The organism is Promicromonospora umidemergens (assembly GCF_024171995.1).
Classification (GTDB): domain Bacteria; phylum Actinomycetota; class Actinomycetes; order Actinomycetales; family Cellulomonadaceae; genus Promicromonospora; species Promicromonospora umidemergens.
The window spans coordinates 1-57,671 of sequence record NZ_JAMTCT010000005.1; the positions used below are offsets into that span (position 1 = coordinate 1).

General features: G+C 70.4%; 47 protein-coding genes (1 of these 47 running past the window's edge). 20 read left to right on the forward strand and 27 right to left on the reverse strand.

Features of this window, described 5'->3' with window-relative positions; all coding sequences use genetic code 11:
• Positions 1–123 precede the first annotated feature (123 nt).
• On the forward strand, positions 124–1,119 hold the full coding sequence (gene rfbB / locus APR04_RS10190) for a dTDP-glucose 4,6-dehydratase (protein WP_253870486.1): 996 nt from the start codon (positions 124–126) through the stop codon (positions 1,117–1,119).
• Positions 1,120–1,278: 159 nt separating this feature from the next.
• On the opposite strand, the gene APR04_RS10195 is transcribed toward rfbB, so the two are convergent.
• The gene (locus tag APR04_RS10195; RefSeq protein ID WP_253869730.1) at positions 1,279–1,893 is read right to left on the reverse strand and encodes a dTDP-4-dehydrorhamnose 3,5-epimerase family protein; all 615 of its coding nucleotides are present in this window, start codon (positions 1,891–1,893) and stop codon (positions 1,279–1,281) included.
• A 41-nt stretch (positions 1,894–1,934) separates the two neighbouring features.
• Between APR04_RS10195 and rfbD the strand changes: the two genes are divergently transcribed.
• Positions 1,935–2,825 carry a dTDP-4-dehydrorhamnose reductase gene (gene rfbD, locus APR04_RS10200; RefSeq protein WP_308292339.1) on the forward strand — a complete coding sequence of 297 codons (891 nt, stop codon included), beginning with the start codon at positions 1,935–1,937 and terminating at the stop codon, positions 2,823–2,825.
• Positions 2,826–2,846: 21 nt separating this feature from the next.
• On the opposite strand, the gene rfbA is transcribed toward rfbD, so the two are convergent.
• Positions 2,847–3,710 carry a glucose-1-phosphate thymidylyltransferase RfbA gene (gene rfbA, locus APR04_RS10205; RefSeq protein WP_253869731.1) on the reverse strand — a complete coding sequence of 288 codons (864 nt, stop codon included), beginning with the start codon at positions 3,708–3,710 and terminating at the stop codon, positions 2,847–2,849.
• A gap of 108 nt (positions 3,711–3,818) precedes the next feature.
• Here rfbA and APR04_RS10210 point away from each other — a divergent pair, with 108 nt between their 5' ends.
• The 3 genes from APR04_RS10210 to wecC all read left to right on the forward strand — a co-directional run bounded on the left by APR04_RS10210 (position 3,819) and on the right by wecC (position 7,484).
• Positions 3,819–4,046: a hypothetical protein gene (locus APR04_RS10210; protein ID WP_253869733.1), complete on the forward strand. Its 228-nt coding sequence runs from the start codon at positions 3,819–3,821 to the stop codon at positions 4,044–4,046.
• Between the two features lie 364 nt (positions 4,047–4,410).
• Positions 4,411–6,219 carry a glycosyltransferase family protein gene (locus APR04_RS10215; protein ID WP_253870488.1) on the forward strand — a complete coding sequence of 603 codons (1,809 nt, stop codon included), beginning with the start codon at positions 4,411–4,413 and terminating at the stop codon, positions 6,217–6,219.
• Positions 6,220–6,230: 11 nt separating this feature from the next.
• Positions 6,231–7,484: a UDP-N-acetyl-D-mannosamine dehydrogenase gene (gene wecC, locus APR04_RS10220; protein WP_253869735.1), complete on the forward strand. Its 1,254-nt coding sequence runs from the start codon at positions 6,231–6,233 to the stop codon at positions 7,482–7,484.
• Between the two features lie 21 nt (positions 7,485–7,505).
• Here the strand turns inward: wecC and APR04_RS10225 are convergent, their stop codons facing one another.
• On the reverse strand, positions 7,506–9,938 hold the full coding sequence (locus tag APR04_RS10225; protein WP_253869737.1) for a polysaccharide lyase 8 family protein: 2,433 nt from the start codon (positions 9,936–9,938) through the stop codon (positions 7,506–7,508).
• Between the two features lie 275 nt (positions 9,939–10,213).
• Between APR04_RS10225 and APR04_RS10230 the strand changes: the two genes are divergently transcribed.
• From APR04_RS10230 to APR04_RS10245, 4 genes are read left to right on the forward strand one after another with little or no spacing between them, the layout of a single operon-like run.
• Positions 10,214–13,153: a glycosyltransferase family 2 protein gene (locus tag APR04_RS10230; RefSeq protein WP_301312350.1), complete on the forward strand. Its 2,940-nt coding sequence runs from the start codon at positions 10,214–10,216 to the stop codon at positions 13,151–13,153.
• Position 13,154: 1 nt separating this feature from the next.
• Positions 13,155–14,672, forward strand: a complete 1,518-nt coding sequence (locus APR04_RS10235; RefSeq protein ID WP_253869741.1) for a polysaccharide pyruvyl transferase family protein — start codon at positions 13,155–13,157, stop codon at positions 14,670–14,672.
• Between the two features lies 1 nt (position 14,673).
• Positions 14,674–15,735 carry a glycosyltransferase gene (locus APR04_RS10240; protein WP_253869742.1) on the forward strand — a complete coding sequence of 354 codons (1,062 nt, stop codon included), beginning with the start codon at positions 14,674–14,676 and terminating at the stop codon, positions 15,733–15,735.
• A 29-nt stretch (positions 15,736–15,764) separates the two neighbouring features.
• Complete coding sequence (locus APR04_RS10245) at positions 15,765–17,789, forward strand: hypothetical protein (RefSeq protein ID WP_253869744.1); 2,025 nt, start codon at positions 15,765–15,767, stop codon at positions 17,787–17,789.
• Positions 17,790–17,837: 48 nt separating this feature from the next.
• Here the strand turns inward: APR04_RS10245 and APR04_RS10250 are convergent, their stop codons facing one another.
• From APR04_RS10250 to APR04_RS10295, 10 genes are read right to left on the reverse strand one after another with little or no spacing between them, the layout of a single operon-like run.
• A complete protein-coding gene (locus tag APR04_RS10250; protein WP_253869746.1) occupies positions 17,838–18,617 on the reverse strand; it encodes a hypothetical protein in 780 nt (259 codons plus the stop codon).
• Positions 18,614–19,675, reverse strand: coding sequence for a GSCFA domain-containing protein (locus APR04_RS10255; RefSeq protein ID WP_253869748.1), 1,062 nt, complete (start codon positions 19,673–19,675; stop codon positions 18,614–18,616). The genes APR04_RS10250 and APR04_RS10255 overlap by 4 nt, the downstream gene beginning before the upstream one ends.
• A 3-nt stretch (positions 19,676–19,678) precedes the next feature.
• On the reverse strand, positions 19,679–20,500 hold the full coding sequence (locus APR04_RS10260; RefSeq protein WP_253869751.1) for a hypothetical protein: 822 nt from the start codon (positions 20,498–20,500) through the stop codon (positions 19,679–19,681).
• A complete protein-coding gene (locus APR04_RS10265) occupies positions 20,472–21,149 on the reverse strand; it encodes a sulfotransferase (RefSeq protein WP_253869753.1) in 678 nt (225 codons plus the stop codon). Before APR04_RS10265 ends, APR04_RS10260 begins: the two co-directional genes overlap by 29 nt.
• A 5-nt stretch (positions 21,150–21,154) precedes the next feature.
• Positions 21,155–22,858, reverse strand: coding sequence for a DUF6270 domain-containing protein (locus tag APR04_RS10270; protein WP_253869756.1), 1,704 nt, complete (start codon positions 22,856–22,858; stop codon positions 21,155–21,157).
• Complete coding sequence (gene wecB, locus APR04_RS10275) at positions 22,855–24,033, reverse strand: non-hydrolyzing UDP-N-acetylglucosamine 2-epimerase (RefSeq protein WP_253870489.1); 1,179 nt, start codon at positions 24,031–24,033, stop codon at positions 22,855–22,857. Before wecB ends, APR04_RS10270 begins: the two co-directional genes overlap by 4 nt.
• A gap of 14 nt (positions 24,034–24,047) precedes the next feature.
• Positions 24,048–25,175 (reverse strand): ABC transporter ATP-binding protein, encoded by a 1,128-nt coding sequence (locus tag APR04_RS10280; RefSeq protein WP_253869758.1) that lies wholly within the window; start codon positions 25,173–25,175, stop codon positions 24,048–24,050.
• Complete coding sequence (locus APR04_RS10285) at positions 25,165–26,064, reverse strand: ABC transporter permease (RefSeq protein WP_253869761.1); 900 nt, start codon at positions 26,062–26,064, stop codon at positions 25,165–25,167. Before APR04_RS10285 ends, APR04_RS10280 begins: the two co-directional genes overlap by 11 nt.
• Positions 26,061–27,809, reverse strand: a complete 1,749-nt coding sequence (locus APR04_RS10290) for a glycosyltransferase family 4 protein (protein WP_253869764.1) — start codon at positions 27,807–27,809, stop codon at positions 26,061–26,063. Before APR04_RS10290 ends, APR04_RS10285 begins: the two co-directional genes overlap by 4 nt.
• Entirely contained in the window at positions 27,809–29,119 is a 1,311-nt protein-coding gene (locus tag APR04_RS10295; protein WP_253869767.1) for a glycosyltransferase family 4 protein, read from the reverse strand. Before APR04_RS10295 ends, APR04_RS10290 begins: the two co-directional genes overlap by 1 nt.
• Positions 29,120–29,240: 121 nt before the next feature.
• Here APR04_RS10295 and APR04_RS10300 point away from each other — a divergent pair, with 121 nt between their 5' ends.
• A complete protein-coding gene (locus APR04_RS10300; RefSeq protein WP_253869769.1) occupies positions 29,241–30,311 on the forward strand; it encodes an LCP family protein in 1,071 nt (356 codons plus the stop codon).
• Between the two features lie 54 nt (positions 30,312–30,365).
• Here APR04_RS10300 and APR04_RS10305 read toward each other — a convergent pair whose 3' ends face one another.
• Both APR04_RS10305 and APR04_RS10310 read right to left on the reverse strand, forming a co-directional pair.
• On the reverse strand, positions 30,366–32,153 hold the full coding sequence (locus tag APR04_RS10305) for a phospho-sugar mutase (protein WP_372496088.1): 1,788 nt from the start codon (positions 32,151–32,153) through the stop codon (positions 30,366–30,368).
• A complete protein-coding gene (locus APR04_RS10310; protein ID WP_253869771.1) occupies positions 32,153–32,992 on the reverse strand; it encodes a purine-nucleoside phosphorylase in 840 nt (279 codons plus the stop codon). Before APR04_RS10310 ends, APR04_RS10305 begins: the two co-directional genes overlap by 1 nt.
• 88 nt (positions 32,993–33,080) lie before the next feature.
• On the opposite strand from APR04_RS10310, the gene APR04_RS10315 reads away from it, so the two are divergent.
• Positions 33,081–34,631, forward strand: a complete 1,551-nt coding sequence (locus APR04_RS10315; RefSeq protein WP_253869773.1) for an NAD(P)H-quinone dehydrogenase — start codon at positions 33,081–33,083, stop codon at positions 34,629–34,631.
• 183 nt (positions 34,632–34,814) lie between these two features.
• On the opposite strand, the gene APR04_RS10320 is transcribed toward APR04_RS10315, so the two are convergent.
• The 4 genes from APR04_RS10320 to APR04_RS10335 all read right to left on the reverse strand — a co-directional run bounded on the left by APR04_RS10320 (position 34,815) and on the right by APR04_RS10335 (position 38,302).
• Positions 34,815–35,279, reverse strand: a complete 465-nt coding sequence (locus APR04_RS10320) for a hypothetical protein (protein ID WP_253869775.1) — start codon at positions 35,277–35,279, stop codon at positions 34,815–34,817.
• 9 nt (positions 35,280–35,288) lie between these two features.
• The gene (locus APR04_RS10325) at positions 35,289–35,789 is read right to left on the reverse strand and encodes an NUDIX domain-containing protein (RefSeq protein WP_253869778.1); all 501 of its coding nucleotides are present in this window, start codon (positions 35,787–35,789) and stop codon (positions 35,289–35,291) included.
• 109 nt (positions 35,790–35,898) lie between these two features.
• Positions 35,899–36,369 (reverse strand): hypothetical protein, encoded by a 471-nt coding sequence (locus APR04_RS10330; protein ID WP_253869781.1) that lies wholly within the window; start codon positions 36,367–36,369, stop codon positions 35,899–35,901.
• Positions 36,370–36,493: 124 nt separating this feature from the next.
• Positions 36,494–38,302: an acetyl/propionyl/methylcrotonyl-CoA carboxylase subunit alpha gene (locus tag APR04_RS10335; protein WP_372496089.1), complete on the reverse strand. Its 1,809-nt coding sequence runs from the start codon at positions 38,300–38,302 to the stop codon at positions 36,494–36,496.
• Between the two features lie 422 nt (positions 38,303–38,724).
• On the opposite strand from APR04_RS10335, the gene APR04_RS10340 reads away from it, so the two are divergent.
• Positions 38,725–39,747, forward strand: coding sequence for a type IV toxin-antitoxin system AbiEi family antitoxin domain-containing protein (locus tag APR04_RS10340; RefSeq protein ID WP_253869784.1), 1,023 nt, complete (start codon positions 38,725–38,727; stop codon positions 39,745–39,747).
• An 86-nt stretch (positions 39,748–39,833) separates the two neighbouring features.
• Here APR04_RS10340 and APR04_RS10345 read toward each other — a convergent pair whose 3' ends face one another.
• The 5 genes from APR04_RS10345 to APR04_RS10365 all read right to left on the reverse strand — a co-directional run bounded on the left by APR04_RS10345 (position 39,834) and on the right by APR04_RS10365 (position 44,831).
• On the reverse strand, positions 39,834–40,520 hold the full coding sequence (locus APR04_RS10345; protein WP_253869787.1) for a Maf family protein: 687 nt from the start codon (positions 40,518–40,520) through the stop codon (positions 39,834–39,836).
• Positions 40,521–40,638: 118 nt separating this feature from the next.
• A complete protein-coding gene (locus APR04_RS10350) occupies positions 40,639–42,330 on the reverse strand; it encodes a DUF885 domain-containing protein (protein WP_253869790.1) in 1,692 nt (563 codons plus the stop codon).
• A gap of 93 nt (positions 42,331–42,423) precedes the next feature.
• Positions 42,424–42,663, reverse strand: coding sequence for an acyl-CoA carboxylase epsilon subunit (locus APR04_RS10355; protein ID WP_253869793.1), 240 nt, complete (start codon positions 42,661–42,663; stop codon positions 42,424–42,426).
• A complete protein-coding gene (locus tag APR04_RS10360) occupies positions 42,660–43,184 on the reverse strand; it encodes a hypothetical protein (RefSeq protein ID WP_253869795.1) in 525 nt (174 codons plus the stop codon). Before APR04_RS10360 ends, APR04_RS10355 begins: the two co-directional genes overlap by 4 nt.
• Before the next feature lie 48 nt (positions 43,185–43,232).
• Complete coding sequence (locus tag APR04_RS10365) at positions 43,233–44,831, reverse strand: acyl-CoA carboxylase subunit beta (protein WP_253869797.1); 1,599 nt, start codon at positions 44,829–44,831, stop codon at positions 43,233–43,235.
• A 118-nt stretch (positions 44,832–44,949) separates the two neighbouring features.
• On the opposite strand from APR04_RS10365, the gene APR04_RS10370 reads away from it, so the two are divergent.
• The 3 genes from APR04_RS10370 to APR04_RS30995 all read left to right on the forward strand — a co-directional run bounded on the left by APR04_RS10370 (position 44,950) and on the right by APR04_RS30995 (position 47,401).
• Positions 44,950–45,786 carry a biotin--[acetyl-CoA-carboxylase] ligase gene (locus APR04_RS10370; protein ID WP_253869799.1) on the forward strand — a complete coding sequence of 279 codons (837 nt, stop codon included), beginning with the start codon at positions 44,950–44,952 and terminating at the stop codon, positions 45,784–45,786.
• Positions 45,787–45,973: 187 nt separating this feature from the next.
• The gene (locus APR04_RS10375; protein WP_253869802.1) at positions 45,974–46,270 is read left to right on the forward strand and encodes a hypothetical protein; all 297 of its coding nucleotides are present in this window, start codon (positions 45,974–45,976) and stop codon (positions 46,268–46,270) included.
• A 63-nt stretch (positions 46,271–46,333) separates the two neighbouring features.
• Positions 46,334–47,401 (forward strand): adenylate/guanylate cyclase domain-containing protein, encoded by a 1,068-nt coding sequence (locus APR04_RS30995; RefSeq protein WP_253869805.1) that lies wholly within the window; start codon positions 46,334–46,336, stop codon positions 47,399–47,401.
• Between the two features lie 4 nt (positions 47,402–47,405).
• On the opposite strand, the gene APR04_RS10385 is transcribed toward APR04_RS30995, so the two are convergent.
• Together APR04_RS10385 and APR04_RS10390 are read right to left on the reverse strand one after the other, a co-directional pair.
• A complete protein-coding gene (locus tag APR04_RS10385; protein WP_253869807.1) occupies positions 47,406–48,191 on the reverse strand; it encodes a crotonase/enoyl-CoA hydratase family protein in 786 nt (261 codons plus the stop codon).
• Between the two features lie 60 nt (positions 48,192–48,251).
• Positions 48,252–49,904: a lysyl oxidase family protein gene (locus tag APR04_RS10390; RefSeq protein ID WP_253869810.1), complete on the reverse strand. Its 1,653-nt coding sequence runs from the start codon at positions 49,902–49,904 to the stop codon at positions 48,252–48,254.
• Positions 49,905–50,121: 217 nt separating this feature from the next.
• Here APR04_RS10390 and APR04_RS10395 point away from each other — a divergent pair, with 217 nt between their 5' ends.
• A complete protein-coding gene (locus APR04_RS10395; RefSeq protein WP_253869814.1) occupies positions 50,122–50,793 on the forward strand; it encodes an HAD family hydrolase in 672 nt (223 codons plus the stop codon).
• Positions 50,794–50,849: 56 nt separating this feature from the next.
• The gene (gene aroA / locus APR04_RS10400) at positions 50,850–51,971 is read left to right on the forward strand and encodes a 3-phosphoshikimate 1-carboxyvinyltransferase (protein ID WP_253869816.1); all 1,122 of its coding nucleotides are present in this window, start codon (positions 50,850–50,852) and stop codon (positions 51,969–51,971) included.
• Positions 51,972–52,248: 277 nt separating this feature from the next.
• On the opposite strand, the gene APR04_RS10405 is transcribed toward aroA, so the two are convergent.
• Complete coding sequence (locus tag APR04_RS10405; protein WP_253869818.1) at positions 52,249–53,004, reverse strand: SOS response-associated peptidase; 756 nt, start codon at positions 53,002–53,004, stop codon at positions 52,249–52,251.
• A gap of 136 nt (positions 53,005–53,140) precedes the next feature.
• Here APR04_RS10405 and APR04_RS10410 point away from each other — a divergent pair, with 136 nt between their 5' ends.
• The 3 genes from APR04_RS10410 to APR04_RS10420 all read left to right on the forward strand — a co-directional run.
• The gene (locus APR04_RS10410) at positions 53,141–54,400 is read left to right on the forward strand and encodes a multidrug effflux MFS transporter (RefSeq protein ID WP_253869821.1); all 1,260 of its coding nucleotides are present in this window, start codon (positions 53,141–53,143) and stop codon (positions 54,398–54,400) included.
• 64 nt (positions 54,401–54,464) lie between these two features.
• Entirely contained in the window at positions 54,465–56,717 is a 2,253-nt protein-coding gene (locus APR04_RS10415) for an esterase-like activity of phytase family protein (RefSeq protein ID WP_253869824.1), read from the forward strand.
• Positions 56,718–56,771: 54 nt separating this feature from the next.
• Positions 56,772–57,671, forward strand: partial view of an LCP family protein gene (locus APR04_RS10420; RefSeq protein ID WP_253869826.1) — the 5' portion only. Its footprint extends 360 nt past the window's final position; only the first 900 of its 1,260 coding nucleotides appear in the window; it begins with the start codon at positions 56,772–56,774; its stop codon lies beyond the right edge, outside the window.

Consider the following 57,671-nt stretch of genomic DNA (forward strand, 5'->3'; position numbering starts at 1 on the left):
CCCGCGCCGACGTCATCATCGCCAACCGCCGCACCGAAGCCCTCGACGACGTCGCCGACAAGGTCTACACCCGCGACATCTACGGCCGCGACTGAACCGGTGTCCTACCGCGAGGAGAAGGCGATGCAGGTCCTGGTCACCGGCGGCGCCGGTTTCATCGGCGCGAACTTCGTCCAGCAGACGGTGCGAGAGCGTCCCGACGTGCGGGTCACGGTGCTCGACGCGCTCACGTACGCGGGTGACCGGTCCTCGCTCGACTCCGTCGCCGACCGCGTGGAGCTGGTCGAGGGCTCGGTCACCGACGCGCCGCTCGTGGACCGGCTCGTGGGGGAGTCGGACCTGGTGGTCCACTTCGCGGCGGAGTCGCACAACGACAACTCGCTGAACGACCCCTCACCGTTCGTGCAGACCAACCTGGTGGGTACGTTCACGCTGCTGGAGGCGGTACGCAAGCACGGGGCGCGGTTCCACCACATCTCGACGGACGAGGTCTACGGCGACCTCCCGCTGGACGCCTCCGAGCGGTTCACCCCCGAGACCCCGTACAACCCGTCGTCGCCGTACTCGTCGACGAAGGCCGGCTCCGACCTGCTGGTCCGGGCCTGGGTGCGGTCCTTCGGGGTACAGGCCACGATCTCGAACTGCTCCAACAACTACGGGCCCTACCAGCACATCGAGAAGTTCATCCCGCGTCAGGTCACCAACCTGATCGACGGCGTCCGCCCCCGGCTGTACGGCGCGGGCCTCAACGTGCGCGACTGGATCCACGTCGAGGACCACAACTCGGCGGTCTGGAGCATCATCGAGAAGGGCCAGGTCGGCGAGACCTATCTGATCGGGGCCGACGGCGAGACCAGCAACCTCGACGTCGTGCGGACCCTGCTGGAGATCTTCGGGCGGGACGCGGACGACTTCGACCACGTGACCGACCGCGCCGGGCACGACCTGCGCTATGCGATCGACGCCTCGCGGCTGCGCACGGAGCTCGGCTGGACGCCGCGGTACACGGACTTCCGTGCGGGGCTGGAGGCGACCGTGAGCTGGTACCGCGAGAACGAGGCCTGGTGGAGAGGGGCGAAGGCGCTGACCGAGGCCAAGTACTTGGCTTCGGGGCAGTAGTTCCTGGTTGGGTCCGGCCGGAGGCGAGGGTAGTGTGCGCGCCGCCTCGCTCACGGGCCCCAGGGGGCCCTCCGCTACGGCTTTACGGCGGCGCGCACACTACCCTCGCCCCCGGCCTCGCGGTCAGGCTGCCTCGGGCGGGGACGTGCTTGGCCTCAGTCAGTGCCTGGTCGCTAGGTAGGCGTTGACCTGGTCCTGGGTGGGGAGGAGGCCCTGATCTCTTGCGTCGGCGAGGGTGGGGGCCGCCTCGTCCTTCTCCGACAGGAGCGGGGTCAGGGGGCTGCCGTCGCGGGCGGTGGTGGGCCAGGCGATGGCCAGGTCCGGGTCGAGGGGGTGGATGCCGTGCTCGCGGCCCGGCGCGTAGCCGGACGAGCACAGGTACAGCACCGTCGAGCCGTCCTCGAGGGACATGAAGGCGTGGCCAAGGCCTTCCGACAGGTAGACGGCGCGCCGGTCGGTGTCGTCGAGCAGCACGGCGTCCCACGTGCCGTAGGTGGGTGAGCCGACCCGGATGTCGACGACGACGTCGAGCACGGCCCCCTTGGCGCACATGACGTACTTGGCCTGGCTGGGCGGGACGTCCGCGAAGTGGATGCCGCGGAGCACCCCGGCGGCCGACACGGAGCAGTTGGCCTGCTGCAGGTCGAACGAGTGCCCGACGGCGTCGGCGAACGGGCCGGCCTTGAACGCCTCGAAGAAGAGGCCGCGCGGGTCGCCGAACTGCTGAGGGGTGATCTCGAACGCGCCGGGCACGGTCAGCTCGCGGTACTTCATGGGGCTCCTCCGGGGATCGGGCGTGGCCATAGGATCCTAGGGTGGCTGAGGATCTCGGAGCGACCAGGACGCAGGGTACGGCGGGGCGATGGCTCGTGGTGGGTGCCGCCGGAATGCTCGGGCAGGACGTGCTCACGGCGGCCGTGGACGCCGGGCACCAGGTGACCGGCATCGGGCGGAGCGACCTGGACATCACCGACGCCGGGGCGACGCGAGCCGCGGTGGCGGGCTACGACGTCGTCGTCAACTGTGCGGCCTGGACGGCGGTGGACGACGCGGAGACGCACGAGCCAGAGGCCTTCGCCGTCAACGCGACCGGTGCCGCGAACCTTGCCCGCGCCGCTGCGGCAGCGGGTGCGCGGCTGGTCCACGTGTCTACGGACTACGTGTTCGACGGCAGGGCGACCGAGCCCTACCCGGAGGACGCTCCGGTCGAGCCACGTTCGGCCTACGGCCGGACCAAGGCCGCCGGCGAGCGGGCTGTGCGTGCGGAGGCGCCGGACGCCGTCGTGGTGCGGACCGCGTGGCTGTACGGGGCCGGCGGGCGTTGCTTCCCCAGGACCATCGCGCGTGTCGCGGGCGAGCGGGACCGGCTGAGCGTCGTCGATGACCAGACCGGGCAGCCCACCTGGACCGCCGATCTGGCGGACCTCATCGTGCGGCTCGTCGGGGCGGAGGCTCCCGGCGGCATCTACCACGGCACGTCATCGGGTCAGGTGACCTGGTGCGGCTTCGCGCGCGAGGTGGTCGCGGCGTCCGGTCAGGTGACGCCCGTCGACCCGACGACGAGCGCCGCCTACCAGCTCCCCGCGCCGCGGCCCGTCTACTCGGTGCTCGGGCACGACCGGCTCCGCGAGGTCGGCGTCAGGCCGATCGGCGACTGGGCCGAGCGCTGGAAGGTGGCGGCGCCGACGGTGCTGGCGCTGTCGTAGAGCGTCGGTGACCCGAGCCCGTCAGTCGTCCAGCAGGCTCAGCAGGTAGCTGCCGTAGCCGGACTTGATGAGGGTCTCTGCGCGGGCGCGCAGGTCGTCGTCGGTCAGGAATCCACGTCGCCAGGAGACCTCCTCGGGGGAACCGATCTTCAGGCCCTGGCGGAGCTCGACCGTGCGCACGTAGTCCGAGGCCTCCAGCAGCGAGTCGAAGGTTCCGGTGTCGAGCCAGGCCGTACCTCGCGGCAGCACCTCGACCTGGAGCCGTCCCTGGCTCAGGTACTCGGCGTTCACGTCGGTGATCTCGTACTCGCCACGGGCCGATGGCTTGAGGTCCTTCGCGATGGTGACCACATCGTTGTCGTAGAAGTACAGGCCCGGCACGGCATAGTTCGACTTGGGCCGGGCGGGCTTCTCCTCCAGCGACAGGGCGCGGCCGTGCTCGTCGAACTCGACCACCCCGTACGCGGTGGGATTGGCGACGCGGTAGGCGAAGACGGCGCCGCCGTCGATGTCGGCGAAGCGGGTGAGCCTCGTGCCCAGGCCAGGACCGTAGAAGATGTTGTCGCCAAGGACGAGGGCCGCGGTCTCGTTGCCGAGGAACTCCTCGCCGAGCACGAAGGCCTGCGCGAGCCCGTTGGGCGTCGGCTGTGTCGTGTAGCTGATCGAGATGCCGAACTGTGAACCGTCCCCGAGCAGCCGCTGGAACTGATCCGCGTCGTGTGGTGTGGTGATGACGAGGACATCGCTGATCCCGGCCAGGATCAGTGTCGACAGCGGGTAGTAGATCATCGGCTTGTCGTAGACCGGCACGAGCTGCTTGCTGATGCCCTGGGTGATCGGGTGCAGTCGCGTGCCCGAGCCTCCCGCGAGAATGATTCCGCGCATGGCCCGGATCTTTCCATGGTTCGGTAGCCGGCGGATCGGCAGCGGGTGAATGAGGGGGTGATCTCCGGTCAAGGGTGATGCGGCAGGGGTATCGGGGACGGTAAATACATGGATATGCATCAGTCCCACGGGGGCACCGACCTCCTCCCAGCGCCGGAGCCTTCCGAGCCCGAGCCCGAGCCGCGCCCCGGACGCCGCGCGCGTCGTCCCAAAGGGTTCGTGGTGGTGCTCGTCGCCGCTGCTCTGGTGCTCCTGTGCGCCAACGGGGCCGTGTCCTACCTCGGCCACCGCATCTCGCTCGACGAGCAGACGGCGCGCGTCGAGCCCTTGCCCTGACATCGACCTGGAGACCGGCACGGCGGACCCGGACGACATCAGCGGGGTCGCCCAGCGCCTTCCCTCATGAGCAGCCATGGTGTCACCCGGGTGAACTCGGCCGTTTTCACCCGCATCTGGCATTTGCTGGGTAAATGCCGCTTGTAGCATGAGACCATCAACGGCGCATCCCGATCGTCCGGCACCTCCATTGCGCGCCTGGCGGGGTGCCTTTCTCTTCCAGGGCTCTCGGGCAGACAGGGACATTCTTGCCGTGAAGGATCGTGCGCCAGGCGTGGTGCGTCAGTTTCGTCGCGCGGCGTGGCACCTCCGGCAGGGCGGGCCTGAGCAGCTGCGCACGTTCCTGCGCCGGCAGCGGGTGCCCATGGCGGTGCAGACCGGTGGAGCACGGCTGACGAAGAACGGCCTGACGTTCGATCCGTGGCCGGCTCGTCCCACGTCCGGCACCGCGACCGGGGGCACGGTCGCCTCCGGCCGGCGAGACCTGCGCGTCGGCGTCATCCTGGACGACTTCTCCCGCCTGGCCTTCGCCTCCGAGTGGGACCAGGTGGACCTGACCCCGAAGAGCTGGCGTGACGAGCTCACGGAGGGTCTGGACCTGCTGTTCGTGGAGTCGGCCTGGAACGGCAACGGCGGCGCCTGGCAGTACCACCTGACGGGGACGTCGGCCCCGCGTCCGGCGTTCGTCGAGCTCGTCGAGGCCTGCCGCGCCGCCGGCGTACCCACGGTGTTCTGGAACAAGGAAGACCCGGTCCACTTCGACGACTTCCTCGACGCGGCCCGGCTGTTCGACCGTGTCTACACCACGGACGTCGATCGGCTGCCTGCCTATACCGAGGCGCTCGGTCATGACCGGGTGGGCGTGCTGGAGTTCGCCGCGCAGCCCGCCGTCCACAATCCCGTCCGGCTGCATGGGCGCGGGCCGGAACGTGACGTCGCGTTCGCGGGCATGTACTTCGCGCACAAGTACCCGGAGCGGCGCGAGCAGATGGACCTGCTGCTCGGTGCGGCGCTGGACGTGTCGCCAAGGATGGAGCACGGCCTGGACATCTTCAGCCGGTTCCGTGGCAAGGACCAGAAGTACCAGTTCCCCGCGCCGCTGGACGGCCGCGTCGTCGGCTCGCTGGACTACGACCGCATGCTGACCGCGTACCGGGAGTACAAGGTCTTCCTCAACGTGAACTCCGTGGTCGGCTCGCCGTCGATGTGCGCACGGCGGATCTTCGAGATCACCGCCAGCGGCACGCCCGTCGTCTCGACGCCGAGCGCCGCGGTGGGGGAGTACTTCCCGCCCGACGAGGTCTTCGTCGCGAGCACCCGCGAGACCGCCGCGCACACGATCCGTGCGCTCGTGCGCTCCCCGGAGCTGCGCGACCACGCCGTGCACAAGGGCCAGCGCCGCATCTGGCGAGAGCACACCTACGGCGCCCGGTCGCAGAAGGTGCTGCACGACGCCGGGCTGGTCGCGTCTCCCGTCGTCCCGCGGCCGAGCGTGACCGCGATGGTCTCCACGAATCGGCCGCACCAGCTCGAGCACGTGCTGGCGGTGCTCGGTGCTCAGGAGGGCGTCGAGCTGCAGGTCGCGCTGCTGACGCACGGCTTCGACGTGGACGGCGCCGACCTGCGGGCGCGGGCCAAGGCAGCCGGCGTCGAGCGCCTCGAGCTGCTGTCGGCACCGTCTGACGTGCCGCTGGGCTCCTGCCTGAACCTGCTGCTGGAGGCGGCCGACGGCGACGTCGTGGCCAAGATCGACGACGACGACCTCTACGGCCCGCACTACCTGTCCGACCAGCTCTACGCCATGGCGTACTCCGGCGCGGACGTGGTGGGCAAGCAGGCGCACTACATGCACCTCGAGGGCCCGGACACGACGATCCTGCGGTTCGCGGACCGCGAGCACCGGTACACCGACCGCGTGATGGGTCCGACGATCGTCGCCGGGCGCGAGACCGCCGCCTCCGTGCGCTTCCGTGCGCTGGCGCGGGGCGAGGACACCGCGTTCCTCGAGGACCTTGTCGAGGCCGGCGGGACGCTCTACTCCGCCGACCGGTTCAATTTTGTCCAGGTCCGGTCCGCCGCAGGCGGGCACTCCTGGGATGTAGCCGATGCCGAGCTGCTCGCGAGCGGCGAGGTCAAGTTCTACGGGCGTGCGGCGACGCACGTCCTCTTCTGAGGCGGGGAAACATGGGGATCAGCACTGTCGGCGTGATCGGGCTCGGGTACATCGGACTCCCGACCGCGGCGATCCTTGCGGCGAACGGCGTCGCGGTGACGGGTGTGGACGTGAGTCCGACGACCGTCACCGCGGTGAACCGTGGCGAAGTGCCTTTCGTCGAGCCAGACCTGGCGGGATACGTCGCGGAAGGGGTGTCGTCCGGGAAGCTTCGTGCGGTGGCAGCGCCCGAGCCTGCCGACGCGTACATCGTGGCCGTTCCCACGCCCTTCATGGGCGACCACAAGCCCGACCTCTCTTACATCAGGTCCGCTGCGGAGGCGATCGCGCCCACGCTGCGGGGTGGTGAGCTGGTGATCCTGGAGTCCACGTCGCCGCCCGGGACGACGCGGCACATGGCGGACTGGATCCTGGCCGAGCGTCCTGACCTCAGCCTTGACGGCTCGGGCGGGCGGCCGGTCATCTATGTCGCGCACTGCCCGGAACGGGTGCTGCCAGGACGGATCATGGTCGAGCTCGTGACGAACGACCGGATCGTGGGCGGCATCACTCCGGAGGCCGCACAGCGGGCACGGGACCTGTACCAGGTGTTCTGCCAGGGCGAGATCCTGCTGACGGACGCCGCGACGGCCGAGGCAGCCAAGCTGGTGGAGAACTCGTTCAGGGACGTGAACATCGCCTTCGCGAACGAGCTGTCGCTGGTCGCGGACAAGCTCGGCATCGACGTCTGGGAGCTCATCCGGCTCGCCAACCACCATCCGCGGGTCAACATCCTGCAGCCCGGTCCGGGCGTCGGCGGGCACTGCATCGCCGTGGACCCGTGGTTCCTCGTGGACGCGGCGCCCGAGGAGGCACGCCTGATCCGGACGGCGCGCGAGGTCAACGACGCGAAGCCGCGCTGGGTGCTGCACAAGGTGCTCGACGCCGTCGCCGGGATCGAGTCGCCGGTGGTCGCCGCCTACGGGCTGGCGTTCAAGCCGAACATCGACGACCTGCGGGAGTCGCCAGCGGTCGAGATCGTCCGCGACATGGCCGCGACGTTCCCCCAGGCGAAGGTGCTGGTGGTCGAGCCGCACGTCGATTCGTTGCCGGCCGAGCTCGAGGGGTTCGACAACGTCCGGCTGGTCGAGGCAGAGGAAGCCCTCGAGGCGGGCGACGTCCAGGTGCTGCTCGTCGACCACGCGGCGTTCCGTGGCCTGTCCGGCAGGCTGGTGGAGCAGCGGCTGGTGGACACGCGTGGGATGACGGCGGCAGGGCGCGTCTGACCAGGAGCGATGGCTGGACGGTCAGGCGGGTTCGAGGACAGCGGAAACGGTCTGTCCACGCGCGTCCAACAGGTCGACGACCAGCGTCGAGGTGGCCTGGTCGGGCTGTACCTGGATCCGGGGGTCCGCCGTGATCACCCGACGGATGCGGTGGTCGAGCCCGATCCGGATCGTGCCCTGCACGGTCTGACTGGGGTCGCTGATCGCCACGGAGAGCCTGCTCTCGTCGCGGACGACTATCACGGACACCCTGGTACGTGCCGTGATGCCACCGACCGACTGCTCGTCCGTCGACCCGAAGCTGGCCGCTACCGTGTTTCCCTTGCGGACAGCCTGGAGCCCGAGCGTGTTGGAGAGGATGGTCACCGGGGGGCTCGCCGCGTAGCCGCTGACCGTCTCGGGTGATGCGCCCGGCAGCAGGACGTAGGCGTACCGGTCGCCCTGCGGCCCGCGACCGTGGTCGATGCAGAGCGTCAGGTAGTCGCGCCGGATCTCGCCGGGAAAGTCGAATGCCGGGTCCTGGTTGATGTCGGACCAGCGCCCGATCCGTGACTCCCGCGACGCGCGTACGCGCGCATCCGTCAGGAAGACGTAGCCGATGTCGGATCCCTCGACGGGACCCGTGAGGTGCGCCCAGCCCGGGCGGTCGAACGACCTGTTCATCGGCCCGGTCCCGAGACTGGCAGCGTCGACGAGGAACGGCTGGGACACGTCGGTGGAGAGCTTGCGGTTCTCGACGACCGTCTCGACGGCGCGGCCGGCAGGAGCGGTGATACCGGAGCCGAGCGCCACGATCTCGTCCCCGAGCAGGAACCAGGTCTTCCGGCCCGTCACGGTGGCGGGTGAGTCGACGGGAGTGCGGAACGCCATGGTGGCGAGCCCGAGGTGGCCGAGCGAGACACCACCGACCAGGGCGACCGCGGCGAGCGCCTCCGCGTTGCTCCCGTCCGGAGGGCTTCCTGTGGGCACCGTCGTACCCGGGATGCGCGTGGCGTCCACCGTCGGCCAGTAGCCGTCGTCGAACTGGGCGAGGTCGTCGTCGTACAGGTACGTCGCTCCGCTGCCGGTCCACCAGCCGTGCAAGTTCTCGCTGTTGATCGCCTCATAGGTCGCGATCCGAGACGACGACATGGCGATCGCGAAGGTGAAGCCCGGGCGCCGGTGCACCACGCGATCCATCGCGGCGAAGACCCTGGTTCCTCCTTCGGGGGGCGCGGCAAGTGTTTCAGAACGCAGCAGACGACGGGCAGCTGTGACAGCGGGCACGTTGTTGATGCCGAGGAAGGGTGTGAGCGTGTCCTGCTCGATGAGGTGGCGCGTGATGCCCGCCAGGACGCCCCGTCGTTCCGGCGGTGCGAGCTCGCCGAGTGCGAGGAACGCGCTCATCGCCACATGGCAAGCATTGTGCTCGGTGGCCGACCGCCGCGAGATCTCCCGGCCGCGTACGGGACTGAGCAAGGCCCCCTTGTGCAGCCACGGCGCCACGCCGTCGACTGCGAAGTCCAGGAGAAAGTCGAACTTTCCGCTGTCGACCTGCCAGGGCGAACCGTGCAGCAGCTCGACGAGGCGCACAGAGCTCCTGAGGAACGAGGTTCCGTACCCACCGGTGTACGGATGATTCTTGTGCTGGATGAACGAACCGTCGGGGTGGACGCCGTCGCCTGACGTCACGGTGTGGAGGGCACGCTGCAGACCTTCGCGAGCCATGTCGAGCTTGGCACCCTCATCGAGGAGGATCGCGCGCTCTGCCACCACCTGAGCGGTCCACACCAGGTTAGCCCCTGCCTTCGACGGCGCCGGCGTGAATGAGTCGACGGTGGCCAGGTACCGTTCGAGAAGGTCTCTTGCCAGGTCGTCGCGCAGCAGCAGGCAGATCGAAGTCAGCGCGAGCGGTACGCTGATCTCCCGGTCGTACCAGTTCTCGTCCTGGGCGGCTCCAAAGCTTTCATAGCGCTCGTGCAGCAGGTCGAGACTGCCGAGGAGGCTGGATCGCAGGCCGGGATCGCGGTACATCGTGGTGCCGGCCGTCCCGTAGGCAAGGACGACGGAGCTGAGGCGGTCCGCCGTGTGGCGCAGTGCGATGGCGCGGTCGCGGCCCGTGCCGTCGAGCGGAAGATCCGGCCAGAGGCCCGTCCGGTCTCCGCGGGGGGACATGTCGGCTCGGGCGTTCCGGGCCGCGGCATCGACGCCGTCGACCGCCCGGGCGTTCTCGGGCACGGACAGATCGATGTCACCGCCGGTGAGCTGGGTGTACCAGCGGCCGCGCAACCGTGCGTACGGGGTCGTCCCGTGGGCCTCGGCGGGTGGTGCCAGGCTCCTCGTGGGACCTGCCTCGCTCTGGCGCAGAGACGTCACACCGACACCAGCGACGACGACGAAACCACCCACCAGCAGCAGCTGCCGGCGACCAAGAATCATGCGGCGGTGGGGCTTCTCGTCATCGGTGGGGTGCATCAACGTGCGAGGATACCCGGGGCTCGGGGCGTTCAGGTCTCGGCGAGCACGCAGTCACCCGACATCCGGGTGAATTGGCCGTTCTTCGCCCGCGAACCGTGCTTGCGAGCACCGCCCAGCCACTAACCTCGTGCGGAGCCGGACCAGCCTGCAAAGTTCGATAGCGTTCGGCTGGTCGAAACCGGGGAAGCGCTCGAGTGCGGCGATGTCCAGGTGTTGCCGGTGCCATACGGCCTTCCGCGGCCTGGACCCAGAACGGAAGCAGGAGAATCTTGATGGGGACTCCCGGATCACGGGACGAGCAGACACCGCTCTTGTCGGTCGTAGTGCCGGTCTACGGGGTGGAGAAGTACCTGGACGACTGCTTGAACAGTATCGTCCGTCAGGGGATCTCGCAGGAGATCATCGTGGTCGTCGACGCGTCGCCAGACCGTTCGGTCGTCGTCGCGCGGGAGTTCGAGGCTGCGTACGACGAGGTCAAGGTCGTGGAGCTGCCCGTGAACGTGGGGCTGGGCGCTGCTCGCAACGTCGGCCTCGGCCAGGCCAGGGGCAAGTACGTGACCTTCCCGGACAGCGACGACATCGTCGCGCCGGGGGCGTACGCGGCGCTCGTCGCCTCGCTCGAGCGGTCCGGGTCGGACTTCGCGACCGCTTACGCGGACGAGTTCGGCGCGTCGGCGGGCCGTCGCCGGTACTGGACCACGCGGCCGGCGGTGTACGACACGGGAGCGGAAGGTGCGACCCTTGCCGACCTCCCCGAGCTGGTGTACGACCACACCGCCTGGACCAAGGTGTTCCGGCGGGAGTTCCTGCTGCGTGAGGACATCCGGTGGCCGGAGGCCACCAAGTGCGAGGACGTCGTGCCGTCGATGCGCGCCTATGCGAGGGCGACGGCTTTCGACGTGCTGCCCCTGTGCATGTACCTGTACCGCCGTCGGCCGGGGTCGATCACGACCGGGTTGGCGTCGTCCCGGACCATCCTGGAGTGGGCGGTCCAGGTCCGAGAAGCTCTCCGCGTGGTCAAGGGCGTCGACGTGCCCGAAGCGGTCCAGCTCTTCGTCGAGAAGGTGCTGCGTTACGAGGTCGCCTCGCGGATCAAGGCATTCGCCACGGTCGACGGCGAGGCACGGTCGATCGCTGAGACGCTCGTGGTGGAGCTGCTCGAGGCGAGCGACACCGACACCTTGCGCAGGGTCCCGGCCTCGACCCTGACGGCGGCACTGGAGCTCCTGGCCGGCCCCGGGCCGGACGTGCGGCACGACGGGCTGCCGGTGGCGCTGCTCGAGGTGCTGTGCCTGACGGCCGACGAGCCCGCCGTGGCCCAGCCCGCGTCCGAGCGCGTGACCCCCGGCTCCGCCCCGGCGCAGCAGGGGCCGATGGTCTCGGTGGTCATGCCGACGTTCGACGTCGACCCATGGGTCGACGCGTGCATCCGCTCCGTGCTGGAGCAGACGATGGGCGACCTCGAGCTGATCGTCGTGGACGACCACTCGACGGACGGCACGTGGGAGAAGGTCCTCGAATGGGCTCGCCGGGACCCCCGGGTGGTGCCGGTGCGCAACCCGGGCAGCGGAGGTGCGCAGGCCAGGAACGCGGGACTGGAGCTGGCCGCCGGCAGGTACGTCATCTTCTGCGACGGCGACGACCTCGTGCCGCGGCACGCCTACCGCTCGCTCCTGGACCTTGCGGAACGTAGCGGGGCCGAGGTGACCGTTGGCGGTTTCCAGCGGGTGTGGACCTCGTCGACCTGGAGCGACCCCAAGATGTACGGGTTGGACCGCCGGCTCGACCGGACGACGCTCGACCTCAACCCCCGTCTGATCCGAAACCGGACGTGCTGGAACAGGCTGATCCGCAGGGAGTTCTGGGTCGAGCACAAGCTGCACTTCCCGACCACGCCGCGCGGCAACGACATGCTCCCCATGACCGCGGCGATGCGACTCGCGCGGAGCATCGCCGTGACGCCGGAAGTGGTCTACCACTACCGTGCGCGGCCCGGTGGAAGCTCGATGACGGCGCGGCTCGGCGATGTGCGGTCGCTGATCGGCTACTTCGTGCAGGAACGGCTCTGTGCGGTGCTGGTGGCGGACGACGACAGGAGCGTGCTCGCACGCGAGTACTGGCATGCGGCGCTCGGCTCCGACGCCTGGGCGACGCTCGGGAAGCTGATGCAGGACGGGGTGGACCATCTTCCCAAGGACGACCGTGCGGCCGTGTCGGACGCCGTCGCCGGGCTCGTCTCCCTGGCACCCTTCGAGGCGCTGGAGCGGATCGGCGCGCGGCGCGCGCTGGTCTTTCACCTGGCCGCGCACGGTCACCTGGACCAGGCGCGCGTCGTCTGGGAACGCGAGGTCGGCAAGAGAGCCAGTGGCACGTCGGCCACGATCTCGGCACTGGCCGAGGCTCTCTCGACGGCCATGGCCGACGGGATCGACCGGCGCCTGGTCGGAAAGGTCTGGCGGGACGACGTGATGCGCCCGTTCATCGATGTGTCCCACGCCTGGGACGGCGAGCTCGCCGAACGCATGATGGTTCTCGCGGGCAGGATCGATCGAGAGGTCCCGGTACGTGCGACGGTCACCCCGGCGACGAGGGAGGTGCGCGTCGCGGAGGCCCTGCTGCAGGGGGAGCTGAACGACGTCTGGCGGGAGGCCCAGCGCAACCCGTACAAGTATCGGCCGAAATTCGCCGCCACGGTCGCGGGGGTGCGGGGCCGCGTGGTGCACCTCGAGGGAAGTGGGCCCGTCCGCTCAGGTGTGCGGGTGCTCCGTCTCGAGGCGCTCGGCTCAGTGGGCAAGCAGAGGGACGTGCACAGGCGGCGGCTCTTCGGCAAGGTAGCGGTGAACGAGACGGGATGGTCCGTCGACGCCGATCTCGCGGCCCTCGAGCCGGGGTACGACTGGCGGCTTCGAGTGATGGTCGAGGACGCGTTCGGCGAGCTGGAGCTGCCGCTCCGCATCGAATGGCCGGGTGGGGCCTCGGCGCTGAGCGTGGTCCGGCCCATGAGGCTCGCGGACGACCAGCAGATCGGGCTGCGCACGTTTGCCTCCGGAACCGCACGGGTCGCCACGGCTGCTCGCTGGCGCGGCGTCTGGGTCGGCCGTCGCGCCAGAAAGCTACGGGTCTACCGCGCCGTCGAGTGGCGCATCCTGCGCGCCCGCAAGATCCGCAAGAAGGCCGCACTGCAGAAGGCGTCTCGGAGGGACAGTGCCTGAGATGAACGACCAGATCACCCACCAGAACAATGTCGGTGCTGGAGAGGGAAGCCGGGCGATCACCCGCGTCGCGGGGGTACCGGTCGTGCACTGGAACCCCGTCCGCTCCGGTGCGCCGGTGGCGAACTTCGGCGACGTCCTCGGTCCGGCGATCGTGGCACGCCTGGTCGGGTCCGTCACGGGCGACGTGGCGTCCGACGCTCCGGCGCTCCTGTCGGTCGGATCGATCCTCCATCTCGCGCCGGAGCGGTCCGTCGTGTGGGGCTCCGGCTTGAACGGCAAGATGCTGGCGGCGACCAAGGACATCCCGGACGAGGTCGCCTTCCGCGCTGTTCGGGGCCCGCTGACGCGACGCTTCCTGTCCGGGCACGGATTCGACGTGCCAGAGGTCTACGGCGACCCGGTGCTCCTGCTGGCCGACGTCATGCCCGAGCTGCTCCGGGTGGGTCGCGCACCGGTACGGGACGTGCTCTTCGTGCCCAACTTCAACGACAAGGGCGACGTCTCCTCGGCGGTCGGTGAGCACGAGCTGGAGACGCTCGACCCACAGGGTCAGGTGGACTCGGTGCTCCTGCAGATCGCTTCGAGCCGGTTCGTGGTCAGCACGTCGCTGCACGCCGTCATCGTCGCGGAGGCGCTCGGGATCCCGGCACGTTTCGTGCGGTCCGCTCAGGAGCACCCGTTCAAGTACCGCGACTACCTCGCCGGCACGGGCCGGCCGTTCGAGCCGATCGCCGAGACGGTCGAGGAGGCGCTCGTGCTGGGAGGCCAGCCCGCCCCAGAGTTCGACGCGGACGCGCTGCTCGATACGTTCCCCTGGGAGCTGTGGTCGTCGGGCGACGGCGCGGCCTGGGAAGCGCCGCAGCGCGGGAGCATGAGCGCTGACGAGGGCGAGAAGGCCTGGCTCGCCGCCATGGAGGACCCTCGTGGCGAGGCGCTCGGCCGCGCGCGGACCGAGTACGAGAGCCGCCTGCGGGCCTTCACCGACGACGCCGCTCACGCCGGCGCCGCCGACCTGGCGGTCGACCGTCGGTGGTACTACGCCGAGGTCGCTGCCACGTCGCTGCCGACCGACCTCAGGAGCGTCGATGCGGCGGTGCGCACGTCCGACGTCGCGCGTATCGCGGAGGCCGCACGGCGCGTCAGCGACGGGCTGCGCGCCGTGGCCTACGCGGCGGTGCCCCGACCGCGGGGGACCGTGCTGAGCCTTGCGCTCCTGCTGGCCGACACACAGACACCGATCGCCGAGGTGCGGGTCACGAACGAGGAGCTCGGCGAGCAGGTCAGCGTGCCGCGCTACGTGCTGCCGTCCGGGACCACGCAGCTCGACCTCGACGTCGTGCTGCCGTCCACCTGGGGCGCTGTGGAGGCCACGCGGTGCGTCGTCTCGGTCGAGTACGACGACGGGACCGCCCGGACGACAGAGCTGGCCTGGTCCGACGGCCTGCCCCGGCTCGTGCCCGAACCAGCAGCGGCAAGGCCGTCGACCTTTGTCGGCGCCCTGGAACAGGAGCGATGACGTGGCCAGGATCAGCGTGTTTCCCTACTGGACCACGAACCCGTACCTGAACATGCTCTACATGGAGGCTCGTTCGCAGGGCTGGAGCGTCGGCGGCAAGTGGCGCTACCACGAGCTGCTGAGCGAGCTCGCGGCGCTCGAGGCCGGCGACATCATGCACATCCACTGGACCAGCCCGGTAGCCGAGAACGTGAGGAACGCAGCGGAGCTTCGATCGCGCATCGCGCGGCTCGACACCGCACTGGCCGACGCCCGTTCGCGTGATGTGAACGTCTTCTGGACCGTGCACAACACCATCTCCCACGACACGGGCTATCACGCCGAGGAGGTCGAGCTCGCGAAGGTGCTCGCCCGCCGGTCGTCGCGGATCGTCATCATCAACTCGGAGACCCCTCAGGCGGTGTCCGAGTACTACGAGCTCCCGGCCGAGAAGGTGCGCCGGGTCCGGCACGCGAGCTACTGGGGTGTCTACGAGCCGTCGCCAGGACGTCGAGCGGCGCGGAGGAGGATCGGCACCATACCGCCCGGCGACCTGGTCGTCGGGATCGTGGGTGGGATCCGTCCGTACAAGGGCGTCGGAGACCTGCTCAAGGCGGTGGGCCGGGTGGCCGAACGCAATCCACGGGTGTCGATGCTGCTGGCCGGTGGCACCACCGCCGAGGCCATGGCGGAGATCGAGGCGGCGATGCCGGGGAACGTCACGGTGCACCGCCGGCACGGACAGCTCACCGACGACGAGGTCGTCACCTGGGCCTCCGCCTGTGACGTGTTCGCACTGCCGTACACGCGGATCCTGAACTCGGGAAGCATGCTCCTTGCCGCGACGCTCGGCGTTCCCTGCGTGGTGCCGGGCGAGTCCCACCTGCTCGCGGACTACGGCGACGAGCAGTGGGTGGAGTTCTTCGATGTCGATGCGCCGTCGCGTGTGGACGCGCTGGCCGAGGCCATCGAACGCGGTCTCGACCGGCAGGACGGCGCCAGGGCACGTGCCGCCGAGCGGTTCGCGGTGTCCTACACGATGCACGACATGGCCGTGGACTTCGCGGAGCTGCTGCCGACATGACCGCACAAGAGCGCCGGCCGCATGGCGCGGTGAGCGAGATCGGGGCCCTGCCCCGGGGCACGACCGTGCTCCACATCGGCGCGCCCAAGACAGGCACGACATCTCTCCAGCAGTCGGCGGCCGGAGCGCGCACCCGGCTCCGCGAAGGCGGTGTCCTGTACCCGGGACAGCAGGAGAACCACCACCGGGTCGCGAGATCCTTGCTCGGCCACAGGCGGGAGCCCTGGCACGCGGATCTCGCGCCGGCCCACTGGGCGAAGCGCATCCTCAGTCAACTCACCGACAACGGCCTCGACTACGGTCTTGTGAGCAGCGAGACCTTTTCAACGGCGCGCGCACGCGACGTCGCACGGGTCCGGGAGGCGTTCCCGATGCCGACCCATGTGGTGCTGACTCTTCGGTCGCTGCCGGGGATGCTCCTGTCCATGTGGCAGCAACGAGTCAAGAACGGAGAGCCCGAGCTCCTCGAAGCCTGGCTGAACGATGCCTTCCGTGACTTGCCTATGCTTCACATGCCCGGCGCGGACGTCTTCGACGAGAGTGACGGCACGAACCTCGTGGGGCGATGGGCAGATGCCTTCGGCCCGGAGAACATGACCGTGGTTGTGCTCGATCCCACGGATCGTGACCACAATTTCCAGACGTTCGAAGACTTGCTCGCACAGCCGCGTGGAACGTTGGACCGAGTGAATGCCAACTCAGGCATGAACGCGATCGAGACTGAGTTCTTCAGGCGAGCCGCGGAGCGGATCACCCGCGAGACGGGGTCTTCCGTCCGACGAGAGCTTTTTCACGGCGGCGCGGTGAACGCCGTCATCTCGGAACGGTCTCGGCGGCCGGACGAGCCCGCGTTGCGTATGCCGGAATGGGCACGTGCACATGCCACGACCGCTGCCGTTCGCATCGCCGAACAGATCGAGTCCGCCGGCGTCAGGGTCGTCGGTGACGTGGCTGATCTTGCAGCGCCGGGAAGATTCGGTAACTCAGTGTCCCTCCCTGAGGAGATAGGGAGCGACCTCGCCCTGATCGCGGCCGGCGGCATCGCGCGACGCACTGCCCGGCTCCGGGAGGCGAAGGCGAAGGTCCGCACGACGCACGACGCTGATCGATCTAAGAGTTCCGGTGGCCTCTCCGACGCCGCAACGCTCCTGATCTCGGGAGCACCTGGTTCATGTGTCGACGCCGTGCGACGTGTGCTGACGAGGGGGAGCGCAGAGTTGCGGGAGAAGGGCGTCCGGTACTTCGACGGACTCGTGGCTCCTTCTGGGAACGGGCCGCACGTCCTCGTGTCGGAAACAGCGTGGTCCTACACGGCGGACGAGATCCGGGGACTACCTGGAGCTCAGGACGGGCGCTTGACAACAGTCGTGGTGGTGGAGGCGCCGGCGCTGCTCGCTGTGCGGTCGTGGCAGGACGAAGCCACCCGTGGGGCGGTACAGGACTTCGATGGCTATCTCGCCGAGCTTCTGTCGGGCACAGGAGTGCCCGTCGGCGGTCGCCCTGTCCTCGGTCACGACCCCGTCGGTCCGTGGGTGGAGGCGATCGGCGCCGAGAAGGTCATCGTCGTGGTGCCACCCGCACAGGACCACATGCTGCTCGCATCAGTGGTGGACGCGATAGTTTGCCGATCTGCCGGCCTGGTGACGCGCCTCGCAGCGGGGGAACGCACCGGAGATCGCAGGCTGAGTGCGACCGAGGCCGAGTTCCTCGCGGGCCTTAATGAGCACCTGACGAACGATGGAGGTCCCTACGACGTCGACGTGCGACGGATGCGATCATCGGCAGTGCGGCGACTTCTCGATGCACGGGTTGCCGGCGTCGGCGAGGGCGTGATCGGGGTCCCTGAGTGGGCACTCGGCCAGGTCCAGGCAGTCGGGAAGGTACTTGCTGACCGGATCGCCGCCTACGGTGTGCGCACGGAGGGTGACCTCGCGGATCTGGCTGCCGTACCCCTTCCGGAAACAGTTCGGACCGGTCGGTCGGAGCAGATCCCGAGCGAGCTCGGGCTGCAAGCTGTCATGGGCGTGTACGAGGGCGCTAAGTTCGTCGTTTAGCCTCTGACGGCGTCGTTGCTGGGGTGCGGTCTCGGGATGCGGGGGCGGTCAGGCCCCGATGCGGGCTACGTGTTCGGCGATCCGGGCGACCATGAGATCTCCGTACAGCTCGTTCGCGTGGATGCGGTCGGCCGCGCCGGCCTCCCGTACATTCTCGAACTCGGGTCGCAGGAAGCCGTCGGCGTCAGCAGTTCCGATGGGCGGCTCGATCAGCGCGAGACCTCGGTTGACGAGCCAGTCGCGCCACACTTCCCGCGCGAGCGAGTCAAGATGCTGCAGGAGCTCGGCTCGGTATCCGTCCTCGGCGATGGCTGGGTGATCGCGTCGGAGCGGGGGCCCGGAGATCGCGAACGTGGGAACGCCGAGAAAGGCGAGCCGTTCGTAGAGTTTCCGTGCGCCTCGGTGATCCCGCTCGAGCATCGCCCTGATCGCGTCGTCCGTGACAGGGGTGAGTCCGGCCCGCGCCAGATGAGTCGGCGCAAAGGTGAGCCACGTCGCGTCACGATAGAGCCGCCGCGAGGTGTTCGCGACGTTGCAGATTCCCCATGGACTGGTCGCGGGGACGGTCGTCTCGCCGGTCCATCCGGCAAGGTCCTGCTGGAAGCGTTGGTCGGTGAACTTGAGTGATCCCCGATCGACAGCACCGAACATGTTCGGTGTGAGCGTGTCCTTCGTGATACCTGTGAAGAAGATCCCGGCGTCACCGACTGTGAAGTGGCGTGGTGAGATCCCCTTGGCGCTGAGGTGTCGTGCACCGCCGGCGACGGACCGCCGCGCAGCCTCGGCGAGGCAGATGACGTGGGAGTTGCCCGCAATGTATGCCGTCATCGTCCGAAAGTCTCGAGGATCAGTTCGTCACAGACGACGTCGTCCGCAGTTTGCTCGGGCGTCGCCGGGGCCGCGGCTGCATCCGCCTCTCGAACAGGTTCTGGCTCACCGGCGTCGCCGTGCGCCGAGAAGAAGACGTCCATCACCTGTGCAACGCCTGCGGCGGAGACCGACCGCAGGTTGGGCTCGTAGGCCAGCGCGCGCATCGGGTGCGAGGACACGAGCTCATAAGAGGGGAAGTAGTCGACGTAGTCGTACGTGTCGTACAGCTCGCCGCACACAGCACGGAGGATCGACTTCGAGGCCACCGTGGCGGGAAGGACGTGGTGGCCAGAGGCCGTAGCGGTCAGCGGGACAGGTGACACCGTGACCAGGAACCGCATGGCCGGGTTGATCGACCGCGCGTAGGCGATGAAGGACTCGAAGTCCTCGAGCACCTGTCGGAACGTGAAGTTGATGAACCGGTGCTTGGCCTCGTCGAACTCGCCGTGGACCGTTCCTGGGCATGTCGGATAGATCGTGCCGTCCTCGATGTTCTCCCACGCCTCGGTCAGCCCGAACGTGAACACGAAGAGGTCGGTCTGGGCGAGGAGCGAGCTCACGGCCTTCAGATGCGCGTCACGGTGGATGCGGAGCTCCGCGAGGCTCGCGTACCCACGGGGCTCGATCGACGGGCGGTAAGGGTCGTAGAAGCGCTCGCCGTCGGTCCAGTACTCGTCGACGGGCGTGTGCTCGCCACGGGCCCGCGCGAAGGTCTGCACGAGCTGCCGCGCGCTGTAGATGTTCCCGTATCGGGCGGAGTAGATGCCGAAGCCGAACTTGCCGCGCGCCTCAGCGGGCAGGGCCGGTGGTGCCGGCTCGACGTCGATGAAACCGTACCCTCGCGTCTTGAACTGTTTGCCGATGTGCTGCGCGAAACAGCTTCCGGCAGCGGTGATCCGAGTCGACCGTGCGATCTCGAAGCGCGGCGTGTAGACGTCGGCGAGCTCCATCGCGTTGCGCTGCGCGACCGCCTGCTTCCAGAAGGCGCGGCTGGGGAGATCTTGGTAAGGATGCATTGGTCAGACTGCCTTTCGAGCGGCATTCACGTGTTGCGTGATCTCAGCGATGACCATGCGGCCGTATGCCGCGTTGCCGTGGGTGAAGTCCGGGGGCTGCGTGGCGCGGACGTGGTGCAGGTCCTCCCGCAGGAAGCCGTCGTCGTCGATCGTCTGGGCGGGCGGCTCGATCACAGCGATACCGCGCTCGTCCAACCACTCGTGCCAGAGCTCCCTGGCGAGAGCGTCGATGTAGAGCGCGAGGTCACGACCGTACTCGGTGCGAGCGGCAGGATGGTCGCGCCGAGGGGCGGGCGCGGAGATGGCGAAGAACTCCACGCCGACCTGCTTGAGCTGCTCGAAGAAGACTCGGACGCCGTGGTGGTCGCGCTCCACGATGGCACGCACGACGTCGTAGGAGAGGGGACTCGCTCCGGGGTGCGCCAGGTGCGAAGGTGCGTACTCCTGCCACATCGGCTTGCGGAAGATCCGCGAGTTGTTGTTGATGTTGCAGAAGCCCCAGAGACGCTCCGGGGATACATGAGGTGCCCCGGACAATCGATGAAACTGGCTTCTATAGTTCTGATCGATAGGCGCTACCCTCCCGTCGGCGACCCTGCTGAAGACGTAGGGTTCGATCTTTCCGCTGCCGAGCCGGACGAAGGAAAGCGTCGTTCCGTCGACCGTCCAACGCTTCTCCTCGCCACCCTTCGCCGAACTCGTCCGTGATGCGACCTCAGAGTTCTCGAGCGCGAGGAGCATGGATATGAGGTGAGAATTTCCAGCGATCCACGCACCGGGCGTGACCGCTGTGTTCTCAGTAGGAGTGCCTGCGAGTGAGGACATCATTCACGCGATCCTTGTCGAACGGCTCGCCGAGCCAGTCGAACAGGCTCTTGAGCGAGGTGGAGTCAGCGGTGTAGTCGTTGTAGTGCACCCGGTGGGTCCGGTCCGGGTAGGCGGCTTCGAGCTCGGCGAACTGGACCTCTGCGCGGTCGAGTATGGCGGGGCCGTTCTCGCGGTCCTTCCACCACTTGCTCGCGAGCACGTCGGCGTGGTCACGGGTATTGATGACGAACCGTGCTCGGGGGAAGAGGCGGATCAGGAAGTCGGCGTAGGCCCGCCAGTTGGAGTGAACCCACCGGATCTCCTTGAAACCAGTCACGCGGGTTCCCGCGGGGGGTTGCAGCAGAGATGCCAGGACGAGCGACCGCAACAGCGCGAGAGTCGTCTCGTCCGAGAACTGATGGATACCGAACCAGGGGTGCGACGGCGTGTCCGGCGACTTCTTCTTCGGATCGGTGTGCTCGCGATGCGCCTTGTCGAGCGTGTTGAAGTAGGCGAACAGGCTGTACAAGGAATCGCCGTTCTCGCCGCGGACCACGTAGCCGGGGATCGAGTTGAGGATCCCCTGGAGCAGGGTCGAACCGGATCGCCCGTACGTGACGATGAAGATACAACCGAGAGGGTCGCGCGCGGCGGCTGAGTCGTACACGGGCTCTACTTTCCTTCGGCGGTATATTGCTTGATGAGCCGACCGACGTTGTGCCACTTCGGCAGCTCGCGGCCGAGCACCTCTTCCATGAACCGGATGTCGTCCGCGTAGAGCGCGTAGAGTGCCGCGATCTCCTGAGCGGTGATGGGGCTCTGCTTCCTGAACTGCGGGAGCCAGCCCACGTTACCGACCTTGACCTTGGGCTTGAGCGCCCCCCAGAACTCCGGGCTGTCGCCGACCCGCAGGGCGTCGAGCGCCTCCTGCAGGTAGATGCGCGGACGATCGACGAGGTCGTCGAAGACGAGCACACGCAGGCGTTCTGGCCCGAGCGTACGGGCCCAGTGCTCGTAGTGCCGCCGGTAGAAGCCGCGGTCGATCACCCCGAACCGGACGGGGGTCTGGAAGATCCCGGCCGACAGTGCGATGTCGGCGTTCGAGAAGTAGTGCCAGTAGGCCGAGATCGCGCGTTCGACGGGGTTGCGCAGGCTGAGCAGGACGGGAGCGTTCGGGTCCAGCATGTCCCGGATCGCAGCAGCCGTGTCCTGCTTGCGCGGCGTCGAGAACCTGCTCTTGGGGTCGGGCACCCAGAAGTATCCCGGCGAACGGTGACCCTGCAGCGCCTTGTCGGCGCTGGCGAAAGGCTTGAGGAACTTGAGGATCTCGTCGTCCTTCGTGAGCCGCCCGGGCAGGCTGAAGAACGGAGCGGCCTCCTTGGCCACGTGGACGTGCGGATGCTGGTTGAGCTGGCGCTCCAACCACTGCGTCCCACCCCGCTGGGTGCCCGCGATGAGGAAGTTCGGCCCACCCTCCAGCCGGCGTAGCTGCGCGGCAGGGCTCGGCGCACCCCGCGCGGCGCCGGTCGCCGGCTCGTGGCCGGCGGCACGCTCACGTACCGCCGCCCTGGATCCGGTCGTCGCCGTCTGCGCCGGCAGGTCGGCCGTCAACGTCCGGGTAGCACCTGCCCCCCAGATCACCCGGCCCTCTGCACCGGTCAACCGCTTCACGATGTCCAGGTACACGCTCTCGGCGTAGTGGAAGGGCGCGTCCCCCCACGGATGATGCGGACCGGACAGGACCTCGGACGGATCGAGAGCGACCACGTGCGCACCCAGCGCCTGCGCCGCGACCTCCACGTAGGAGCGGAACGTCGGGTTCGCCTGGGCGGCGCTCACCCCGAACGAGCTGGGCGTCTGCTGCCCGCTCTCGGACCACTCCGCCCACGGGACGTCGAGGAGCGCGACGGCGACCTGCGGCATCGTGTTCCGGATGGCGTCGCCCAGCGCACGGACGGCTCCGGACCAGTACTCGTAGTGCTGTTGCGTACCGAACGCCAGATGGTGGGAGCCCTGCGGGAGCGAACGCTCCGTACCGGACTCGATGAGCTCGACGGAACGGGTCACCACGGTGCCGTCCGGCAACAGGTACGCACCGAGCCGCTCGTCGGTCAGGTCGATGAGCAGCACGTCGGTCCCGTTCGAGTGCTGCGCCAGCAACGGGCGCAGGCTCGACGCGAAGTCGCCGTCGACCATCCGCTGCTGGAAGCGGGACTCGAGCGTCGGCGGGGCCAGCAGCTCGACGGGACGGGTCGTGGCGCTGAGCGCCGACTGCCGCGCCACGTACTCCACGAGCTCGAACTGCTCGGGATCGAGATGCTCGAACGTGTCTCGCGACACGCACGAGCCGTAGATAAAGACCCTGGTCTTGCTCATGCCCCACCCTCTGCGGAAACTACCGTGAATTGTTCGTCCACCAGATCGAAGTCCGGGAGCACGTCGGGCAGCACGGGCGTGAGCATCCGTGCTGTCGCGTCCAGGACCCGTCCCGCGCTGTGCCCGTCACCGTACGGGTTGACGGCCTGCGCCATGGCGGCATAAGCCTTGTCGTTCGTCAGCAGCCGGTTCACCTCGGCGACGATGCGGTCCTCGCCGGTGCCGATCAGCCGGGCGGTGCCGGCCTCGACCGCCTCAGGACGCTCGGTGTTGTCCCGCATCACCAGCACCGGCTTGCCGAGGCTCGGCGCCTCCTCCTGGAGGCCGCCTGAGTCGGTGAGCACCACCGTGGACAGGGACAGCAGGTGCGTGAACTCGCCGTAGCCGAGCGGCTCGGTGACCGTCACGTTGGGCAGCCCCTCGAGGTGCGGCAGCACGGCGTCGCGCACCACCGGGTTGCGGTGCACCGGCAGGACGACCTCGGAGTCCGGGAACCGCCGGGCGATCCGCGCCAGCGCGCGGCCCACACCCTCCATGGCGTCGCCCCAGTTCTCCCGTCGGTGGGTCGTCACGAGCACGACCCGGCGGCCCGACGCCGCGACGCGGGCGAGCGCGGGGTCCGTGAACACCGTCCGGCGCTCCACGGCCAGGTAGAGGGCGTCGATGACGGTGTTGCCGGTCACGACGATGTCGTCGAGCGGGACGCCCTCTGCCACGAGGTTGGCGAGGCTCCGCAGGGTGGGAGCGAGGTGCAGCGCCGCGATCTGTGACGTGATCTTCCGGTTCGCCTCCTCCGGGAACGGCGACATGATGTCCCCGCTGCGCAGGCCGGCTTCGAGGTGGATCACCGGGATCTGCTGGTAGAAGGCGGCGAGCGCGGCGGCCGTCGAGGTCGACGTGTCCCCCTGCACGATGACGGCGTCGGGCCGGCGTGCCTTCAGGATCGGGTCGAGCCGCGTCATGACGCGAGCGAAGATCTGCCCAAGGGTCTGCCCGTGGCTCATGATGTCCAGGTCGTGGTCCGGCACGATCCCGAAGACGTCGTTGACCTGGTCGAGCATCTCCCGGTGCTGGCCGGTGACGACGGTCAGCGAGTCGAACCGGTCGTCGGCCTCGAGAGCCGCTACGACCGGGGCGACCTTGATGGCCTCCGGGCGGGTCCCGTAGACGGTCATGACAAGGGGGCGGTTCACTGGTCGCCCACCTCAGCCCGCAGGGCGGCGGCACGTGCGGCCGTCGCCCTTGCCTGCTTGGCGTCGCGCCCCTTGGGCCGCGCATGCCGCTCCCGCACCGGCCCCTTGGGTGGTTCGGGCGTGTCGAACCGCACCTGTGTCTCCCGTCGTTCTGCGAAGGCGTCCTCGAGGACCTGCTTCGCTTCCTCTGGCTTGTCCTTCGCGTAGGCCCATGCCCACTTGCGATACCGCACAGCGACGTCCTGCGCCTCGCCGTCGAGCACCAGGCGACCGTGGTGCAGCCAGATGGCGCGCGTGCAGGACTCCTCGATCGTCTGGGCCGCGTGGCTGACCAGGAACACCGTTCCCGCTTCCTTCCGTAGCCGCTCCATACGGACCTCGCTGCGCTCCTTGAAGGCGGCGTCGCCGGTGGCCAGGGCCTCATCGATGAGCAGGATGTGCGGGCGCGCCGCCGTCGCGATGGCGAAGCGCAGGCGCGCCGCCATGCCCGAGGAGTAGGTCCGCATGGGCAGATAGATCGACTTGCCGAGGCCGGCGAGCTCGATGACGTCGGGGATCGCGGCCTGCGCCTCGGCGGGGGACAGACCCATCGCCAGGCAGCCGAGCCGCACGTTCTCCTCACCGGGCAGGTCGGGGACCAGCGCGGCGTTCACGCCGATGAGCACCGGCGTGCTCTCGGCAAGCACCTGGCCCTTGGTGGGCTTCTCGAGGCCGGCGATGATGCGCAGGAGCGTGCTCTTGCCGGAGCCGTTCTGGCCCACGATGCCGATCTGCTCGCCGGAGTTCGCGACGAACGAGATGTCCGTCAGGGCGCGCACCGTCACCTTGGCCTCCTGGCCGAGCACGTTGAGCACCGCCCGCTTGAGCTTGGCGCGGCGGCCACGGGTCGCGTCGGTGGACGGTGTCCGGTAGAACATCCGGAGGCCTTGCACCGCCACCGTCGGCCACAGCACAGGAGTGCTGCCCGACCGAGGTGCGACCGCGGCGACCTGCCCGGTGTGCGGCGGGGCCTGCACGGACATGGGTACCGCCCCGGAGAGCGGGCCCTGGACGGGTACCGGCATCGAGGCCGGACCGCCCTGACCGAGCTGTGCGGGCATCGGGTAGTCGAGGTCAGCGGCCATAGCTCTCCTCCGCTCGCCAGAAGGTGACGAACCCGATCACCAACATGCCCACCGCCCAGCCGCCGAGCCACACCCAGCGCATCGGGTCGGGCGTGGTGGCGTACAGCGCGCAGTCCCGCACGATGTCCAGCACGATGAACATCGGGTTGGCCTCGAGCACCATCTGCATCTCGGGCTCGTCCTTGAGGAGCGTGTCGAACGAGAAGAACACGGCCGACGCGTACAGCCAGATGCGCATCGACATCCTGATCAGGTTGGCGACGTCCGGCAGCGCCGCAGCCCACCGGGCCACCAGGAGCGACAGCCCCAGGGTGAACATGATCTGCAGCACCAGGGCGGCAGGCACCAGCGCGAGGCGCCAGGTGTACTCCTCGGCAGGGCCGATGAAGTAGATCAGCACGGCCAGCGTCACGAGCGTCGGGCCAAGGTTGAGCAGGTTGCGCAGCACCACCGAGATCGGCAGCGCCGCCCGCGGGAACGTGAACGCACGGATCAGGTTCTTGCCGGTCTGTACCGACCGCGCGCCGCCGTTGATCGACGACGTGGTGAACTGGAACAGGAACACCCCGATCAGCAGGTACCCGATGAAGTTCTCGATGCCGCGCGCGTTCTTCATCAGCAGGCCGAACACCAGGAAGTACACCCCGCCGTTGATCAGCGGGTCCAGGATCAGCCAGGCCTTGCCGAGCAGGCTCTGCCGGGTACCGCTGGCCACCTTCGCCCGGGCGTCCGCCCACAGGAAGTGCCGGCGCTCCCAGAGCAGCTCGATGTACTTCCCCAGCGGGGGCCGGGCACCGACGCGCGACAGGTTGCCGAGCGTCACCAGCTTGGTGGTCGTCGGCGACGCGTCGAACAGCGCCGAGTACGACCCGGTCTCGGGACCGCTCATGCCGGCACCCCCAGGCAGGTTCGGTAGATCCCCAGATACGTCTCCGCGTTTCGCACCCATGTCCTCTCGGCTGCTACCACTCGGCCGCGCTCGACGAGCTCGGCGCGCCGACCCACATCTTCAAGGAGGGCGCCGACCGACGTGGCCCAGCCCTCCGCGTCGTCGGCCCCGACGTGCAGTCCCGCACCACCCACCGCCTCGACCAGGGCCGGGAGGTCGCTCGCGACCACCGGACGACCCACCGCCATGGCCTCGACGGGCTTGAGCGGCGTCACCAGGCGCGTGACCTCGTGGTCGCGGCGGGGCACCAGCACGACGTCCAGCGCGGCCAGCCAGGTCAGCGCGACATCGGACGGTACCCGCCCGGGAAGCACCACGTGGTCGGCCACGCCCAGCTCGCGCGCGAGGCGCGCGAGACCTGGCCGCGAGACGCCGTCGCCCACCAGCACACCCGTCACGTCGTGCCCGCGGGCGCGCAGCGTCGCCACCGTCCGGACCACCGTCTCCAGGCCCTCGTAGTCGACCAGGCTGCTCACGGTGCCGATCGCGGGTCCAGCGGGCAGACCCAGCGCTGCCCGTGCGGCCTCCGGCGCCGGGTGCTCGGTGGTGAGCAGGGCGTCCGACACGGCGTTCGGCACCACGGTGATGCGCTCCAGGGGCACACCTCGTGCGACGAGGGCGTCGCGCATGGTGCCGCTGAGCGTCACCACGGCGTCGGCGGCGAGCGCCAGCTCGGTCTCCTTGGCCTGCATCAGGGCGCGACGACGCGACGCCGCAGCGCGGGCACGGCCCTCCGTCGTGCCGTGCGAGGCCACCCAGGTCTCCTCGGGCAGGCCGCGTACCTCGTAGACCCAGGGGATCCCGAGCCGCCGCGCCGCCGTCCGGGCCAGCACCCCGTTGGCCGACGGCGTCGTGGTGTGCAGGACGGAGGCACCCGCCTCGCGGGCGGCCTCGGTCAGCAGCTCTGCCTCCTGCGCGGTGCGCCGCGCGACGTCGGGCAGCAAGCGGCTCGGGACGAGACGCTGATAGGCGGCGCCGTCCACGACGTCGGTCCCACGTGCCGTGAGCGACCCGATGGTCAGCGGGTAGCCGGGCCGTGTCGTCGCGGACGCGCGCAGCCCGCCGGCGCGCTGCGCCACCAGGATCGCGTGCGAGCGGAGCGTGTATCCGCTCTGCGTGTGCGGCAGGGAGTTGGTGAGGTGGTGCAGCACGGTGATGCCGCCAGGGCCGGTGGGCCCGGCCGGTGCCGGCTCGGCGCCGCGGGCCTGGTGGGCACGACCGCTGGCGTCGTCCTGCGGCCCGGGCTGCAGCACAGCCACCTGCGCGCGCAGCCCGGCGGGCGCGTCCGGCCCGATCGACTCGGTGTCGCCCAGCAGCCAGGCAGCGCGGTAGCGCGCGGGACCGGCGCCGTCGACGCCGTCGAGCAGGTCGGGCCGACCCACCGCGACGGCGACCTCGGCCGCGACCCGCAGGCCACGACCGTCGCGGCGAGCGAGCAGCTGCTCTGCCTCGTCGGCGGCACGGGCGGTGTCACCCGCGAGCATGCGGCCCAGCGCGTGCGGGGCGGACGGCGTCGGCGTGAGCCCGAGGGCGCGCACGAGTGGCCGGCGCAGCGGCTCCGGAGCTCGCCGGGCGGTCTGGACAGCGAGCCAGACCGGGTCCTCGACGAGAGTCCTGGCGACAAAGGACGTGGTGAAGCGCAGGTTGCGCGCGAGCTCGCCCGCGCGCCGCAGCGATGGCGCCATCAGTACCGTGCCCCTCGGCCGGGGCCCTCAGCAGTCAGGGGGTGGGGGAGCAGCTCGTCCAGCAGCTCGGAGTAGCGGTGGCCCAGCACCGCGTCGCTCGCGTGCCCCGCGACCCAGGTGGCGGCGTCGGGCGAGGCGGCGGGCACGACCCCGTCGGACAGCCAGCCGCACCACAGGTCGGCGAGGCCCTCGACGTCGCCGGGGCGCACGACGGCGCCCGCGCCGTTCGCCGCGACCAGGCTGGCGGCCTCACCGGCGAGGCACGCCGATGCGACGACGCCGGACGCCATGACCTCGTACAGCTTGGACGGGACGGTCCATTCGAATGGCTCCCAGTCCCGCAGGGAGACGATCACGCTGTCGGCCCAGGCGTACAGGTCGCGCACCTCGGTGGACGGCACGGAGGGCTCGACGCGGACCGGCGCGTCCAGCTCGGCCGCCAGGAGCCGCAGCGGCTCCAGCTCGTTGCCGTGTCCGACGATGCGCACGTCGAGCGCGTAGCCGCGCGCCTGGACCAGTGCCGCGGCGCGTACCGCGACGTCCAGGCCCTGCGACCGGCCGACGGTGCCCGCGTAGACGACACGCAGGGGGCGACCCGCCAGGGCGACGGGAGCGTTCTCACGGACGGGTGCGAACGCGGTCCCGTTGCGCACCACTGCCACGTTGCGGACGCCACGCGACCGCAGCACCTCCGCGAACGCGGCGGTGGTGGTGACCACGAGGTCCGCTCGGGCCTGGAGGCGGGTGACGGTGCGGTGCACCGCGCGCGCCGCGAGGTCACGCAGGCCGCGACGCAGGTCGCCGCTCCGTCCCCGGCGCAGCAGGATGCCGCTGGGCTGGATCAGGTCCGGCCAGGCGTCGCGCATCTCGACGACGAAGCTGGCCCGGTGCCAGCGGGCGAGAGCCCAGCCGGCGACGACGCTCGGGATTCCGGGGACCGTCGCGATGACGACGGCCGGCCGGCCCGTAGGGGACCGGACCCCGCGCAGCACCGAGCTCACGGCGGCAACCATCTGGTCCACGGCTCGCGAGCCCAGGCCATGGGAGTGCTCGCGGTAGTTCACCCGGATGATTTTTTCCCCGTGGTCCCCGGAACTGACTGATCCAGGCAGGTGGTCAGGTGAAAGGTGGGTGATCTTTCCCGAAGGGTAGTGCGGCGGAGGTGTGAGAACGGTGAGGGGATATCCGGCTGGGACCAGGTGGCCGGCCAGTGCTCCCCAGCGCCGCTGGGGTGCCCCCGACTCGGGCGCATAATGGTGTGTAACCAGGAGAATCGTGCGGTTCTGCGAGTTCTTTGCGCGAGCGATCACGGCGACCCTCCTCTCTGTCCGACTTCCCGCCAGGGCGCACGGATTTCGCCCCTGAGGGCGCGTTCCGGTTGCGGTGCAGGCACAAGGGTAGTAGCCCAAAACAACACTAGGATCACGAGCTATGGCCGCACCTGATCGAAAGAACGATCTTCTCGCCGTACCCAACCCTGTCGACGGAGACGTGCGCCACGCGCGCCGCCGGCGCCGGAGCAAGGGATTCGTCGCCGGACTCGTCGCCGGGGCGCTCCTGCTCGTCGGCGGTGGAGGGGCCGCGGCCTACTTCGGCTACCGCATGTCGCTCGACGACAACATGGAGCGGATCGACCCGTTCGCAGAGATCGACCCCTCGACCCGCCCCAGCGCGGAACCGGTGGAGGGACCGACCGCACCGGTGAACATCCTGGTGCTCGGCTCGGACAGCCGGATCTCGGCCGGCGACCCGAACGCCTGGGAGGCCGGCGCGCAGCGCACCGACGCGATCATGCTGGTGCACCTGTCCGCCGACCGGGAGTCGGCGGCGGCGATCTCGATCCCTCGTGACTCCTGGGTACCGATCCCGGGCCATGGCGAGGCGAAGATCAACGCGGCGTTCTCCTACGGCGGCCCGCCCCTGATGATCCAGACGGTCGAGGATCTGACGGGCGTGCGCATCGACCACTTCGCGGTGACCGACTTCGAGTCGTTCAAGGCCCTGACGGACTCCCTGGACGGGGTCGAGATCACGGTGCCCGACGGCGACGGTGGTTCGGAGCGGCTGGCGATGACCGGTGAGGAGGCGCTGGCCTTCACGCGGGAGCGCTACGCCCTGTCCAACGGTGACTTCGGCCGGGTGCAGCGGCAGCAGGCCTGGATGCGGGCCATCGTGGCGAAGGCCAAGAACAGCATGAGCGAACCCCTGAAGATGGCCAGCTTCCTCGAGGCCATCACCAGTTCGGTAGCTGTCGACCAGGACCTCACGCTCGACCGGATCCAGGAGCTCTTCACGGGCGCCGAGAAGATCTCGACGAACGACATCTCGTTCATGACGGCGCCGTACTCGGGTACGGGACGCAGCGCCGACGGCCAGTCGATCGTCGTGCTCGACCGCGCGACGTTCGACCCGCTCATGAAGGCGGTGGCGAAGGACGAGGTGCCGGACTTCCTGGCCGCCAACTCGGACGCCATGGACGTGCTGCCGGCGGTCGTGCAGTAGGTCGCTCAGGCGCCGGCCGGTCCCGCAGCCCTCTGGGCCGCGGGACCGGTGTCGTCAGAGTCCCAGCGCCGCGCGGAGGTCGGACCGGACCTTGGCCAGGCGGCCCCGCGCGGCGACCCGAGCCGCGGACAGGGAGCCGGCGGAGGCTCCCGGGTCGACCGGCGAGACCACCTCGATGTAGCACTTGATCTTCGGCTCGGTGCCGCTGGGCCGCACGATCACGCGGGTGTCGTCGGCGGTCAGCAGCACCACGCCGTCGGTCGGGGGCAGGCCGTCCAGGCCCTCGGCGAGGTCACGCACCGAGCTGACGGGCGAGCCGGCCAGGATCGTCGGCGGCGACCTGCGCAGCGACGCCATGGTCGATTCGATCTCGGCGAGATCCTCGAACCGTGCCGACACCTGGCCGGTGACGTGCAGACCGCAGGCGCGGGCGACGTCGTCGAGCCGGTCCAGGAGGGTGCGGCCGTCGGCGGCCAGCCGGTTGGCCAGCTGCGCGACGGCGACCGCTGCCGACAGCCCGTCCTTGTCCCGTACGTGCTCGGGGTCCACGCAGTAGCCGAGGGCCTCCTCGTACCCGAACACGAGGTCAGGGGTGCGCGAGATCCACTTGAACCCGGTCAGCGTGGTGGCGTGCTCCAGCCCGTGCCGTGCCGCGATCGCGGCCAGCGCGCGCGACGACACGATCGAGCAGGCCAGCGTGCCACCCGTGCCGGCGCGCGCGGCCCGTTCGGCCGCGTCCCAGCCGAGCAGCATGCCGACCTCGTCGCCGTGCAGCATGCGCCAACCCTGCGAGGCCGCGGTCTCCGCGCCCTGGTACGTGCCGTACTGCGGGTCCAGGACGGCGACGGCGCACCGGTCGGCGTCGGGGTCGTTCGCGATGACGAGGTCCGCATGGGCGTCCTGAGCCAGCGCAAGGGCCATGTCGATCGCCCCCGGCTCCTCGGGGTTGGGGAACGCGACGGTGGGGAAGTCCGGGTCGGGCTCGGCCTGCTCCTTCACGGGTACGACGTCGGTGAAGCCGGCCTCTGCCAGCACGCGCGCGACGGCGGCGCCGCCCACGCCGTGCAGCGACGTCGTCACGATGCGGAGCTTGGTGCGCGGCTCGCCGTCGTGCAGGGTGGCCACGGCGGCGTGGTAGGCGTCGGTGACCTCCGGGCCGAGCACGGTCCAGCCGGACTCGGCGCGCGGCACGCCCTTGGCGGCGCGTACGAGGGCGATCTCGCCGGCGATCAGGGCGTCGGACGGCGGGACGATCTGTGCGCCCTGCCCCGCGTCGGTGACGACCCGCCCGCCCAGGTACACCTTGTAGCCGTTGTCGGCTGCGGGGTTGTGGCTCGCGGTGACCATGACGCCGGCGTCGGCCGACAGGTGGCGCACCGCGAAGGCGAGCACAGGAGTGGGACCCGGCGCGGGCATGAGCTGGACCTCGGCCCCTGCGGCGACGAGCACGGCGGCCGTGTCGCGGGCGAATGCGGCCGAGCGGTGCCGTGCGTCGAACCCGACCACGACACGCGGAGCCTTGCCTGCGGTCTCCGCCTTCAGGAAGGCGGCCAGCCCGGCGGCGGCCGCGATCACCACGGCGCGGTTCATCCGGTTCGGCCCGGCGGCCATGGCGCCGCGCAGCCCCGCCGTGCCGAACTGCAACGTGCCGGAGAACCGGTCGACGAGCTCGGCGACGGCGGGCGCCCGGATGCCGCTGCCGGTCGTCCTGGCGATCAGCGAGCGCAGCTCTTCGACGTCGGCCGCGTCGACGTCGGCGGCCATCCAGGCCTCGGCGCGCGCGATGATGTCGGGTGCGGCGAGCGCCTCGGCGGTGGTCGGCTGGTTGGGGGACATGGCCATCAGATCTGCTTGATCACTCGGGCGAGCAGGTCGCTGATCCGGGGCCCGGCCTCCCGGCCCGCCTCCAGCACCTCGTCATGGGACAGCGGGTGGGGGCTGATCCCGGCGGCCAGGTTGGTGGCGAGCGAGATGCCGAGGACGTCCATGCGGCAGTGGCGGGCGGCGATGGCCTCCAGCGCCGTCGACATGCCGACCAGGTCGGCGCCCATCAGGGAGGCCATCTTGACCTCGGCCGGCGTCTCGTACTGGGGTCCGTGGAACTGCGCGTACACGCCCTCGGGCAGGTCCGGGTCCACGCTGCGCGCGACGTCGCGCAGGCGCGGCGTGTACACGTCGGTCATGTCGGCGAACTTGGCGCCCTCGAGCGGCGTCTGCCCCGTGAGGTTCAGGTGGTCCTTGATGAGGACGGGCTGGCCGGGCCGCCAGCCGATGTGCACGCTGCCGCAGCCGTTCGTGAGGATCACGGTCTCGCAGCCCGCGGCCGCGGCGGTGCGGATGCCGTGCACGACCCGTCGGGGCCCGAGGCCCTCGTAGAGGTGCGTGCGCGAGCCGAGGACCAGCGCGTGCCGTACCGCGCCGTCGGGCCGCTCGAAGCGGATCGAACGCGTGGTGGCCAGGTGGCCCTTGACCGCAGGCCCCCGGAAGCCGGGGATCTCGGCGGTGGGGATCTCCGCGACGACGTCGCCGATCAGCTCGGCCGCACCGCCCCAGCCGGAGCCGAGGACGAGTGCGACGTCGTGCCCCGGCACCCCCGTCTTGGCCGCGATGTACTCCGCGGCCGCGGCAGCGACGTCGAACGGGTCGGTCGTCGGGTCGTCAAGATCTGGCTCCGTGCTCATGGTCCGAGGTTAACGCCACTTTCCCCCTGGCACGCGTCCACGAGCTGACGGCATCCTCGATACTCGCGGACGATGCGAGAATGGGGCCGTGACTTCCCTCGATCCCATAGCTGTCCCGCCCCACGTCGTCGTCGTGGGAGGTGGGCCCGGTGGCTACGAGGCGGCGCTCGTCGCGCGCAGCCACGGCGCGCAGGTCACCGTGGTGGAACAGCAGGGCATGGGTGGTGCGGCGGTCCTGACCGACGTCGTCCCCTCCAAGACCCTCATCGCCACCGCCGAGTGGATGACCATCGCCGACCGCGCCCCGGAGCTCGGCATCCGCATGCCGAGCGACGTCGTGGACCCGCTGTCCGACGTCGACGTCTCGCTGGCGACCGGCGGCATCCCCGTGGTGTCCGCCTACGCGGCCCCGGCGCTGGGCGGCGCGGGCGTGCAGGCGGCGGCGTCGGCTGCCGGTACGGCGGAGGAGAAGCGCAAGCACTTCGTCGACCTGCAGGCCGTCAACAAGCGGGTGCTCGCCCTCGCGCGGGCGCAGAGCGCCGACATCCGCGGCCGCCTGGAGCGCGAGGGCATCCGGATCATCGCGGGCAAGGGGCGGCTGGACGGGCCGGCACACGTGGTGGCCGAGCTGGCCGACGGCACGAGCGAGGTGCTGGAGGCGGAGTCGATCCTCCTCGCGCTCGGCGCCACCCCGCGCACCCTGCCCACCGCGGTGCCCGACGGCGAGCGGATCCTCACCTGGACGCAGATGTACAACCTGCGTGAGCTGCCCGAGCGGCTGATCGTGGTCGGCTCCGGTGTCACCGGTGCCGAGTTCGCGGGCGCGTACAACGCGCTCGGGTCGGACGTGGTGCTCGTCTCCAGCCGGGACCGCGTGCTGCCCGGTGAGGACGAGGACGCCGCCGAGCTGCTCGAGGGCGTGTTCCGCTCCCGTGGCATGACCGTGCTGTCCCGCTCGCGTGCGGCGTCGGCGGTGCGTACCGACGACGGCGTCGAGGTGACGCTGTCCGACGGGCGCGTGGTGCACGGCTCGCACGTCCTGGTCGCGGTCGGCGGGGTGCCCGCGACGTCCGGGCTGGGGCTCGAGGAGGCGGGGGTGCGGCTGTCGGAGACGGGGCACATCGTCGTCGACCGGGTCTCGCGCACCTCGGTTCGCGGCATCTACGCGTCCGGCGACTGCACCGGTGTGCTCCCGCTCGCGTCCGTGGCTGCCATGCAGGGCCGCATCGCCGTGGCGCACGCCCTCGGTGACACCGTGCAGCCGCTCGCGCTCCGCACCGTCGCCTCCAACATCTTCACCGCGCCCGAGATCGCTACCGTCGGCTACAGCGAGGAGAAGCTGCGCGCGCAGAGCTCTCGCTACATCACGACGACGCTGCCGCTCGCCCGGAACCCGCGCGCCAAGATGCTGGGCGTCAAGGACGGGTTCGTGAAGCTCTTCGCGCACCCGGAGGCCGGGGTGGTGCTCGGCGGCGTGGTCGTGGCACCGCGTGCGTCCGAGCTGATCTTCCCGATCACGCTCGCTGTGCAGCACCGGCTCACGGTGGAGGACGTCGCCTCCGCGTTCACGATCTACCCGTCACTGTCGGGCTCGATCGCCGAGGGCGCGCGAGTGCTGGACGCGCGCGTGGGGAAGTAGGGCTCAGGCTCTGCTTGTTCGTCGCCTGAGCCTGCGGTTCCGCTCCGGGCGAGTGCCTCGTTCCTCGGCCCTCGTTCTGGGCTGTACCTCGGGCTCAGGCTCTGCCTGTTTCGCCTGAGCCTGCGGTTCCGCTCCGGGCGAGTGCCTCGTTCCTCGGCCCTCGCCCTGCGCTGCGCCTCCGGCTCAGGCGACGCTTGCGTCCAGGACGATCTGGCCGCCCTCGACCTTCGCGCTCGAGACCGTGATGCCCGGGACCTTCGCCTCCAGCAGCCGCTCGACGTCGACGGCGATCCGCGCGTCCGGCTGCACGTCGACGACGCCCGGCGGCAGTCCCTGCTTGGCGACCTCCTGCTCGATGGGCGCGGCGGCGAGGCTGAGCAGCCGGTGGGCCGGCAGGCCCGCGGCGTTCACCTCGACCGTGAGCGTCGCGACGCCCCGCTCGAAGGCGGCCAGCTTCACGTCGGCCCGCACGATCGGCGCGATCTTCACGGCCAGCTTGAGCGGGCCGGGCAGGGTCTCGAGGCGGCGCAGGTCCGCGACCACGCGGATCACGTCCCCGTCGCCGACGACGGACGTGATGACGGGCGGGGCCTGCTTGGCGATCCGCGCCAGGCCGAGCACCTCTTCGGGAGCGATCCGGATATGCACGAATCGACCCTAACCCAGCAAGGTGAGCAAGCGGGGTAGTGCCTCGCCGAACGCCGGCAGCAGAGTCAGCGAGCCCAGGTCGCCGAGCCCTGCCCAGCGCACCTCCAGGCTCTCCGGGTCGGCGGCGCGCGGCTCGACGCGGTATCCCGGCGCGACGTCGGCCACCACTGTCGTGTAGGTCCATGCAGGGTGCTCCAGCACGTGCGTGCCCACGACGTGCACGGCGGCCGGGTCGATCGCGGCCTCTTCTGCGGCTTCGCGCAGCGCACCGGCGGCCGGCTTCTCGTCCGGTGCGAGTGCGCCGCCAGGGATGCCCCAGGTGCCGCCCATGTGCGACCACAGGGCGCGGTGCTGGAGCACCAGGTGCGAGGGTGTCCCGTCGAGGTCCCGGCGGACGAGGAGCAGCCCGGCAGCTCCGAACAGCCCCCAGTGCCGGTGGTCCCCGCACGTCACCCAGCCGTCGCCGCCGTGCCGGTGCAGGTCGGTCGGGGGCACTGTCGCGTTCGGCACGGCGTCAGTCTGTCAGGTCTTGGCCTGCGATGTGGAGGGCGACCATGCGACTGTGTCCCGCCTCCGACCCGTCGTGGCGGGTCGGAGGCGGGACAGCACGGTGGCCCGCTCAGGCGTCCTTGGCGACACCTTCGACGATGACCTTGCCGCCCTCGAACCGGAAACCCGTCACCTCGGTGAACGTATCGCGCATCAGGGCCAGCACGTCGAGCGAGACCGTGCCGTCCTTGCGGAGCTGCACGGCGTGCTCGGGCAGCCCGTTCTTGCGCACCATCTTCGCGATGGTCCCGGAAGCGAGCGGGAGCAGCTTCGTGGCGGGCAGGCCGGCGGCGTCGGCTTCGACCTGGAGCACCGCGATGTTCTGCCAGAAGGAGGTGATCCGCGCAGTCGCGTGCATGACCGGGACGGCCTTGGCCGCGATCTTGACGGGAAGCGGGGCATAGGTCAGGCGGCGCAGGTCCGCTGTCACGGAGATAGCGCCGTCGTCGCAGGTCAGATCACTGACGAACGACGGAAGGGACTTACGGGGACGGACGAGGGCGATGGCCTCTTCGGGGCTCAGTACTACGACGTGTGTCACGTTGCAGAACTTAGCGGATCAAAGACAACCTTCGATGACCGTTCCATCCGCTATCCGCACCTATTGGGCGCTTTTCACCCGTGTCGCTCTGGAATTCACCCGCTGGAAGCGGTCCGGTTCCGGATCAGTCGACGATCTCACAGATCGGAGCGCCTGCCGTCACCCCGCCGCCGGGCGCGGCCGTCAGGGATCGCACGGTGCCCGCACGGTGCGCCAGGATCGGCTGTTCCATCTTCATGGCCTCCAGCACGACGACGAGGTCGCCCTCGGCCACCTGCGTGCCGTCCTCGACCGCGACCTTGACGATGGTGCCCTGCATGGGGGAGGCCAGCGTGTTCCCGGTGGAACCGCTCGACGCCTTGGCGCCGGCGGTGCGCCGCGCGGGGCGGCGGGCGGCGTTCGCCGAACGTGCGCGACCCGCGGCGACGCCCAGGCCTGCGGGCAGCACGACCTCGAGCCGGCGCCCGCCCACCTCGACGACCACCCGTTCGGCGGCTACCTCTTCCTCGTCGGCCTCGGGGGCCGGTGCGGGCGCCGCCGGGGCCAGCGTCTTGAGAGTGTCGGCGAACTCCGTCTCGATCCAGCGGGTGTGCACGCGGAAAGCGGAGCCGTCGGCGGGGACGAACGCGTCGGCCTCGAGGACCGCCTTGTGGAACGGGACCACCGTGGGGATGCCCTCGACCACGAGCTCACGCAGCGCGCGCCGGGCCCGCTCGACCGCCTGCGTACGCGTGGCGCCCGTGACGATGAGCTTGGCGATCATCGAGTCGAACGCTCCGGAGACGGAGTCGCCCGCGACGACACCCGTGTCGACGCGCACGCCCGGGCCCGACGGCCACGCGATCGTGTTGAGGCGGCCCGGCGCCGGGAGGAAGCCCATCGCAGGGTCCTCGCCGTTGATGCGGAACTCGATGGAGTGCCCCCGCACGGCAGGGTTGTGGTAGCCCAGCTTCTCGCCCGCCGCGATGCGCAGCTGCTCGCGCACCAGGTCGATGCCCGTGACCTCCTCGGTCACCGGGTGCTCCACCTGGAGCCGCGTGTTCACCTCGAGGAAGGAGATGGTGCCGTCCATCCCGACGAGGAACTCGCAGGTACCCGCGCCGACGTAGCCGGCCTCACGGAGGATCGCCTCCGACGCCGCGTACAGGGACTTCTCCTGCTCCGGCGTGAGGAACGGCGCCGGCGCCTCCTCCACCAGCTTCTGGTGGCGGCGCTGCAGCGAGCAGTCCCGGGTCGAGACGACCACGACGTTGCCGTGGGTGTCCGCGAGGCACTGCGTCTCCACGTGGCGCGGCTTGTCCAGATAGCGCTCCACGAAGCACTCGCCCCGGCCGAACGCGGCCACCGCCTCGCGGACCGCCGAGTCGAACATCTCGTCGATCTCGTCGAACGTGCGCGCGACCTTCAGGCCGCGGCCGCCGCCGCCGAACGCCGCCTTGATGGCGATGGGCAGCCCGTACTGCTCGGCGAAGGCCCTGACCTCGCTGCTGTCCTTGACCGGGTCCGGCGTGCCGGGAACCAGGGGAGCGCCCGCGCGCTGCGCGATGTGGCGCGCGCTGACCTTGTCGCCGAGCGACTCGATGGCCGACGGCGGGGGGCCGATCCAGGTGAGCCCGGCGTCGATCACCGACTGGGCGAACTCCGCGTTCTCGGACAGGAAGCCGTAGCCGGGGTGCACGGCGTCTGCCCCGGACCGGCGGGCGACGTCGAGCAGCTTGGCCGGGTCGAGGTACGTGTCCGCGGCGCGGGCGCCGCCGAGCGCGAAGGCCTCGTCGGCGAGGTGGACGTGCAGCGCCTCGCGGTCCTGGTCGGCGTAGACGGCGACGGACGTCAGCCCCGCGTCGGCGCATCCACGGGCCACGCGGACGGCGATCTCACCACGGTTGGCGATGAGCACCTTCGAGATGGTTCGGGGCAGGCTGGAACTGGGCACGGCTCACCGTAACCCGGTGGTACCGGGCCGACGTACCGCCTCCGGGCACCCGGCGAAAAGTCTGGAGACCAGACCAACCGCGGCGCGGGCCGTTTGGAGGGTTCCGACATGGCGTCGGCCCCGGAACATCGGATGGACACGATCTGGTTGTGGACATCCGTCAGACGACCGGCCCGGCCCGGCCGAAGGTAGCAGTAGTCGCTCTTTGAGCGGCTATAAAGCGACCGGCCCTACGTTCGGCAGGTTAGCGCGACTGGTCCTACGTTCGGCCGGGGCCCTTCAAGAAGTCCTCTCGGCATCATGCGGAGGTCGACGACGGCAGCTGCACGCGAGCCCGACCACAGCCGCCGCAACGGATCAGCTGTCCACAGCGTCGCTGATCCGGGCCCTGGCGAGCCTGTCATCGGGGTGGGATCAGCGTCATGAGACCCATGAGGACCCTGCCGCAGGCGTTGCGTGCGGCCGCCGCCGCGCAGGAAGGCCTGGTGAGCAAGGCGCAGTGCGATGCGGCCGGAATCAACAAGGACGCCGTGGCACTGCTGATCAGGCAGGGCCGGTGGAGTCGCGTCACCCGGGGCGTCTACGACACCGACCCGGAACCGGCGCAGCGGCGGTTGCGAGACGGCTACCACGACCACCTCCGACGTCGGGCCGCCTGGCTGGGCATGCTCGCGGTACCGGACGGGATCGCCACTGGTGCGTGCGCGCTGGCGCTGCTCGGGATCGGTGGACTGCCCGCGGACCTGGTGCCGGAGGCCGCGCGGCCGGGGGGAATGTATGCGGCCGTCGGTGTGGGGATCGTGCTGCGTCGGTACAGGTTCTTCGCGGACCAGCCCTACCGGGGGCGTCGTGTGGCGGCTCTGGTTCCCGCACTGGCGCAGGCGCTCCCGACGCTGTCCCGCCATGAGGCGGTGGCAGTGCTCAGCGACGCCCTGCGGGAGGGGCACCTCGACGGAGCCGGGCTTCAGCGCGTCCGCGAACAGGTGCGCGGACGGCGCGGCGCCGCGCAGGTGCTCTGCCTGCTCGACCTGGGTGAAGTCCGCGACGGGTCCACCGCCGAGACCCACGCTCGGTTGTCCTTCGTCGACCACGGAGTGCCGCCCGACGGGCAGCAGGTCACGTTCGTCGCGGGCGGTGTCGTCCTGGCCAGGGTCGACTTCGTCTGGGCTCTGCCCGACGGTCGCTACGTGGTGGTCGAGATAGACGGGCGAGCATTCCATTCCGGGGAAGCGATGCTTGCCGACGACGCGGCGCGCCAGAACGGGCTCGTCGCCACCGACAGGCTGATCGTCCTCAGGTTCCCGGCGGCCAGGGCCCTGGCCGGGAGCGTCCCCAGCGTCGGTGCGGAGATGGCTGAGCGACTGACCCGGCTGGGCTGGGTCCCGGGCACCCACCTTGGCCCCACGGTGGCCCTGGACAACACAGGCCCTCGGCGTCGAACGTAGGAGTGGTCGCCTTGTGAGCGCTCATGAAGCGACCACGCCTACGTTCGACGGGTTAGAGCGAGCAGGCCTACGTTCGGCTCGTCCGGTCAGGACGTGCGGAGGGTGCGCCAGGGGACGTTCAGCTCGGCCAGCAGCTCGCGGAGCAGCGGCAGGCTGATGCCGACGACGCCGTGGTGGTCCCCCTCGATGCGCTCGATGTACGGGCCGCCGAGGCCGTCGATGGTGAAGGCTCCCGCCACCTGCAGCGGTTCGCCGGTGGCGACGTAGGCGTCGATCTCGTCGTCGTCGATGTCGGCGAACCAGACGGTCGTCGAGCTGGTCGATCCGATGGTGCCGCCCGTGCCGCCGTCGGTGTCGTCGTCGCGCAGGTCCACCACCCAGTGGCCGGTGTGCAGCACACCCTTGCCACCGCGCATCGAGCGACAGCGCTCGCGTGCCGTCTCGGGGTCGGCGGGCTTGCCCACGATCGTGCCGTCGATCTCGAGCATGGAGTCGCAGCCGATGACGATGACGTCGGTCGCGGTGTCCTGCCCGTCGGCGTCGGCGTCGGCGTCGTCCCGGGTCGCTTCCAGCCGGGACGCCACCTCCTCGGCCTTGGCCTGGGCGAGGACGAGCACGGCGTCGGCGGGATCGAGCTCGCCGAACCGCTCTGCGGCATCGGCGAGCACCTTGTCCTCGTCGACGCCCGAGACCACGACGGTCGGGGTGACACCGGCGGACTTCAGCGTCGCGAGTCGGGCGGGGGACTGTGAGGCGAGAACCAGGCGTGGCACGCGCGCCACGCTACCGAGTATGCGGCGCTGTGAAACAGAGAAACCGCGATTCGCCCGACGTGACCCACGTCACTTCGGGTGCCCGGCTCCCGGATACCCGACGCCCCCCCGCCGAAGCTCAGGTCAGCGCCTCGCGGAGGGTGTCCAGGCCTACGGAACCCAGGTTGAGGGCCCGGGCGTGGAACGCCTTGGCGTCGAGCTCCTGGCCGCGTGTGGTGGCGGCACTCCGCGCGGTGTCCCGGGTCTGCTCCCACAGGCGCTGGCCCACCTTGTACGACGGCGCCTGGCCGGGCCAGCCGAGGTACCGGTTGAACTCGAAGCGGACGAACTGCTCCGGCATGTTCACGTTGGCCAGGAGGAACGGCCAGCCCTTCTCCGCCGTCCAGGTCCCGCCGCCCCACTGCTCGGGAGCCTTGAGGCCGAGGTGCACGCCGATGTCGAACACCACGCGAGCCGCGCGGAGGCGCTGCGCGTCGAGCATGCCGAGGCGGTCGCCCGGGTCCTCCATGTAGCCGAGCTCGGCCATGAGCCGCTCCGCGTACAGGGCCCAGCCCTCGCCATGGCCGGAAACCCAGCAGGCCAGCCTGCGCCAGCTGTTCAGCGTCTCGCGCGCGAACACGGCCTGGCCGCACTGCAGGTGGTGGCCCGGAACGCCCTCGTGGTAGACCGTCGTCTTCTCGCGCCAGGTGTTGAACTCCGTGACGCCCTCCGGCACGGCCCACCACATGCGGCCCGGCCGGGACCAGTCGTCGCTCGGCGGGGTGTAGTAGATGCCGCCCGACTGGGTGGGCGCGATCATGCACTCCAGGTCGAGCACGGGCTCCGGCACGTCGAAGTGGGTGCCGTTCAGCGCGGTGATCGCGGCGTCGGACGTCTCCTGCATCCAGGCCTTCAGGGCCGCCGTGCCGAGGAGCTTGCGCGCCGGGTCGGCGTCGAGCACCGCGACGGCCTGCTCGACGGTGGCGCCCGGGCCGGCGATCGTCGCGGCCACGGACTCCTGCTCCGCGACGATGCGGGCCAGCTCCTCCACGCCCCACTGGTAGGTCTCGTCGAGGTCGACCTTCGCACCCAGGAAGTAGCGCGACCAGAGGGTGTAGCGCTCGCGCCCGACGGCGTCGGCCTCCGGCGCCTGCGGTGCGAGGTCGCGCTCCAGGAAGTCGGCGAGCTTGCCGTACGCGGCCTGCGCACCCTGCGCCGCCCGCTCGAGGTCGCCGCTCAGCGCGTGCCCCTCACCGAGCGTCGTCAGCGCGGCCTCGCCCGTGACGAACGACGTGAAGAACGAGTCGGCTCCGGCCAGCTCGCGCGCCTGGGTGACGCACTCACGCACCTGGCGCACGGCGGCGACGTCGCCCTTGGCGGCGGCAACGGTGAGCGACTCGATGTACCCGTCGACGGCGCCAGGTAGCCCGTTCAGCCGGGACGAGATGTTCTCCCAGGCCTCGACGGAGCCGGTCGCCATGATGTCGAAGACGTCGCGCAGCTGCTGCACCGGCGACTCGATGTTGTTCAGGGTGCGCAGGTCCTCGCCGGCCTCGTGCAGCTCGAGGTCGAGTCCCACGCGCTCGCGCATCGCGGAGAGCGTGACCCGGTCGACGTCGTCTGCTGGTTGGAGTCCGTCGAGCTTGGCCAGGACGTCCCGGCCGGCCTGCGCGACGGCGTCGTGGCCGGCCGGCGACAGGTCGTTCATCTCGTGGTCGTGGCCGGGCAGGCCCATTGCGGTGGCCGAGAGCGGGACGAGCTCGGTGAGGCGCGTGACGTAGTCGTCGGCGACGGCGTCGATCGGCGTAGGTGTGCGTGCGGGGCTGGTCATGGCGGCGAGCCTACGGCGGACACGTCCGTTCCCGGCAGCACATTTACGGTGCCGCGCTCGGCCGCGCCGGCCTCGCACGCCGTGCCTCCTGCCTCAGGACCGCAAGCTCCACCGCCACGCGTCGGCGTTGTGCCGGCCGGAGCGGCCGCCGAAGTTCTTGGCGGTCGAGGCGCCGTTCCCGCGCAGCACACGGGCGTGATTGATCCACTCGTCGAGCGGCGCGGCGTCGTCGGGCTCCGGACCCGCCGCCGCGACCGCGGCGAGGCCGGCGACCAGGGCGGCCACCTCGACGTCGTCCGGCTCGCCGCGCACCACGCGGACCTGGGAGCTCACTCGTCGTCCTCCTCGTAGAAGCCGAAGCCGGGCGCGTCGCCGCGCGAGGCCGCCCACTCAGCGATGTCGTAGCCGCCCTCGGTGAGGTGCGTCGCCACGGACTCGCCGGCGGCGTCGAGCAGGTCGATCACGCCGTCCAGGGTGGCGTCGCCGCCGCGCGCGGCGACGACGAAGCCCAGGTAGAACGACTCGCCGCCCTCTGGCAGCTCGGACTCGATGATCTCGTCGACCTCGGACTCGTCAGCCGGCTCCCACACGGACGACGTGAGGTCGGGGTGCATGCCGAGCGAGCCGTGGAGCGTGTCGAACAGGGCGGCGTTCAGGTGCCCCACCGTCGCCTCGAGGGCCAGCACGCGCGGGTCCTCGTCCGCCTCGGCGGCGCCGAACTCGGCGCGGACACCGACGGCCGTCCCCACGTAGTCGTGCAGCGCAGCCGCCAGCGCGTCGACCGCACGGTGCATCGGCTCCGTGTCGACGCGGCCCATCGGCGCCGGGCCGTGGGTGGCGTCCTCGTGGCTCATGTAGCTCCTCATCCGGCTCAGGTCTGACTGTTCGGGTCCACCCGCCGGTCAGAGCGGGATGTTGCCGTGCTTCTTCGGAGGAAGCGTAGATCGCTTGGTGCGCAGCGCGCGCAGCGCACGCACCACCTGCACGCGTGTCTCGGACGGGCGGATGACCGCGTCGACGTATCCGCGCTCCGCGGCGTCCCACGGGTTGACGATCGCGTCCTCGTACTCGGCGGTCAGCCGGGCACGTTCGGCCTCGACGTCGCCGCCCGCCTCCTGGACGGCGCGCAGGGCTCCGCGCTGCAGGATGTTCACTGCGCCGCTCGCGCCCATGACCGCGATCTGCGCCGTCGGCCAGGCGAGGTTGACGTCCGCGCCGAGCTGCTTGGAGCCCATGACGATGTAGGCGCCGCCGTACGCCTTGCGCGTGATGACGGTGATCAGCGGCACCGTCGCCTCGGCGTACGCGTAGATCAGCTTCGCGCCGCGGCGGATGATGCCCTGGTGCTCCTGTCCGACGCCGGGGAGGAAGCCCGGCACGTCGACGAACGTCAGCACGGGGATGTTGAAGGCGTCGCAGGTGCGCACGAACCGCGCGGCCTTCTCGGCGGCGTCGATGTCGAGCGTGCCGGCCATGGACTGCGGCTGGTTGGCGACGATGCCGACCGACTGGCCCTCCACGTGCCCGAACCCGACCAGCACGTTGGTCGCGAACATCGGCTGCACCTCGAGGAACGACTCGGGGTCGAGGACGGCCTCGATGGCCTCGCGCATGTCGTAGGGCTGGTTGTCGCTGTCCGGGATCAGCTCGTCGAGGGCCTCGTCCTCGGCGGTGACCTCCAGCGCGGTCTCGTCGTCGGGCGGGAAGGCCGGCGCGTCGGAGAGGTTGTTCTGCGGCAGGTAGCCGATCAGGTGCCGCACGTAGTCGATCGCGTCGTCCTCGTCCTGGCCCATGTAGTGCGCCACGCCCGACTTCGAGTTGTGGGTGCGGGCGCCGCCCAGGGTCTCGAAGTCGACGTCCTCGCCCGTCACCGTGCGGATCACGTCGGGACCCGTGATGAACATGTTGGACGTCTGGTCGGCCATGACGATGAAGTCCGTCAGGGCGGGCGAGTACACCGCACCGCCCGCGCTCGGGCCGAGGATCAGGGAGATCTGCGGGATCACGCCCGACGCCGCGACGTTGCGCCGGAACATCTCCGCGAACTGCGTCAGGGCCGCCACGCCCTCCTGGATGCGGGCGCCACCGCCGTCGCTGATGCCGATGAGCGGCACCCCGGTCCGCAGCGCGAGGTCCTGCACCTTGGTGATCTTCTGGCCGTGCACCTCGCCGAGGCTCCCGCCGAACGCCGTGAAGTCCTGCGAGTAGACGCAGACCTGGCGACCGTCGATGGTGCCGTAGCCGGTCACCACGCCGTCGCCGGCGATGCGCTTCTTCTCCAGCCCGAAGTTGCGGCTGCGGTGCATCGCGAGCGCGTCCAGCTCGGTGAAGCTGCCCTCGTCCAGGAGCGCGTCGACACGCTCCCGCGCGGTCTTCTTGCCCCGCTTGTGCTGCTTCTCCTGGGCCGTCTCCTCCGGGATGTCGATGGCGGCTGCCCGGCGCGCGTCGAGGTCGTCGAGCTTGGCGCGCGTGCCGGTGAGGGTCGAGATGGCGTCGTTCACGGTTCGAGCGTAGTTGTCGGATGCCTCCGGTTCGATGCGTGACCGTCCAGCGGGTCACGCCGCTGCCTTGTGGGTTTCCTCCAAGGGCATGCGCGGCGGCGAGGGGAGAGGATGGGGTGTGCACCAGTCCCTGTACCTCGACAAGCTCATCGTCCCCGGGTTCGGACACGTCGAGGTGGTCGAGACCTCTTCCTCCACCAACGCGGAGCTCGTCGCCGCCGTCCGCTCCGACCCGGCCGCCTGGCCGGCGCCGTCGGCCCTGATCGCCGAGCACCAGACCGCAGGAAAGGGACGAGCCGGACGGTCCTGGGAGACGCCGGCGCGCGCGGGCCTCACCGTGTCCGTGCTGCTGCGCCCCCGCGTCCCGGTGGGAGCCCTGGGCTGGCTCCCGCTGCTGGCCGGGCTCGCGGTGGTCCGCACGGTGTCCGACGGCGGTGTCACCGCCGCCGTGAAGTGGCCCAACGACGTCCTGCTGCCCGCCGTCGACACCGTCGCCGGGCTGGGGCTCTACCGCAAGGTGGCGGGCATCCTGGCCGAGGTGGTGCCGGAGCCGCCCGGCGCGGATCGCACGGCGCCCGGAGTGGTGCTCGGGATCGGGCTCAACGTGTCGCAGTCAGCGGCCGAGCTCCCCGTGCCGACGGCGACGTCGCTGGCGCTCGCCGGTTACCCCCGCCCGGACCGGACCGACGTGCTGGTCCGGCTGCTGGGTGAGGTGCACGCCGTCGTCCGGCGGTGGGAGCAGGCCGGCGGCGACGCCGCGGCGGCCGGGCTGCTGGACGAGTACACGGCGGTGTCCTCCACGCTCGGCACCCGCGTGCGCGCCGAGCTCGCCGGCGGAGCGGGTGTGCTGGAGGGCGTGGCGTCCGGCCTGGACGAGTCGGGCGCGCTGGTGGTGCGCCTGGACTCGGGCGAGGAACGCACGGTGACCGCAGGCGACGTCTGGCACCTGCGGTGACGCGCACGGGGTGAGCGGCCCGACGGGGCCGCCCGCGCGGCTTTTCCCCGCGTCCCGGTGCGGGTGAACTGCGCCGGCCGGGCGGGTGAACTCGGCGGCAGACTCTGCCGCGCGACGGGCGATCTGCGTTAATCTCCGACGCAAGCGAGGGCAGCTACAGGGCGGGCGCGCGACGGCGGGAGATGCCATGGAGGCAGGTCGAACCACGGTCGGGGTGGCCAAGGCGGTCGTGTGTGCGGCGGCGATCGTCACGGTCTATCTGATCAGCACCGTCCGGCTGGACCGGGGTGTCGTGCAGGCGGACGGGACCCCGACGGCGGGCCTGGTCGCAGCCGGTGTCGCGTGGCTCCTGGTCGTCTGGGCCCTGCTCTACCGCGACGACGGCGTACGCGGTGTCCGGCTCGGGCTGTGGAACGTCGTCACAGTGGTCGGGATGCTGCTCGTGCTCATGGGCATACCGCTCGCCCTGACCTTCTGGGGCTGATCCCGTCGGTCCGTGGGGCAGGTGTATGCGGGTGCATGGGGTGTGCGCGCCTACAGTGGTGACGTGCTCCACAATTCCGAAACCTCCCACAGCCACCACGACACACCGGGTGCTGACACCGCGGCTCGGCTCGACGAGACGCTGCTGGGTGGCGCCCGTCGCTACGCGCTGTCGCAGGTGGTGGAGCTGACGGGACTCGACGAGCAGTTCGTGACCAGGTATTGGCGCTGGATCGGTCTCCCGGTCACGCACCCGACGGAGACCTGGTTCACCGACGCCGACGTCGAGGCGCTCAAGGACGCGGCCGGCCTGTTCTCCGCCGAGCAGATGGACGAGCGCGCCCAGATGACCTTCATCAGGTCCGTCGGCCACACCACGGAACGGCTGGCGCTGTGGCAGGTCGAGGCGCTCGTGGAGCACCTCGCGCGGCGCTACGAGCTCGACGAGACCTCGGCCCGCCTGCTCGCCCTCGACCGGCTCCCCGAGATGTCCGAGATGCTCAGCCGCCAGCTGGAGCACGCCTGGCGGCGTCAGCTCGCTGCCCTGACGGGGCGCACCGCCATCGAGTTCGCCGGCTCCCGCGGTGACGACCGCAACGACACGCAGCAGCTGCCCCTGGTGCGGGCGGTCGGGTTCGCGGACATCGTGTCGTTCACGAAGCGCACGGCGGGGCTCGGCTCGGAGGAGCTGGCGGAGTTCGTGCAGCGGTTCGAGGCCGGCGCCCGAGACATCATCACCAACGCTGGCGGCCGCGTCGTGAAGACCATCGGCGACGCGGTCCTCTTCGTGACCGACGACCTCTCGACCGGCGCCGAGGTGGCCCTCGGTCTGGCCGAGACCTCCGGCGCGGCGCTGGGGACCGCCGCCCCGGGCGACCCGGAGATCCCGGTCCGGGTCGGGCTCGTGTGGGGGCGGGTCCTGTCCCGGTTCGGCGACATCTTCGGCCCCACCGTCAACCTGGCCTCGCGCCTCACCGAGCAGTCCGACCCCTCGACCGTCCTGGTCGACAAGGAGACCGCCGCCAAGCTCGCGACGAGCTCGCGCTACGCGCTCACCGCGCAGCCGGTCCGGGACATCCCGGGCATCGGACGGATGGCGCCGGTCCGTCTCCAGCGCGCCTACCAGGCCTGACGCCTCATCGGGGCTTCTGCAGCGCCCGCAGCGCGCCAGGGAGCAGCTTCAGCTGTTCCCTGCGCTCGGCGGCGAACGTGCGCCGGTCACCCGTCGACCACTGCCGGTCGAACAGGCGCTTCGCGGCCGCCACCGCCTCCGGGCGCCGTTCGGCGATCCGGCCGGCCAGCGTGAACGCCTCGTCCAGCGGGGTGTCGGTGACGGTCCCTGCCAGGCCGAGCCGGACGGCGTCGGCCCCCGTGAACTCCTCGGCCGTGAAGGTGAGACGCTTCGCCGTCTCGATGCCGACCAGCTGGGTCAGCGCGCGGATCCCTGACATGTCGGGGACCAGGCCGCGCTCGACCTCCTTGACGGACCACCGGGCGTCGGGGGCGGTGAGGCGCAGGTCGGCGGCGAGGGCGATCTGCACGCCCGCACCGAGCACGTGGCCGTGCACCGCCGCGATCACCGGGACGGGCACCCGCCGCCACGCCCAGCACGCCTCCTGGAACAGGTTGGTGCCGCGCGGCGTCGGCACGAACGCCCGCGCCACCGCTGCCGGGTCGCGGGCCGCCGCGCCGAGGTCGAGCCCGGCGCAGAACGACCTGCCGTTGCCCGAGACGACGACCGCACGCAGGCCGGGCTCACGTCGCAGGCGGCGCGCGGTCGCCCTGAGCCCGCCGAGCATCGCCAGCGACAGCGCGTTGAGCTTGTCGGGCCGGTCGAGCCGGACGTCGGCGATCCCGTCCGAGATGCTGCAGGTGATGCGGCTCTCGGACGGGACCACCGACGGCGAGGTGCTGGCGCTCATGAGGCGCAGCCTACGCAGCGCCGGCCCAGGACGGACGCGGCGGTGCGAATGGGGCGGTCGTCAGCGCAGGTCGAGCGGGGTCTCCGTGTCGACTCCCTCGTACGCCGGAACCTTCACCGTGCGCGCGCCGGGCTTTCCGCCGAGCACGACGGTCCGGTAGCTGATGTTGTTGGACTTCGTCCGCTCGTGCAGCGCACCGTTCGGGTTCACGGTGATCTTGATCTGGTAGGTGCCGTTGCGGACGTCCGTCAGGTCGAACGCCTGGGTCTGGTACTGCGAGTAGGTGTCGCCCCAGCCGGCGGGCAGGACCTCACGCAGCCACAGCGCGGACCGGTCGCCGCAGCTGCTGTCGAGGCCGGTCGCCTCAGGGCGCCAGGCGGCACCTGGCACCGAGAGGTCCACCGGGTCGGTCGGCACCAGGCACCAGGACTGCTTGCCGCTCGTCGTGACCAGGTCGCCGTTGGTCTTGACGAGCTCGTAGCTCGCGAAGTCCAGGAAGTGCCAGTGGTCGTGCTCAGGGGCGTCGTGGTACTCCATGGTCCCGGTCTTGGCGTTGCCGACCTCCTTGCCGTCCCGGTAGAAGAACTGGTGGGCGTCCATGACCTCCGCCGAGCCCTTCCGGTAGCCCTCGACCACGAGGGGAGCCGGCCCCGCGTTCCACTCGTGGGCGCTGAAGCTCAGCCGGTCGGTGCCGTCCTCGTTCTCGGTCCCGATCTCCCACGCCGGCATCGACACGAGGTCGGGCAGGGTGTCCTTGGCAGGCTTCTTCGTCGACGGCTCGGTGCCCTGCTGACCGAGCGAGGGGTGGTCGCCGCCGTGGTCGCCGTCCCTGAGCGCGAAGAGGTTCACGCGGTGCTCGGGTCCCGTGCTGCCGGCTTCCGCGCCGTGGGTGCCGTGGGTGCCGGCGCTCTGCGCCCGCAGGTCCTGCGCGCGGGCGGTCAGAGGGGCCTCCTCCGCCAGGGTGCTGAAGCCCTCGTCGGGCTCACCAAGGAGCTGCTCGCCGACGTTCGCGCAGTCGAAGGTGTCGCACTCGTCGACGATCTTCACCTTCTGGGTCAGCGAGCGGCCGTTGGCGGGCAGGCCGAGGACCTTCGCGACGGGCGCGCTGATGCTCGTGGTCACCACGAGGTTCTTCCGCTTGGTCTTCAGCTCGAAGTACGCGTCGACCTGGGCCGCCCAGCCCTGCTCCACCCCGAACACCGTCGACTTCGTGAACCAGGCACCGCCGCAGAACGAGGGGTACACCGGCTCGGTCCGGCCCGTCGGATCGACGCGCTGGCGGTCCATGCCGCCAAGGCACAGGGAACGGGTGTCCTTGGACAGCACCTTCCCGTCAGTCGTCGCGACCTGGACGGTGAGTCCGTCCTTGAGGCCGTTGAACCCGTCGACGAGCGAGGCGGGCACCTTGGTCGTGGTGCGCTTCGTACCGCGGATGACGGTCTTGGTGAGCGTGGTCGGCTCGGAGAGCTTGGTGCGCTTGGCCCAGAACTCGTAGCTCCCGTTGTGCGCGGCCAGCCAGAACGACGAGTCGAGATAGACGTAGCCGTCGTAGTTGTAGGCCGTGACGGTCTCTGCCGCCGGTGCGATGCTGAGGCCGTGTTGTGCGGAGGCCGTGGGAGCCGCCGGTGCGGTCGTGGCGGTCGATGCGGAGGCGACGTGGGTCGCACCCCCCTCTCCGAGCAGCCCGAACGCCAGCACTGCGGCGATGCCCATCGTGAGTAGTCGAGATGATGGTCGGGACGAGCGACGTGCGGTCATGAATCCCCCACTGGGTAAGGACAGCAGATCTGTCACCGCCAGGGACGCCGTCGACTGCGAGAACGTTGCCCCGATTCGTCCACTTCACCCAAGAAAGTCCCCTATGTGATTTTCGCGAGCCGGTGGAGCAGGGGCTGACGGGCGGGATGCAGGTGTATGACACGATGCGAACGTGCTGAAAGTCGTTCTCTTCGATCTTGACGACACACTCGTGGACCAGGAGGGTGCCTCCCGCACGGCGCTCCTGGGCTGGTTGCCCGAGCTGGGTCTTGACCTCGACGACCTGGATGAGCTGGTCACCGCGTGGGGCACCATCGCGGAGGAGGCCTACCGGCGCTACCAGCGGCGCGAGATCACGTTCGCCGAGCAGCGCCGGGTCCGGGTGCGGGAGTTCCTGGGCGCCGACGCCACCGCCGACGAGGCCGACGAGATCTTCACCGGCTACCTGACCCGCTACGAGCGCGCCTGGACCGCTTTCGACGACGCCGTGCCGGCTCTGCGCCGGGTGCGCGACGCAGGTCTCGTCGGCGCGCTGCTGACCAACGGCGACACCGCCCACCAGCGGCTCAAGCTCGACCGCACGGGACTGGCCGAGCACCTCGACGTCGTCGTCGCGTCGGACGACCTGCCGGCGGGCAAGCCCGACCCGCGTGCGTACGCCGCCGCGTGCGAGATCCTCGGCGTCGCGCCGGGCGACGTGCTGATGGTGGGCAACGACGTGGAGAAGGACTATCAGGGCCCGCTCGACGCAGGGCTCGGCGCGGTGCTGCTGGACCGGCACGACCGGCACCCGGAGGTCGCGGACCGGATCCGGACGCTGGACGAGGTGCTGCCTGCGACATAGGTCGTTCGCTGGGTGACCGTGCCGCACACTGCTCGGCGGGTCGCTACGGTCAGGACGTGACTGTCGTAGAGATCCCAGAGCAGGACGGCTCGGGGTGGAGCGTGGACGGCGCGCCCGCCGGCCCGCCCCGCGGGTCGGCCGACGTGTTCACCAGGGACGGCGCCACGACGTCGCGCTTCCTGCCCGTCCTGGCAGCGACCGGTAGCGGCAGCTACGCGTTCGACTCCTCGGCGCAGATGCGGCGCCGTCCGATGGCTCCTCTCACCCGGGCGCTGCGCGAGCTGGGGGCCACCCTGGAGTTCGGCGGTGAGGCCGACCACCACCCCGTGACGGTGCGCGCTGCGGGTCTCGCCGGCGGGGTGGTCCGCCTGGATGCGGGGACGTCCTCGCAGTTCCTCACGGCGTTGCTCCTCGCCGGGCCGCTGATGCGTGACGGGCTGACGGTCGAGGTCACCGACCTGGTATCGGAACCGTACGTCGCGATCACGACGGCGATGATGCATGCGTTCGGGGTCGACGTGACCCAGGACGGGCGAACGTACCGGGTCGAGCCGGGAACCTATGTGGCCGGCCGGTACGAGATCGAGCCGGACGCGTCGTCCGCGAGCTACTTCTTCGCGGCGGCGGCGCTGCTCGGGGAGTCGATCACCGTGCCGGGTCTCGGGTCGGCCGCGCTGCAGGGCGACCTCGCGTTCGTCGACGTCCTCGCCCGGATGGGCGCCGACGTCGACAAGCGTGCGGAATCGACCACGGTGACCGGGACGGGCGAGCTGCGCGGGATCACGGTGAACATGCGCGACGTCTCGGACACCATGCCGACGCTCGCGGCGATCGCGCCCTTCGCCGACGGCCCCACACGGATCGTCGACGTCGCCAACACCCGGGTCAAGGAGTGCGACCGTCTTGACGCGTGCGCGACGAACCTCCGTGCCATGGGCGTGCGGGTCGACACAGGGCCCGACTGGATCGAGATCCAGCCGGGCATCCCGCGCCCTGCAGAGGTGCGATGCTTCGCCGACCACCGGATCGCGATGGCGTTCGCTGTCGCAGGGCTGCGGACCCCGGGTGTGACGCTGGACGACCCGCAGTGCGTGAAGAAGACCTTCCCGACCTTCCACGCCGTGCTCGCCGACGTGCAGCGCTCGATCGGCGGCGGCGGCGGAGTCTCGGCGGTCTGACGGCGGTCCGGTAGCCGTGGGATCGAGCTGGGGCGGGGTAATCCGGGGCAGACCACCGCAGGCAGCCATATACCAGGCACGCCATCGTCCGCGGGGGACGCCATGGTCCACCTATCCGGGCTGATTCCGCGGACTATGGCGTGCTACGCAGAAGATGGCGTGGCTGACTGCGCTCAGCCGCCTTCGACCGCTTTGACGTCCGATGCGGACCAGGCTTCCGCGAACCGTCGCATGTTCTTGACATTGGAGCGGGACCGGACGCGCTGCTTCAGATCCGTCAGACCTCCACCGGCTCCGGGTCCCTCGGATCCCGGTCCGCCTCGATGAGCTCCGGCCCGTCGTTCCGGACCGAGCCCACCGCGTCGCCCACTGGACGCGTCGTCAGCGGCGCGTTGTCGACCTGGAGCAGGTCCGACGCGTCGCGGACGGCCGGGTCCAGCCACGCGTCCCAGGTCTCCGGGGGTAGCACGAGCGGCATGCGGTCGTGGATGGGTGCCATACGGTCCGACGCCGGGCGGGTCACCACCGTGGCCGACACCAGCCAGCGGTCTGGATCGGTCTCGCTCGCCGTCGGGTTGCGCCAGAACTCGTAGAGGCCGGCGAGGGCTGCCACGCCGGAGCCCGAGGGGTGGATCCAGTACGGCTGCTTCGCGACCTTCTTCGAGCCGGTGGCAGGCAGCGCCAGCTTGCGCCACTCGTAGTAGCCGTCGGCGAGCACCAGGCAGCGCCGCGCCGCGAACGGCTTGGCGAAAGCCGGCTTGTCGAGCAGCGTCTCGGAGCGTGCGTTGATCATGCGGGCGCCCACGCCGGGGTCCTTGGCCCAGGACGGCACGAGCCCCCAGCGGGCGAGCCGCATCGACCGGGTGACGTCTGTGGAGTCGCGGGCCGCCCGCTCGACGACGATCCGCACCGGGTCGGTCGGCGCCACGTTCCATGACGGCGGAAGCAGCCGCGCGTCCTCGGCGAGCTCGGCGATGGCGAGCTGGTCGGCGAGGTCCTGGGTCTGGGTGAAGGAGGCGAAGCGTCCGCACATAGGACCAGCATGCCCCGAGCCACTGACACTCGCGGCGGGTCCCGAACAGCGGGCAACGGTGAACGGGGGCAAAATTCTTCGTGCGAGACCCAAATCACCCTGTCCACCGTCGTATCGATTCGATAGGATGATGCGCATGCCATCCGAAGCGCCGTCGGGCGTGCCTTCTGCCACGCCCGGACGCCGCGCTCCGTCGCCTCGGTCGGCCCTCAAGTGGGTGATCATGCTCGGTGCGCTGGCGTGCCTGCCCGCCCTCACCGTCGATATGTATCTACCCGCCCTCCCACAGGTCGCCTCTGATCTCGGCGGGTCCGACGCGCTCGCCCAGCTCACCGTCTCCTGCATGCTCGTCGGTGGTGCGCTCGGCCAGCTCGTCATCGGTCCGCTGACCGACCGCTTCGGCCGCCGTCTGCCGCTGATGATCGGCATCGGGATGCACGTCCTGGTCTCCTTGGCCTGCGCCGTCGTGGACGACATGTACATGCTGATCGGGCTCCGCCTCGTGCAGGGCTTCTTCAACTCGGCGGCGAGCGTCGCCGCGATGGCCACCGTGCGCGACCGCTTCGTGGGCGCAGAGGCCGCCCGCATGCTGTCGCGCCTCATGCTCGTGATCGGCGTGGCACCGATGCTCGCGCCGTCGCTCGGCTCGATCGTGCTGGAAGCGTTCGCCTGGCGCTGGATCTTCGTGGTGCTCGCCCTGATCGGTGCGGCGCTCGCGGTCATCGTGTTCTTCGTGATGCCGGAGACCAACCCGGTGGCGCGCCGCACGACCGGCGGCGCGTCGTCGGTGCTGCGTGGCTACCGCACGCTGCTCCGCGACAAGCACTTCATGGCGCTCGCCCTCATCCCAGGGCTCGGCATGGGCGTGGTCATGAGCTACGTGGTGGGTTCCCCGTTCGTGTTCCAGCAGGGCTACGGCCTCACCCACGGGCAGTTCTCGCTGCTGTTCGCCATCAACGGGCTCGGCCTGGTGCTCTCCGCACAGGTGAACGCGTCGCTGGTCCGGCGGGTCGCGCCCATCCGGCTGCTGCGCACGGCCATCGTGGCGCAGGTAGTGATGTCAGTGCTGCTGGTCGTGATCGCGGTGACGCAGCTGGGTGGCCTGATCGGCCTCCTGGTCGCCCTGTGGCTCGTGCTCGCGTTCCAGGGTCTCATCCCCGCAAACGCCTCGGCCCTGGCGCTGTCCCGGCACGGCGAGATCGCCGGTACGTCGGCCGCGATGATCGGTGCGGTGCAGTCGCTGCTGGCCGGCCTGGTGTCACCGATCGTCGGCCTGCTCGGCAGCGACACCGTCGCCATGTCGGCCGTGATGCTCGGCTCGGGTCTGACCGCGTTCGTCGTGCTGGCCTCGGCCACCCCGGCGTACCGCAAGGGTGGCTGGCACACGCCGATCTGAGTGTTCACCCGTGCTTCGGGCTGGATTCACCGGAATGACGGCTCCGCCGTCTTGGCTCGCTCGCATGAGCACACCCATGCGTACCCGCGCCGCGCGCGCGGTGGGCGCCGCGGCAGCAGCATCGCTGCTGCTGCCAGCGGCCGTCGCCGTCGCCGTCGCCGGACCTCAGCACGGTCCCGGTTCGGGGCCTGAGCACCACCGCGGCTCCCACCTCGCCGCCACCCTGGCTGGTCGTGCCACGCTGTCGGCCGACCACCTGGCCGAAGGCCCGCCGTCGGGCGCCGCGGCGAGCCCTGGCAACGGGCGGCAGGGGCCCTGGGACGGCCAGGTGATCCCCGGCTTCTCCGCCATGATCGACAACCACGACGGGACGTTCTGGGCCCAGCCGGACAACGGCTTCGGGGCCAAGGGCAACTCCGCCGACTTCCTGCTCCGCAACTACCTGGTGCGCCCGCAGTGGGACACCGGCCGCAAGGGCTCCGGCGACATCAAGGTGCTCGACCACATCGAGTACAACGACCGCGACGACGTCCTGGACTTCGACATCGTCAACGACGACACCGACGAGCGGCTGCTCACCGGCGCCGACTTCGACATCGAGTCGGTGGTCCGGGCCAAGGACGGCACGCTGTGGGTGGGCGAGGAGTTCGGCCCGTTTCTGCTGCACTTCGACGCCGACGGCACGCTGCTGGAGGCCCCGTACGAGTTCCCCGACGGCAAGTCGCCTGCCAACCCCTACCTGGAGCCGGGCGAGACGCCCAACGTCGGCAGCAGCCGTGGCTTCGAGGCCATGGCGGGCAGCGGCCGGTACCTCTACCCGGTGGTCGAGGGCGCGCTGGCCGACGACGACGACGCCCGCCGCCGCTGGATCTACCAGTTCGACACCCGCAAGGGCGAGTACACGGGCGAGCGCTGGGCGTACCAGACGGACCGCGAGGCCAACGTGATCGGCGATGCCTTCGCGACCGGCCGCGACTCGATGCTGCTCATCGAGCGCGACGACTTCGAGGGCGACCAGTCGGTGACCAAGCGCGTGTACGAGATCGACCTGAGCCGCACGGACCGGGACGGCTACGTCCGCAAGGAGCTCGTCGTGGACGCGCTGCGGATCGAGAACCCGCGCGGCATCGACGCAGGGGAGGGCTACGGCCTCGGCGACACGTTCGCCCTGCCCGTGCAGTCCTTCGAGACCGTCCTGTTCGTCGACCGCGACACGCTGCTGATCGGCAACGACAACAACTACCCCGGCAACGACGCGCGCGTCACCGGCACGCCGGACGACACCGAGATGGCCCTCGTGGACCTCAAGAAGAAGCGCGTGACCGAGGACGGCGTGACCGTCGTCGGGCACCGTGGGGCGTCCGGCTACCGGCCGGAGCACACGCTCGCCGCGTACGAGACCGCCATCAACCAGTGCGTGGACTACATCGAGCCCGACGTCGTCTCCACCAAGGACGGCGTGCTGGTCGCCCGCCACGAGAACGAGATCGGCGGCACGACCGACGTCGCCGCCCACGCCGGGTTCGCGGACCGTCGCACCACCAAGACCATCGACGGCACCTCGATCACCGGCTGGTTCACCGAGGACTTCACGCTCGCCGAGCTGCGCACCCTGCGGGCCAAGGAGCGCCTGCCGCAGGTCCGGCCGCAGAACACGCCGTTCGACGGGCTCTACCAGATCCCGACCCTCGATGAGGTCCTCGACCTGGCCCGCAACAGCCGCACCTGCGACGGGGCGCCCGTCGGCGTCTACCCGGAGACGAAGCACCCGACGTACTTCGACTCGATCGACCTGTCCCTGGAGGAGCCGCTCGTGCGCGAGCTGCGCCGGAACGGCTTCGACCGCGCCGACGCCCCGGTGATCGTGCAGTCCTTCGAGGTGGGCAACCTCCAGGACCTCGACACGATGACCGACGTCCGCCTCGGCCAGCTCGTCAGCAGCAGCGGCGCGCCCTACGACCTCGTGGCCGACGGCGACCCGCGCACCTACGCGGACATGGTCACCCGCAGCGGGCTGCGTGAGGTCGCGTCCTACGCCGACGGCATCGGCGCCGAGAAGAACGTGCTGATCCCGCGCGAGGCCGACGGCACGCTCGCCGCGCCCAGCCCCGTGATCCGGGACGCGCACCGTGTCGGTCTCGAGGTGCACACCTGGACGTTCCGGCGGGAGAACCAGTTCCTCGCCGCGGACTTCCGCTCGTCGAACGATCCGAACGGGATCGGCGACATGGTGGGCGAGGTGCAGGTGTTCATGGAGGCGGGCCTGGACGGCTTCTTCACGGACAACCCGGACCTCGGCGTCGCCGCGGTGAGCTGACCGCCGCAGCCACCTGAGAGGCAACGTGCCGGGGTACCTGCTTATGCTCCACAGGTGCCCCGGCACCTCCGTACCCAGCGCAGTCATCGCGTCGCGCGAGCCGCGGCGCTCGTCGTCGTCGGTGCGCTCGCCTTCGTCGCGGCCGGCGGCGCCGCTGCCTACCTCGACCTGAGACAGCAGATCGGCGTGAGCGACGTCTCGGGTCTGGTCCAGGGTCCGACGCCGCCAGATCCCGACGACCCGTTCACCGGTCGCAGCCTCAACATCCTCGTGATGGGCACCGACCTGCGCGGCGGCGAGAACACCGAGATCGCAGGCGAGGGCGAGGGCGGGATGCGCTCGGATACCACCATGCTGGTGCACGTCTCGGCGGACCGGTCGCGCATCGAGGTGGTCTCCGTCCCGCGCGACTCGCTCGTCGAGATCCCGTCCTGCAAGCTGCCCGACGGCACCGACTCCGGCGCCACGTCCGGCATGTTCAACAGCGCGTTCACGATCGGTGGTGGTACGCAGGAGGACCTCACGCACGCCGCTGCCTGCACCATCTCCACGGTGCAGAGCCTCACGGGCGTCCCCGTCACCAACCACATGGTGGTGCAGATGGACGGCGTGGTCGACGTGGTCGACGCGCTCGGCGGGGTGCGGATGTGCCTGCCCGAACCGCTGGTGCAGGACCCGGAGTACGGGCGGTTCGAGCTGCCGGCCGGCGAGCAGACGCTCGACGGCCGCGAGGCCATCGGCTTTCTGCGCGCACGGCACGGCACCGGTCTGGGTCTCGAGCAGGGCAGCGACCTGGCGCGGATCGCACGCCAGCAGGCGTTCGTGGACGCGCTGGTGCGCCAGGTGCTGGACCAGAACCTCCTGACCAGCTCACCGCGGCTGTACCGCACCATCCAGGCGGTCCTGCGCGCGATCTCCGCGGATCCCGGCCTCGCCGACCCGGCGGCGCTCGCC

Coding starts and splice junctions, on each gene's coding strand:
- APR04_RS10360 (WP_253869795.1), bottom strand. CDS start 43,184: ATGAGCCACGAGGACGCCACCCACGGCCCGGCGCCGATGGGCCGCGTC.
- APR04_RS10270 (WP_253869756.1), bottom strand. CDS start 22,858: ATGAGCAAGACCAGGGTCTTTATCTACGGCTCGTGCGTGTCGCGAGAC.
- APR04_RS10415 (WP_253869824.1), top strand. CDS start 54,465: ATGAGCACACCCATGCGTACCCGCGCCGCGCGCGCGGTGGGCGCCGCG.
- APR04_RS10235 (WP_253869741.1), top strand. CDS start 13,155: ATGAACGACCAGATCACCCACCAGAACAATGTCGGTGCTGGAGAGGGA.
- APR04_RS10340 (WP_253869784.1), top strand. CDS start 38,725: ATGAGACCCATGAGGACCCTGCCGCAGGCGTTGCGTGCGGCCGCCGCC.
- APR04_RS10285 (WP_253869761.1), bottom strand. CDS start 26,064: ATGAGCGGTCCCGAGACCGGGTCGTACTCGGCGCTGTTCGACGCGTCG.
- APR04_RS10230 (WP_301312350.1), top strand. CDS start 10,214: ATGGGGACTCCCGGATCACGGGACGAGCAGACACCGCTCTTGTCGGTC.
- APR04_RS10290 (WP_253869764.1), bottom strand. CDS start 27,809: ATGGCGCCATCGCTGCGGCGCGCGGGCGAGCTCGCGCGCAACCTGCGC.
- wecC (WP_253869735.1), top strand. CDS start 6,231: ATGGGGATCAGCACTGTCGGCGTGATCGGGCTCGGGTACATCGGACTC.
- APR04_RS10255 (WP_253869748.1), bottom strand. CDS start 19,675: ATGCATCCTTACCAAGATCTCCCCAGCCGCGCCTTCTGGAAGCAGGCG.
- APR04_RS10310 (WP_253869771.1), bottom strand. CDS start 32,992: ATGAGCACGGAGCCAGATCTTGACGACCCGACGACCGACCCGTTCGAC.
- APR04_RS10300 (WP_253869769.1), top strand. CDS start 29,241: ATGGCCGCACCTGATCGAAAGAACGATCTTCTCGCCGTACCCAACCCT.
- APR04_RS10305 (WP_372496088.1), bottom strand. CDS start 32,153: ATGGCCATGTCCCCCAACCAGCCGACCACCGCCGAGGCGCTCGCCGCA.
- APR04_RS10405 (WP_253869818.1), bottom strand. CDS start 53,004: ATGTGCGGACGCTTCGCCTCCTTCACCCAGACCCAGGACCTCGCCGAC.
- APR04_RS10250 (WP_253869746.1), bottom strand. CDS start 18,617: ATGACGGCATACATTGCGGGCAACTCCCACGTCATCTGCCTCGCCGAG.
- APR04_RS10280 (WP_253869758.1), bottom strand. CDS start 25,175: ATGGCCGCTGACCTCGACTACCCGATGCCCGCACAGCTCGGTCAGGGC.
- APR04_RS10210 (WP_253869733.1), top strand. CDS start 3,819: ATGGATATGCATCAGTCCCACGGGGGCACCGACCTCCTCCCAGCGCCG.
- APR04_RS10195 (WP_253869730.1), bottom strand. CDS start 1,893: ATGAAGTACCGCGAGCTGACCGTGCCCGGCGCGTTCGAGATCACCCCT.
- APR04_RS10215 (WP_253870488.1), top strand. CDS start 4,411: ATGGCGGTGCAGACCGGTGGAGCACGGCTGACGAAGAACGGCCTGACG.
- APR04_RS10375 (WP_253869802.1), top strand. CDS start 45,974: ATGGAGGCAGGTCGAACCACGGTCGGGGTGGCCAAGGCGGTCGTGTGT.
- rfbB (WP_253870486.1), top strand. CDS start 124: ATGCAGGTCCTGGTCACCGGCGGCGCCGGTTTCATCGGCGCGAACTTC.
- APR04_RS10385 (WP_253869807.1), bottom strand. CDS start 48,191: ATGAGCGCCAGCACCTCGCCGTCGGTGGTCCCGTCCGAGAGCCGCATC.
- APR04_RS10410 (WP_253869821.1), top strand. CDS start 53,141: ATGCCATCCGAAGCGCCGTCGGGCGTGCCTTCTGCCACGCCCGGACGC.
- wecB (WP_253870489.1), bottom strand. CDS start 24,033: ATGACCGTCTACGGGACCCGCCCGGAGGCCATCAAGGTCGCCCCGGTC.
- APR04_RS10390 (WP_253869810.1), bottom strand. CDS start 49,904: ATGGGCATCGCCGCAGTGCTGGCGTTCGGGCTGCTCGGAGAGGGGGGT.
- APR04_RS10260 (WP_253869751.1), bottom strand. CDS start 20,500: ATGTCCTCACTCGCAGGCACTCCTACTGAGAACACAGCGGTCACGCCC.
- rfbA (WP_253869731.1), bottom strand. CDS start 3,710: ATGCGCGGAATCATTCTCGCGGGAGGCTCGGGCACGCGACTGCACCCG.
- APR04_RS10225 (WP_253869737.1), bottom strand. CDS start 9,938: ATGCACCCCACCGATGACGAGAAGCCCCACCGCCGCATGATTCTTGGT.
- APR04_RS10350 (WP_253869790.1), bottom strand. CDS start 42,330: ATGACCAGCCCCGCACGCACACCTACGCCGATCGACGCCGTCGCCGAC.